Source organism: Serratia myotis (assembly GCF_027474885.1).
Classification (GTDB): domain Bacteria; phylum Pseudomonadota; class Gammaproteobacteria; order Enterobacterales; family Enterobacteriaceae; genus Serratia; species Serratia proteamaculans.
Window position 1 is genome coordinate 1 of sequence record NZ_CP099709.1, and the last position, 49,145, is coordinate 49,145.

At 44.8% G+C, this 49,145-nt stretch carries 59 protein-coding genes and 9 pseudogenes; 48 read left to right on the top strand and 20 right to left on the bottom strand.

All coding sequences use genetic code 11. The features are described from left to right. Positions 1-137 precede the first annotated feature (137 nt). The 27 genes and pseudogenes from NHG65_RS26455 to NHG65_RS26585 form a co-directional block, all read left to right on the top strand. Positions 138-791, top strand: a complete 654-nt coding sequence (locus tag NHG65_RS26455; protein WP_050152482.1) for a lytic transglycosylase domain-containing protein — start codon at positions 138-140, stop codon at positions 789-791. Continuing rightward, positions 775-1,065, top strand: a complete 291-nt coding sequence (locus NHG65_RS26460) for a TrbC/VirB2 family protein (RefSeq protein ID WP_050074611.1) — start codon at positions 775-777, stop codon at positions 1,063-1,065. Before NHG65_RS26455 ends, NHG65_RS26460 begins: the two co-directional genes overlap by 17 nt. 19 nt (positions 1,066-1,084) lie before the next feature. Continuing rightward, complete coding sequence (locus tag NHG65_RS26465) at positions 1,085-3,844, top strand: VirB4 family type IV secretion/conjugal transfer ATPase (protein ID WP_072077758.1); 2,760 nt, start codon at positions 1,085-1,087, stop codon at positions 3,842-3,844. A 10-nt stretch (positions 3,845-3,854) separates the two neighbouring features. Then, complete coding sequence (locus NHG65_RS26470; RefSeq protein WP_050152481.1) at positions 3,855-4,586, top strand: type IV secretion system protein; 732 nt, start codon at positions 3,855-3,857, stop codon at positions 4,584-4,586. Positions 4,587-4,594: 8 nt separating this feature from the next. After that, positions 4,595-4,849, top strand: a complete 255-nt coding sequence (locus NHG65_RS26475) for an EexN family lipoprotein (protein WP_050074614.1) — start codon at positions 4,595-4,597, stop codon at positions 4,847-4,849. 11 nt (positions 4,850-4,860) lie between these two features. Then, complete coding sequence (locus NHG65_RS26480; protein ID WP_050152480.1) at positions 4,861-5,916, top strand: TrbL/VirB6 family protein; 1,056 nt, start codon at positions 4,861-4,863, stop codon at positions 5,914-5,916. A 273-nt stretch (positions 5,917-6,189) separates the two neighbouring features. Further along, positions 6,190-6,918 (top strand): VirB8 family type IV secretion system protein, encoded by a 729-nt coding sequence (locus tag NHG65_RS26485; protein ID WP_050152479.1) that lies wholly within the window; start codon positions 6,190-6,192, stop codon positions 6,916-6,918. A 5-nt stretch (positions 6,919-6,923) separates the two neighbouring features. Then, entirely contained in the window at positions 6,924-7,853 is a 930-nt protein-coding gene (locus NHG65_RS26490; protein ID WP_050074617.1) for a TrbG/VirB9 family P-type conjugative transfer protein, read from the top strand. Beyond that, positions 7,850-9,058 (top strand): VirB10/TraB/TrbI family type IV secretion system protein, encoded by a 1,209-nt coding sequence (virB10, locus tag NHG65_RS26495; protein WP_050152478.1) that lies wholly within the window; start codon positions 7,850-7,852, stop codon positions 9,056-9,058. The genes NHG65_RS26490 and virB10 overlap by 4 nt, the downstream gene beginning before the upstream one ends. A gap of 23 nt (positions 9,059-9,081) precedes the next feature. Beyond that, positions 9,082-10,113 (top strand): P-type DNA transfer ATPase VirB11, encoded by a 1,032-nt coding sequence (virB11, locus tag NHG65_RS26500; RefSeq protein ID WP_499183516.1) that lies wholly within the window; start codon positions 9,082-9,084, stop codon positions 10,111-10,113. Between the two features lie 2 nt (positions 10,114-10,115). After that, entirely contained in the window at positions 10,116-11,951 is a 1,836-nt protein-coding gene (locus NHG65_RS26505) for a type IV secretory system conjugative DNA transfer family protein (RefSeq protein WP_050152477.1), read from the top strand. Next, positions 11,948-12,346 carry a cag pathogenicity island Cag12 family protein gene (locus tag NHG65_RS26510; protein ID WP_050074620.1) on the top strand — a complete coding sequence of 133 codons (399 nt, stop codon included), beginning with the start codon at positions 11,948-11,950 and terminating at the stop codon, positions 12,344-12,346. Before NHG65_RS26505 ends, NHG65_RS26510 begins: the two co-directional genes overlap by 4 nt. A gap of 4 nt (positions 12,347-12,350) precedes the next feature. Then, on the top strand, positions 12,351-12,689 hold the full coding sequence (locus tag NHG65_RS26515; protein ID WP_253276581.1) for a hypothetical protein: 339 nt from the start codon (positions 12,351-12,353) through the stop codon (positions 12,687-12,689). Between the two features lie 68 nt (positions 12,690-12,757). Then, entirely contained in the window at positions 12,758-12,943 is a 186-nt protein-coding gene (locus tag NHG65_RS26520; protein ID WP_050074621.1) for a TraM recognition domain-containing protein, read from the top strand. Then, positions 12,943-13,413, top strand: a complete 471-nt coding sequence (locus NHG65_RS26525) for a thermonuclease family protein (RefSeq protein WP_050152476.1) — start codon at positions 12,943-12,945, stop codon at positions 13,411-13,413. Before NHG65_RS26520 ends, NHG65_RS26525 begins: the two co-directional genes overlap by 1 nt. Continuing rightward, positions 13,410-13,745 carry a hypothetical protein gene (locus tag NHG65_RS26530; protein WP_080994272.1) on the top strand — a complete coding sequence of 112 codons (336 nt, stop codon included), beginning with the start codon at positions 13,410-13,412 and terminating at the stop codon, positions 13,743-13,745. Before NHG65_RS26525 ends, NHG65_RS26530 begins: the two co-directional genes overlap by 4 nt. Before the next feature lie 40 nt (positions 13,746-13,785). Next, positions 13,786-14,442, top strand: coding sequence for a hypothetical protein (locus NHG65_RS26535; RefSeq protein ID WP_050152475.1), 657 nt, complete (start codon positions 13,786-13,788; stop codon positions 14,440-14,442). Positions 14,443-14,476: 34 nt separating this feature from the next. Continuing rightward, the gene (locus NHG65_RS26540) at positions 14,477-14,851 is read left to right on the top strand and encodes a hypothetical protein (protein ID WP_253276580.1); all 375 of its coding nucleotides are present in this window, start codon (positions 14,477-14,479) and stop codon (positions 14,849-14,851) included. 9 nt (positions 14,852-14,860) lie between these two features. Further along, positions 14,861-17,182 (top strand): type IA DNA topoisomerase, encoded by a 2,322-nt coding sequence (locus NHG65_RS26545; protein ID WP_050152474.1) that lies wholly within the window; start codon positions 14,861-14,863, stop codon positions 17,180-17,182. Positions 17,183-17,184: 2 nt separating this feature from the next. Next, positions 17,185-17,394: a hemolysin expression modulator Hha gene (gene hha, locus NHG65_RS26550; protein WP_044715194.1), complete on the top strand. Its 210-nt coding sequence runs from the start codon at positions 17,185-17,187 to the stop codon at positions 17,392-17,394. A gap of 18 nt (positions 17,395-17,412) precedes the next feature. Further along, positions 17,413-17,868 carry an H-NS family histone-like protein gene (locus NHG65_RS26555; protein WP_050152473.1) on the top strand — a complete coding sequence of 152 codons (456 nt, stop codon included), beginning with the start codon at positions 17,413-17,415 and terminating at the stop codon, positions 17,866-17,868. 56 nt (positions 17,869-17,924) lie between these two features. Further along, on the top strand, positions 17,925-18,332 hold the full coding sequence (locus tag NHG65_RS26560; protein ID WP_253276579.1) for a hypothetical protein: 408 nt from the start codon (positions 17,925-17,927) through the stop codon (positions 18,330-18,332). Positions 18,333-18,536: 204 nt separating this feature from the next. Then, positions 18,537-18,770 (top strand): hypothetical protein, encoded by a 234-nt coding sequence (locus NHG65_RS26565; RefSeq protein WP_050074628.1) that lies wholly within the window; start codon positions 18,537-18,539, stop codon positions 18,768-18,770. A gap of 2 nt (positions 18,771-18,772) precedes the next feature. After that, positions 18,773-19,585, top strand: coding sequence for a SprT-like domain-containing protein (locus tag NHG65_RS26570; RefSeq protein WP_050152471.1), 813 nt, complete (start codon positions 18,773-18,775; stop codon positions 19,583-19,585). A gap of 108 nt (positions 19,586-19,693) precedes the next feature. Then, entirely contained in the window at positions 19,694-19,954 is a 261-nt protein-coding gene (locus tag NHG65_RS26575) for a hypothetical protein (protein ID WP_050152470.1), read from the top strand. A 476-nt stretch (positions 19,955-20,430) separates the two neighbouring features. After that, the gene (dqlB, locus tag NHG65_RS26580; protein ID WP_021542841.1) at positions 20,431-20,526 is read left to right on the top strand and encodes a DinQ-like type I toxin DqlB; all 96 of its coding nucleotides are present in this window, start codon (positions 20,431-20,433) and stop codon (positions 20,524-20,526) included. 680 nt (positions 20,527-21,206) lie between these two features. Further along, positions 21,207-21,983 (top strand): annotated as a pseudogene (locus tag NHG65_RS26585) (Tn3 family transposase); the annotation flags it as partial. Between the two features lie 29 nt (positions 21,984-22,012). Here the strand turns inward: NHG65_RS26585 and istA are convergent. The 9 genes and pseudogenes from istA to NHG65_RS26630 form a co-directional block, all read right to left on the bottom strand. Next, positions 22,013-23,086, bottom strand: a pseudogene (istA, locus tag NHG65_RS26590) (IS21 family transposase); the annotation flags it as partial. 446 nt (positions 23,087-23,532) lie between these two features. Next, positions 23,533-24,027 carry a peptide-methionine (S)-S-oxide reductase MsrA gene (gene msrA / locus NHG65_RS26595; protein ID WP_373638905.1) on the bottom strand — a complete coding sequence of 165 codons (495 nt, stop codon included), beginning with the start codon at positions 24,025-24,027 and terminating at the stop codon, positions 23,533-23,535. Beyond that, positions 24,017-24,478 carry a peptide-methionine (R)-S-oxide reductase MsrB gene (msrB, locus tag NHG65_RS26600; protein ID WP_059339617.1) on the bottom strand — a complete coding sequence of 154 codons (462 nt, stop codon included), beginning with the start codon at positions 24,476-24,478 and terminating at the stop codon, positions 24,017-24,019. Before msrB ends, msrA begins: the two co-directional genes overlap by 11 nt. A gap of 93 nt (positions 24,479-24,571) precedes the next feature. Then, positions 24,572-24,802: pseudogene (locus NHG65_RS26605) on the bottom strand (integrase core domain-containing protein); the annotation flags it as partial. Further along, positions 24,788-25,094, bottom strand: a pseudogene (locus NHG65_RS26610) (transposase); the annotation flags it as partial. The pseudogenes NHG65_RS26610 and NHG65_RS26605, both read right to left, overlap by 15 nt. Positions 25,095-25,132: 38 nt before the next feature. Then, on the bottom strand, positions 25,133-25,471 hold the full coding sequence (locus NHG65_RS26615) for a carboxymuconolactone decarboxylase family protein (RefSeq protein ID WP_059339619.1): 339 nt from the start codon (positions 25,469-25,471) through the stop codon (positions 25,133-25,135). A 36-nt stretch (positions 25,472-25,507) separates the two neighbouring features. Then, entirely contained in the window at positions 25,508-25,936 is a 429-nt protein-coding gene (locus NHG65_RS26620; RefSeq protein WP_059339616.1) for a DUF417 family protein, read from the bottom strand. 37 nt (positions 25,937-25,973) lie between these two features. Continuing rightward, the gene (locus NHG65_RS26625) at positions 25,974-26,531 is read right to left on the bottom strand and encodes a TetR/AcrR family transcriptional regulator (RefSeq protein ID WP_499183510.1); all 558 of its coding nucleotides are present in this window, start codon (positions 26,529-26,531) and stop codon (positions 25,974-25,976) included. A gap of 42 nt (positions 26,532-26,573) precedes the next feature. Beyond that, positions 26,574-26,831, bottom strand: coding sequence for a YdgH/BhsA/McbA family protein (locus NHG65_RS26630; protein ID WP_059339614.1), 258 nt, complete (start codon positions 26,829-26,831; stop codon positions 26,574-26,576). A 341-nt stretch (positions 26,832-27,172) separates the two neighbouring features. Here NHG65_RS26630 and NHG65_RS26635 point away from each other — a divergent pair. Next, a pseudogene (locus NHG65_RS26635) lies at positions 27,173-27,853 on the top strand (IS91 family transposase); the annotation flags it as partial. Between the two features lie 149 nt (positions 27,854-28,002). On the opposite strand, the pseudogene NHG65_RS26640 reads toward NHG65_RS26635, so the two are convergent. The 5 genes and pseudogenes from NHG65_RS26640 to NHG65_RS26660 all read right to left on the bottom strand — a co-directional run bounded on the left by NHG65_RS26640 (position 28,003) and on the right by NHG65_RS26660 (position 31,327). Then, positions 28,003-29,227 (bottom strand): annotated as a pseudogene (locus tag NHG65_RS26640) (IS91 family transposase). Between the two features lie 8 nt (positions 29,228-29,235). Beyond that, entirely contained in the window at positions 29,236-29,655 is a 420-nt protein-coding gene (locus NHG65_RS26645) for a hypothetical protein (protein ID WP_059339655.1), read from the bottom strand. A 112-nt stretch (positions 29,656-29,767) separates the two neighbouring features. Beyond that, positions 29,768-29,872, bottom strand: a pseudogene (locus tag NHG65_RS26650) (hypothetical protein); the annotation flags it as partial. Positions 29,873-29,990: 118 nt separating this feature from the next. Beyond that, on the bottom strand, positions 29,991-30,368 hold the full coding sequence (locus NHG65_RS26655; RefSeq protein ID WP_306779726.1) for a DUF7674 family protein: 378 nt from the start codon (positions 30,366-30,368) through the stop codon (positions 29,991-29,993). Beyond that, positions 30,368-31,327, bottom strand: coding sequence for a VENN motif pre-toxin domain-containing protein (locus NHG65_RS26660; protein WP_283396511.1), 960 nt, complete (start codon positions 31,325-31,327; stop codon positions 30,368-30,370). Before NHG65_RS26660 ends, NHG65_RS26655 begins: the two co-directional genes overlap by 1 nt. Before the next feature lie 87 nt (positions 31,328-31,414). On the opposite strand from NHG65_RS26660, the gene NHG65_RS26665 reads away from it, so the two are divergent. The 3 genes from NHG65_RS26665 to NHG65_RS26675 all read left to right on the top strand — a co-directional run bounded on the left by NHG65_RS26665 (position 31,415) and on the right by NHG65_RS26675 (position 34,123). Beyond that, positions 31,415-32,110, top strand: coding sequence for an IS6 family transposase (locus NHG65_RS26665; RefSeq protein WP_087761772.1), 696 nt, complete (start codon positions 31,415-31,417; stop codon positions 32,108-32,110). 100 nt (positions 32,111-32,210) lie between these two features. After that, on the top strand, positions 32,211-33,125 hold the full coding sequence (locus NHG65_RS26670) for a tyrosine-type recombinase/integrase (RefSeq protein ID WP_499183511.1): 915 nt from the start codon (positions 32,211-32,213) through the stop codon (positions 33,123-33,125). Next, complete coding sequence (locus tag NHG65_RS26675; RefSeq protein ID WP_499183512.1) at positions 33,122-34,123, top strand: tyrosine-type recombinase/integrase; 1,002 nt, start codon at positions 33,122-33,124, stop codon at positions 34,121-34,123. The genes NHG65_RS26670 and NHG65_RS26675 overlap by 4 nt, the downstream gene beginning before the upstream one ends. 102 nt (positions 34,124-34,225) lie before the next feature. Here the strand turns inward: NHG65_RS26675 and NHG65_RS26680 are convergent. The 3 genes and pseudogenes from NHG65_RS26680 to NHG65_RS26690 all read right to left on the bottom strand — a co-directional run. Then, positions 34,226-34,477: pseudogene (locus tag NHG65_RS26680) on the bottom strand (Rpn family recombination-promoting nuclease/putative transposase); the annotation flags it as partial. 65 nt (positions 34,478-34,542) lie between these two features. Next, complete coding sequence (locus tag NHG65_RS26685; protein WP_499183513.1) at positions 34,543-35,163, bottom strand: recombinase family protein; 621 nt, start codon at positions 35,161-35,163, stop codon at positions 34,543-34,545. A 246-nt stretch (positions 35,164-35,409) separates the two neighbouring features. After that, positions 35,410-35,611: pseudogene (locus NHG65_RS26690) on the bottom strand (IS6 family transposase); the annotation flags it as partial. A gap of 271 nt (positions 35,612-35,882) precedes the next feature. Between NHG65_RS26690 and NHG65_RS26695 the strand changes: the two are divergent. The 5 genes from NHG65_RS26695 (at position 35,883) to NHG65_RS26715 (ending at position 39,625) form a co-directional block, all read left to right on the top strand. Next, on the top strand, positions 35,883-36,533 hold the full coding sequence (locus NHG65_RS26695; RefSeq protein ID WP_499183514.1) for an AAA family ATPase: 651 nt from the start codon (positions 35,883-35,885) through the stop codon (positions 36,531-36,533). A gap of 39 nt (positions 36,534-36,572) precedes the next feature. Further along, on the top strand, positions 36,573-36,854 hold the full coding sequence (locus NHG65_RS26700) for a ribbon-helix-helix domain-containing protein (protein ID WP_499183515.1): 282 nt from the start codon (positions 36,573-36,575) through the stop codon (positions 36,852-36,854). Positions 36,855-37,605: 751 nt separating this feature from the next. Beyond that, positions 37,606-38,268: a nucleotide-binding protein gene (locus tag NHG65_RS26705; protein ID WP_050152495.1), complete on the top strand. Its 663-nt coding sequence runs from the start codon at positions 37,606-37,608 to the stop codon at positions 38,266-38,268. Between the two features lie 92 nt (positions 38,269-38,360). Next, complete coding sequence (locus NHG65_RS26710; protein ID WP_050074636.1) at positions 38,361-38,642, top strand: hypothetical protein; 282 nt, start codon at positions 38,361-38,363, stop codon at positions 38,640-38,642. Positions 38,643-38,665: 23 nt separating this feature from the next. Beyond that, positions 38,666-39,625 carry a DUF6685 family protein gene (locus NHG65_RS26715; protein WP_050152493.1) on the top strand — a complete coding sequence of 320 codons (960 nt, stop codon included), beginning with the start codon at positions 38,666-38,668 and terminating at the stop codon, positions 39,623-39,625. Between the two features lie 10 nt (positions 39,626-39,635). Here NHG65_RS26715 and ddp1 (NHG65_RS26720) read toward each other — a convergent pair whose 3' ends face one another. From ddp1 (NHG65_RS26720) to NHG65_RS26730, 3 genes are all read right to left on the bottom strand, one after another. Beyond that, the gene (gene ddp1, locus NHG65_RS26720) at positions 39,636-39,992 is read right to left on the bottom strand and encodes a DNA distortion polypeptide 3 (RefSeq protein WP_050152492.1); all 357 of its coding nucleotides are present in this window, start codon (positions 39,990-39,992) and stop codon (positions 39,636-39,638) included. A gap of 176 nt (positions 39,993-40,168) precedes the next feature. Then, positions 40,169-40,603 carry a hypothetical protein gene (locus NHG65_RS26725; protein WP_050152491.1) on the bottom strand — a complete coding sequence of 145 codons (435 nt, stop codon included), beginning with the start codon at positions 40,601-40,603 and terminating at the stop codon, positions 40,169-40,171. Between the two features lie 8 nt (positions 40,604-40,611). Beyond that, on the bottom strand, positions 40,612-41,511 hold the full coding sequence (locus NHG65_RS26730; RefSeq protein WP_050152490.1) for a replication initiation protein: 900 nt from the start codon (positions 41,509-41,511) through the stop codon (positions 40,612-40,614). 1,018 nt (positions 41,512-42,529) lie between these two features. Here NHG65_RS26730 and NHG65_RS26735 point away from each other — a divergent pair. From NHG65_RS26735 to NHG65_RS26790, 12 genes are all read left to right on the top strand, one after another. Then, the gene (locus NHG65_RS26735; protein WP_050152489.1) at positions 42,530-42,766 is read left to right on the top strand and encodes a type II toxin-antitoxin system CcdA family antitoxin; all 237 of its coding nucleotides are present in this window, start codon (positions 42,530-42,532) and stop codon (positions 42,764-42,766) included. A gap of 2 nt (positions 42,767-42,768) precedes the next feature. Then, entirely contained in the window at positions 42,769-43,083 is a 315-nt protein-coding gene (locus NHG65_RS26740; protein WP_050152488.1) for a CcdB family protein, read from the top strand. Between the two features lie 557 nt (positions 43,084-43,640). After that, complete coding sequence (locus NHG65_RS26745) at positions 43,641-44,156, top strand: J domain-containing protein (RefSeq protein WP_050152487.1); 516 nt, start codon at positions 43,641-43,643, stop codon at positions 44,154-44,156. Positions 44,157-44,197: 41 nt separating this feature from the next. Then, the gene (locus NHG65_RS26750) at positions 44,198-44,740 is read left to right on the top strand and encodes a hypothetical protein (RefSeq protein ID WP_050074643.1); all 543 of its coding nucleotides are present in this window, start codon (positions 44,198-44,200) and stop codon (positions 44,738-44,740) included. 9 nt (positions 44,741-44,749) lie between these two features. Beyond that, entirely contained in the window at positions 44,750-45,016 is a 267-nt protein-coding gene (locus tag NHG65_RS26755) for a hypothetical protein (RefSeq protein ID WP_244662241.1), read from the top strand. Then, a complete protein-coding gene (locus NHG65_RS26760) occupies positions 45,009-45,227 on the top strand; it encodes a hypothetical protein (protein WP_050074645.1) in 219 nt (72 codons plus the stop codon). Before NHG65_RS26755 ends, NHG65_RS26760 begins: the two co-directional genes overlap by 8 nt. 95 nt (positions 45,228-45,322) lie before the next feature. Then, positions 45,323-45,667, top strand: a complete 345-nt coding sequence (locus NHG65_RS26765) for a hypothetical protein (RefSeq protein WP_080994273.1) — start codon at positions 45,323-45,325, stop codon at positions 45,665-45,667. A 76-nt stretch (positions 45,668-45,743) separates the two neighbouring features. Then, positions 45,744-45,893 (top strand): hypothetical protein, encoded by a 150-nt coding sequence (locus tag NHG65_RS26770; protein WP_172665488.1) that lies wholly within the window; start codon positions 45,744-45,746, stop codon positions 45,891-45,893. A gap of 14 nt (positions 45,894-45,907) precedes the next feature. Further along, a complete protein-coding gene (locus NHG65_RS26775) occupies positions 45,908-46,165 on the top strand; it encodes a hypothetical protein (protein ID WP_050152485.1) in 258 nt (85 codons plus the stop codon). Between the two features lie 338 nt (positions 46,166-46,503). Beyond that, positions 46,504-47,049, top strand: a complete 546-nt coding sequence (gene ddp1, locus NHG65_RS26780) for a DNA distortion polypeptide 1 (protein ID WP_050152499.1) — start codon at positions 46,504-46,506, stop codon at positions 47,047-47,049. Positions 47,050-47,051: 2 nt separating this feature from the next. Next, positions 47,052-48,209: a MobP1 family relaxase gene (gene mobP1 / locus NHG65_RS26785; protein WP_050152484.1), complete on the top strand. Its 1,158-nt coding sequence runs from the start codon at positions 47,052-47,054 to the stop codon at positions 48,207-48,209. A 357-nt stretch (positions 48,210-48,566) separates the two neighbouring features. Next, positions 48,567-49,058, top strand: a complete 492-nt coding sequence (locus NHG65_RS26790; RefSeq protein ID WP_050152483.1) for a transcription termination/antitermination NusG family protein — start codon at positions 48,567-48,569, stop codon at positions 49,056-49,058. The last annotated feature ends 87 nt before the right edge of the window (positions 49,059-49,145 follow it).

Genomic DNA, 49,145 nt, shown 5'->3' on the forward strand with positions numbered 1-49,145 from the left:
TTCTGGTTTTGTGCAATACCTCATCAAAACCTATTCACACCAGGCAATCGAAAAGCTTATAAACGGAGCTGATGACGATTCCGACGACTAACCTTTCTGCATGACCTGTTCCGCGCTGTTCTGGCCGGGAGAATTTAATGTTATCCACTTCTGCTTTTATTGCGCTTGCTATGCAATGCGCAGCCAGCGTTCATCCTGATACCTCACATGAGATTGCAAGGGTTGAATCTGGTTTTAATCCCTATGCGATTGCCGAGATTATATCGAAAGATAAACGTAAACCCGGTGACAGCGGTGTAGTTTCTTACTTTCCAAAAACAAAGGAGGACGCATTACAGATAATTAATAAAATTGAATTAAGAAATAATCGTTATTCAGTCGGTCTTATGCAAATTACCAGTTCTAATTTTAATAAATACGGTGTTGATGCTGAGAAACTTTTATCTCCTTGTACAAATTTGTCTGTATCGGAAAAGATAATCGTTGACTGTTATCAGCGGGGAGGGAGTCTGCAAAATGCACTTAGTTGTTATTATTCGGGAAACTTTGTAACCGGTAGGAAAACCGAGTCAAGCTTTAACAATACAAGCTATACGCAAAGAATTGGTTATAACCGAAATGACAATAAAGAAACCTGGCTTGTCCCTTCGGTTAAAGATGAAATCAACAAGGAGAGTGCCGAACAAAATCAACATAAAACCCAACCTAAAGAAATTACCGTATATCCACAATACGCCATGCGTGGCGTTGTAACAGATGAAAAGGAAACTAATGATGTTGAAAATGAATAAACGTTATCTGACGCTGGCCGTTTTTATGGGTGCTCTGATGCTATGCGTTGCTGAACCAGCATTTGCCGATGATGTTTCTACCAAAACCACTGGTTTTTTACAGAAAATAATCGACTTTCTGACTGATATCAGAAAACCCGTGATTACTATTATTTGTCTGGGCATTGCTTATATTGCACTGTTCTCTCGCCAGCATATGGGCTGGATTATTCCTTTAGTTATTGGGATGATCATCTTTATTATCGCTCCTTATGTACCTGACTGGTTGGCCTAAATAATACAAGGGGCGTAAAATGAGTACTCTTTTTAAAGGGCTAACACGCCCCGCTTTAATTCGCGGGCTGGGCGTTCCGCTCTACCCCTTCCTTGGAATGTGCCTTATCGCTGTACTGCTTGGGGTCTGGATACACGACGCTATGTACGCCCTTGTGCTACCTGGCTGGTATGCCATCAAGCGAGTTACACAGATAGATGAACGTTTTTTTGACTTGCTTTACCTGCGAGCGTTGATCAAAGGTCATCCGCTGTCAAACAAACGCTTCAGAGCCGTTCATTACGCAGGGAGCCAGTATGATGAAGTCGATATTTCCAGAGTGGACAATTTTATGAAACTGAAAGACCAGGCTTCTCTTGAAGAACTGATACCTTACTCCTCTCACATCACGGATAACCTTATTGTCACTAAAAAGAAAGATTTGCTGGCGACATGGCAAATCGACGGCGCTTATTTTGAATGTGTCGATGATGAGGATTTAACTATTCTGACAGACCAGTTAAATACGCTTATCCGTAGCTTTGAAGGTAAAGCCATCACTTTTTATACGCATCGAATAAGGGTTAAAAAAGAAATTCATACATCTTTTAATAGCAAAATACCTTTTGTTAATAAAGTAATGAATCAATACTACGAGTCACTGACTGAGCCTGAATATTTCGAAAATAGATTGTATTTAACTGTTTGTTATAAAGTTTTTAATGTTGAAGATAAAATTTCCAATTTCATCTCAAAGAAAAAAGGAAATAATAAAGTCTTTGACGAACCCATTAATGAAATGAATGAAATATGTGGTCGGTTAGATACTTACCTTTCACGATTTCATTCCCGGCGTCTTGCTTTGGCTGAAGAAAATGGAAAAGTATTTTCTGACCAGTTATCTCTTTTCCAGTACCTCTTGTCGGGTAAGTGGCAGAAAGTCAGGGTGACTAACAGCCCGTTCTATACCTATCTGGGCGGTAAAGATCTGTTCTTTGGCAATGATGCTGGTCAGATCACGGCTTCTGACCACGGCAGATACTTTCGCTGCATTGAGATAAAGGACTATTTTCAGGAAACTGACGCGGGTATTTTCGATGCCCTTATGTATCTTCCTGTTGAGTATGTCTTTACATCGTCTTTCACAACTATGGACAAACAGGCGTCAATAAAGGCGTTAGACGATCAGATAGATAAGCTGGAAATGACGGATGATGCAGCTAAATCGCTGCTGGCCGATCTCCGTGTTGGCCTCGATATGGTATCCAGTGGGTACAACTCGTTTGGTAAATGTCACCAGACGCTAATTGTATTTGCTGATACCCCGGAACGGCTGGTTAAAGATACCAACATCGTGACCACGACTCTTGAAGATTTGGGATTGATTCTCACCTACTCGACATTAAGTCTTGGTGCTGCTTATTTTGCTCAGTTACCGGGTAACTATACGCTGCGACCACGCCTCAGCATTATCAGCAGCCTGAACTTTGCAGAGATGGAAAGTTTCCATAATTTCTTTAACGGAAAAGAAAGTGGTAACACCTGGGGAAATAAACTGATCACCTTGCGTGGCTCCGGTAATGATGTTTATCACTTCAATTACCATATGACCACCGAGCATCAGAACTTCTTTGGTAAGAACCCGACGCTGGGGCATACGGAAATATTGGGTACTTCTAACGTTGGGAAAACCGTCCTTATAATGACTCAGGCTTATGCAGTACAGCAGTTCGGCGTGCCAGAGTCGTTTCCCACTAACCGAAAGGTCAGGAAACTGACCACTGTCTTTTTTGATAAAGACCGTGCCGGGGAAGTGGGAATACGTGCAATGGGCGGTGAATATTACCGGGTTAAGGGAGGTGTGCCGACTGGCTGGAACCCAGCGGCTCTGAAGCCAACAAAGCGAAATATCGCTTTTATGAAGGATTTGGTAAGACTGATTTGTACCCTCAACAATAATACTCTGGATAACTACCAGAACGGCCTTATCTCAGATGCCGTTGAACGCCTAATGGCAAGGGAAGATCGGTCGTTTCCTGTCAGCAAACTTATCCCGCTTATTCTTGAGCCAGATGATACAGAGACGAAACGACACGGTATCAAAGCACGTCTGAGAGCCTGGGCGCAGGGAGGTGAATATGGCTGGGTAATTGATAACCCAACGGACACTTTTGACGTTGCTAATCTGGATGTTTTCGGCGTTGACGGCACAGAATTCCTGGATGACAAAGTTATTGCCCCGGTTGCTTCGTTTTATCTGATTTATCGCGTCACCATGCTGGCCGATGGCCGACGACTTATCATTTATATGGATGAGTTCTGGCAATGGATTAATAACGATGCATTCAGGGACTTCGTTTATAACAAACTCAAAACCGGACGTAAGCTGGATATGGTGCTGGTTGTTGCCACGCAGTCACCAGATGAGTTGATTAAAACGCCGATAGCTGCGGCTGTTCGTGAACAGTGTGCCACACATATCTATCTGGCAAATCCTAAAGCCAAACGTGGTGAGTATGTTGAAGGGCTTCAGGTCAGGGAACTTTATTTTGACAAAATTAAGGCGATTGACCCGTTGTCTCGTCAGTTCATGGTGGTTAAAAACCCACAGCGGCAGGGCGAACGGGATGACTTTGCGGCCTTTGCAAAATTAGACCTGGGCAGGGCGGCTTATTATCTACCGATTTTAAGTGCTTCTGCTGAACAACTGGAGCTGTTCGATGAGATCTGGAAAGAAGGGATGAAACCCGCTGACTGGATTGATACCTACCTCGAACGTGCTAACCGTGGAATTGATTAAGGTGAAAATGATGAAAAAACAACTTTTGGCCGTAATGCTGTTTAGCTGCTCTGCAAGTGTGTTTGCGATAGGAACTGGGGTGATTGTCCATGATGCGCAATCCTCTATAGACACGGCTGCACAGTGGGTGAAAGAAGCTAAACAATGGCAAAATGAACTTACGGCTTATAAAGACGAGCTGTTAACTAAAACCGGAATTCGTGATGTACAGGGGCTGGTTCAGGATGCGCAGTCAGTCAGTAGCGAACTGACGCAAATCTACGACCAGGGGAATGCTTTTATTGATGACTACATCAAAAACCCGGATGGAGTCCTCTCACAGCAGGCCAAAACGCTGCTCAGCGACTATAAGGTGACGGATACCTGTAAAGGGCTGGGTTATACCGGTGATCTGGTTAAAGGCTGCGAGGCGAGTTTTTTATCGCAGCTTGCAGGGGTTGAGTACGGCAATCAGCTTCAAGATAAGCTGAAAGAAGACAACCAGTCGATGAAAGATCTCATAGACCAGGTCAAGAACGCGAAGGATACGAAGGCCACACAGGATGCGACGAATGCTGTTTCTCTTGAAAATATGAAATTCGAAAAACTCAAGTTTCAGTATGAAATGTATCGCGATAAGCAACGCGATCTAGCACAATACAAGGAGAAGATGTCGGAGGCTGCTTTTCGTGAAAAACAGCTAAATGCAGAGGAACCTTCTTTTAAAGAAAACTTCTCTGTTAATGATTATGAAATGAAATGAGGTAATACATGAAACCAACAATGCTATTTTTAATTGCTGGGTTAGCGCTGATGCTTACTGGTTGTGAAGATGTCAAATCTTCTGATTGGTGGAAAGAACATCATGTTGATGCAGAAAAGAAAGTCGCAGAATGTAAAACTTCTGGCAGTGATAGTGATAACTGTAAAAATGCAAAGGACGGTTTATTTAGATACCAACAATTAAATGCTCCTGAGCCATCATTCAAAGATGCATTTAAAAAAATGGGTGTTGATAAGAAATAAAAGGGGCTTTTATGGCATCTTCTGATTTTTTCCAAACAGCCCGAGACACTATTGTTAAAATACTTGACCAGTCATTGAATGGTCAGTTAAATGGGTTTTCTTCAATAGCGTATACGTTGGGTAAGTATGGCATTTCAATTTACGTATTATGGTATGCCTATACGGTTGTTGTTGGTAAACAAAAGTCACATGTTCAGGATTTCATTTGGAATTTATTCCGGTTCTGGCTAATTCTAATTTTCGTGAGAAACATTGGTGGTTGGTTAGATAGTGCAAATGGCGCTATTGATGGGTTGAAAACAACTTTTGCAGGAGGAGATCCCTGGAAGTGGATAGATCAGTTATGGGCTAAGGTGTTAGAGGTTGCTAAATACCTCATGGACAAGGACACTTCAACATACGTTAAAACTGACGGTGCTATTGCAGCTTTATTTGTTTATGCCGGTGGGATATTTGCACTGTTACTAACCTCAATTGTGTATCTTTCGGCGGAGGTAACGTTAAAGGTACTCACCGTCACAGCGCCTTTATTCATCTTATGTTTGTCATTTGGATTCCTGCGGCAGATGTTTAACAGCTGGCTTCAATTAATCTTTAGTTCTTGCTTAATATTTTTATTCGGTGGTCTAGCGATTAAAGCGGGTATGACATTCATGAATGGTGTTCTCTCTATCTCTATAGCCAACGCTGATTCTTTAAACCTCATCTCCACTGGTGCGCAAGCAGGTGTTGCCGGGGCATTTATGGCATGGATTATCTGGCAGTCTAAAACGTATGCTTCGCAGATCGCGGGCGTTGGCGTTGAAGGGGCGTTGCAAGGCGCTGCTGCTATGGGAATTGGAGCGGCAACGTTTGGTGCATCACGTATGGCTGGCGGTGCGCTGGGGATGGGTAAGAATGCAGGTCTAGGTGCATGGAAAGGAGTCCGCCGTCAGGAAGGTGGACTAGGCCAGTCTACCGGGTTATCAGGTAAGCTGGGTAATCTGACCGGACAAGGGATAAACATCGGTGCTAAAAAATTGCGCAGTGCAGCCATAGAAATGGCTAAGAAAAAATATGGTGGCTAAATGAAAGAAATATACTTTTTTTATCTTATGGTGATAATTCTTGCGCTTGTAATGAGTGTTATCTACGCATTCTATTAACCCTCCCTCTATTACTAAATAGTCACGCTTGAAAAGCGTAGCTATTGGCCTTTAAATCAAAGCTACTCAGGTGAAACATGAAAATAATTATCGCGGCTATCGTGACGATTTGTCTCGTCGGGTGTCAGTCGTCGCACATACAACCTCCGGTTTCAGGAAAAACTGAACCTGTTAATTCAGCAGAGGTAATGCGTAATGGCGTTTAAAATTCCAGAATTAAAACTTCCCGGTTTTAATAAGAAAAAAGAAGTAACTGACTCTTCAAGCACGTTTGAAGAGAAAAACGTAGCCTTGCAAGAGAAAATGAATCGTATTTATAAACTCGGTGGGATTTCTGGTATCGTAATAGGGGTGTTTTCTCTTATTGCTCTTAACAGTGCGCTTCCTTTAAAAACAACGGTTGTGGATGTTGCTCTGATTGACAAAGTAACCGGCGTTACAGAATGGCTGACCACTGTTAAAAAAGAAAACCTTTCTGAGAATCAGGCTATCGCTCAATATTTTATTGGTCAATATGTTAAGCGTAGGGAAGGTTATAATTACTTCAGCCTGCAACATGATTATGATTTTGTTATGGCATACAGCGCTGAAAATGTTGCCGCAGATTATAATGCTTTAATCAATAGTGACCAGTCTCCTAAAGTTATTTACAACAAGGCTGAGAAAACCGCCAGCGTCCAGGATAATCCCTCAATTATTATAAGCCCGTCATCCCGTAAGGATGATAAAGATATCGGTGCTTATGTGCGTTTTAGAAAAACCGTCCGGGACGTTGCTACAGGTATGAGCAAGGATGAATACTGGAATATTCGTCTGACTTACAGGATTGAACCGGGAGTGGATATGAAGTCAGGTGACAGAAACAGAAATCCACTTAAGTTTGTTGTTACCAGCTACGTTCGCGACAAAGAAGTAAGAGGGTAAATCAGATGAAAATGAAAAAAGGAGCGTTAATTATTGCGTTCCTGATGGCCGCTCACGTCTGTAATGCCGCGGTGGTGCCATCGGGAAGCGGTTTCGACCCGAGAAATCAAAACGTCAGTTATAACCCACAAAATACGACCGTCATTAACAGCGCGGTGGGGTATACCACTACTCTGGTATTTGATGATGATGAAACGGTAATCAGTGCCAGAACGGGTTTTCCGCAGGGATGGTCTGTAAATAAAGAAGATAACCTTGTTTATGTGGAAGTGAAGCCTGTTAAACAGACCGTGCAAAACAACAAAACGGACGAGAACGGTAAACAATCGTCTGAAGTTGTTAACGTGGCACTCGACCCTGAGAACGATCTGGAACGCTGGCGAACAAACCTGTTTGTTCGCACAACAAAACGCAATTACAGCATGGAGCTGAACGCGAAGACGTTCAGCCAGCCTAATAAAATTGCTTTTGTGGTGAATTACCAGTACCCGCAGGAACAGCGTAAAGCCCAGGCGGAAATTGAGAAAAAGAGGATTGAAGCGTTAAACAAGCGTCAGGAGGAACAGGCCATTAACCGGGCGCTTGAAAATAGCAAATCGCCACGTAACTGGAAGTATACGCAACGGGTTGCAGAAGGTAGCCGGAGTATCAGCCCGGATTATGCCTATGACGATGGTCGTTATACGTGGTTAGGATTCAGCCCTATGAAAAAAATTCCCAGTGTTTTTGTTATGAGTGGGCAGAAGGAAACCATAACCAACCCAGTGATTAAGCACAGCAACAGTTACACCGTAGTAGGTGTCCCAGTTGACCAGAAGTTTGTACTTCGCCTTGGGGATCAGGTTGTTGGTCTGGAAAATGAAGGGTTTGGCAAAGTCCGTTTACCTGCCGGAGATACCGTCTCTCCGAAAGTAGATAAGGAGGTGATCCAGTGAGCGAACAGGAAAACAAAACGCCTACAGCGGTAGAAATTGAGCGTCAGTTACGCGAACTACGCCAGAAAGAGCTGGAGCAGGGAGATCAATCTGATAAAGCAGATAATACCGCTGAGCCAGCTAATAAGCTGGGGATCGAGAAGCTAAAAAAATCACGTAAAGGGATGATCATAATAATCGCCGCTTTTGTCCTGCTGGCCGCTGGATTATCTGTGTATTACGTTCCGTCAATTATTCGTAGTATGTCCAGTACGGATGAAAAGCCCGCTGGTGACACTGTGGCTACGGGATCGGTTAAACGTCAGACGGGACTCAGTGATGACACTGACCCCTTTAATGCCGGGCAAAAAACACCGGAGGCGAACGGAGAGAGTAAATCCAGTAGCAGCAACGGTAAAGCAGAAGCCCCGCCGGAAAGCGTACAGCACGGCTACAGCCGCGCACTTGATGTGTCCTATGGAGGAAGCAGCGCTGCATCAGAAAACAGCAGCAGTGCCTCAACGAAGACGGCCAGCGAGACAAACGACGGTGAGGGGAGTAATACAAAACCTGAAGTGCAGCCGGTGAATGCAGGCGCGTCTGTCTCGCTATCAAAGATTACGCGGGTTCCTTATGACCCTAATCTGTTTATCCCTGAAAACACGGCAATCCCCTGTTCACTGGATCGGCGCTTTGTATCTGACCTGGCCGGAAAGCTGGTATGTACCGTTAATACTGATATCTACAGCGCAAACGGCAATGTGAAGCTTATCGAAAAAGGCACGGCTGCTTACCTGATGTACAAATCCGGTTCGTTCCGGCACGGGCAGGGTGCCGTATTTATCATGGCAACCAAGCTACGGACACGAACCACACCGTTCATTGATATACCGCTGATTGATACGCAGGCATCGGGAGCGCTGGGGGAAGCCGGGGCGTCAGGATGGATTGATACTCATTTTAGCGACCGTTTTTTGGGGGCGATGATGGTTGGCATGATCCCCGATTTTGCTCAGGCGTTAAGCGGGGCAGCAAAAAACAATAAAGATAACCAGACGGATTATACGGCAAACAGTAGACAGGCTTTTGCTGATATTGCTCGTGAGTCATTTTCAAACAGCGTGAATATCCCTCCAACGCTATATAAAAATCAAGGTGAAATTATTACTTTGATTGTCGGTCAGGATTTGGATTTCTCAGGCATCTATAAACTGAAAATGAAATAAGAGGTCATGTAATGCAGGGTGAGATTAATACTGAAAACCGCCATATTGTTTATGACATCGTGAATGATTATTTTCATCAGTGGTTAAATAATGTGGAAGGTTTAACCGAAATAGCCGTAAACCGTCCCGGTGAATTGTTTGTTAAAGTCAGAGGGAAATGGCAGCAAAACGAAACCAATATGAGTTTTCGCGACTGTATGTCATTTGCAGGGGCAATATCTGATTATCATAATGGTGGTTCTGTTACGCCAGAATATCCGTTGCGCTCTGCCACGCTCCCCCTTGGGGAGCGCGTACAGATTGTAATTCCTCCGGCCACTGAAAGAGAAACGGTATCAATCACAATTCGTAAGCCATCCAGCGTGTTCATTGACCATCCAACTTTTGTAAAACAGGGTTTTTACTCAAGGCTAAATCAGGGAGTTGATTTCAGAAATAAAGAAGACGAATTATCTTTAATGTTTAAAGAGAATCGTTTTGAACGATTTATTCCTGAATGTCTGAGACAGGGTAAAACGATGGTGTTCTGTGCCGGGACAGGAGCCGGGAAAACCACGTTTGCAAATGCCTGTCTTGAGTATATACCGCATTATCTCAGAATTATTACTATCGAAGATACGGATGAGGCGAAACTGCGGTTTCATAAAAATCATGTGAAACTATATTACCCGTCAGAAGGGGAAAGTACCGTTGTGAGTTCAGCCTCTCTTCTGCGTTCTGGTTTTCGCATGAATGGTGACAGAATACTGATGACAGAGGTTCGCGGTGCTGAAGCCTGGGATTTTCTTAAAGGTTCAAGTTCCGGCCACGCAGGAAACTTAACCACTGTACATGAAGGTACGCCTGAAGATGCTGTGTTTGGACTTGTACAGCGGTGCTATATGAACCCGGAATGCCAGAACTTGCCTTATAACATTATATTGCGGCGGGTATTGAGCAACGTCGATGTGATCATGAGTATTAAATACATTGATGAAGAGGATTCACGCTTTGCATCGGGTATTTACTATCGTGATATTCACTTTCAGGAATACTTTAAAAAACTGAAGGAGTGATTATGTCTGTCAAACTTCCCGATAAAGGCCAGTGGGTTTTTATCGGTTTAGTTATGTGCCTGGTAACGTACTATGCTGGTTCAGTTGCTGTGTACTTTTTTAATCATAAAACCCCCTTGTTTATATGGAAGAATTTTGATTCCATGCTGCTCTGGCGGCTCATGACAGAAAGCAACATAAGAACTAGCATCAGGTTTACAGCTATACCCTCTATTCTTTCCGGTATGGCTGCATCACTTATCGTGCCTGTTTTTATTATCTGGCAGATAAATAAAACAGATTTCTCCCTTTACGGTGATGCAAAGTTTGCGAGTGATGATGATTTGAGTAAATCAAAGTTGCTCAAGTGGGAGAAGGAAAATGACAGTGATATTCTGGTCGGTGTTTATAAAGGGAAATATCTCTGGTATACCGCACCTGATTTCGTTTCGCTGGGTGCAGGTACACGCGCAGGTAAAGGTGCTGCTATTGGTATTCCTAACCTTCTGGTGAGAAAACATTCTCTTATTGCTTTAGATCCAAAACAAGAACTGTGGAAAATCACCAGTAAAGTTCGTGAGGTGCTTCTCCAGAATAAGGTTTTTCTGTTAGACCCTTTTAACAGTAAAACGCATAAGTTTAACCCACTATTCTATATTGATTTAAAAGCTGAGAGTGGTGCAAAAGACTTACTGAAGCTGATAGAAATTTTGTTCCCGTCTTATGGTATGACGGGTGCTGAAGCTCACTTTAATAACCTTGCCGGGCAATACTGGATTGGTCTTGCAAAGCTGCTTCACTTCTTTATCAACTATGCCCCCGACTGGCTTAATGAATTCAATCTTAAACCCATTTTTTCCATAGGCTCTGTCGTTGATCTCTACAGCAATATTGACCGGGAAAATGTGCTGAGTAATCGTGAAGATTTTGAGGGGGTGGCGGGGTTAGACGAAACGGCATTATTCCATCTGCGGGATGCGCTGACTAAAATTCGCGAGTATCACGAAACGGAAGATGAGCAACGTTCAAGTATCGACGGTTCATTCCGTAAAAAAATGAGCCTGTTTTATCTTCCTACTGTTAGAAAATGTACTGATGGAAATGATTTCGATCTGCGTCAGTTACGGCGTGAAGATATTTCAATCTATGTGGGTGTTAATGCTGAGGATATGTCTCTGGCGTATGATTTTCTCAACCTGTTCTTTAACTTTGTTGTTGAAGTCACGTTGAGGGAAAACCCGGACTTTGACCCAACGCTTAAGCATGACTGCCTGATGTTTCTGGATGAGTTCCCTTCTATTGGTTACATGCCAATCATCAAGAAAGGTTCAGGGTATATTGCCGGGTTTAAACTCAAGCTACTGACGATTTATCAGAATATCAGTCAGCTAAATGAAATATACGGAATTGAAGGAGCTAAGACACTAATGAGTGCGCATCCCTGCCGGATTATCTATGCCGTCAGTGAAGAAGATGATGCCAAAAAGATTTCCGAAAAACTGGGTTACACTACGGCTAAATCTACCGGCACCAGTAAAACCAGAGGCCGTTCTACATCGCAAAGTAATTCCGAAAGTGATGCACAGCGTGCTCTGGTGCTTCCACAGGAGCTGGGAACGCTGGACTTTTCAGAGGAATTTATCATCCTCAAGGGTGAGAACCCTGTTAAAGCGCAAAAAGCCCTTTACTACCTTGACCCGTATTTTATGGACAGGCTGATGCTGGTTAGTCCAAAACTGGCTGCATTAACATCCAGTATTAACAAGTCAAAAAATATATTCGGTGTTAAAGGACTCAAATACCCTTCAAAAGAAAAAATGCTTTCCGTTGGTGAGCTTGAATCCGAGGTTCTATTATGAAAAAAGTAGTGTTAACTGCCCTTTTATTTCTTTCTGCCTGTTCGTCACCTCCTGAACCTCCACAAGTTGACTGGAAACAAGACCCGGCAACGATGAACTCACAGTTAATGGACTGGCAACCGACTTTTACAGTAATTAAATCAGACCAGGTTAATTCGTCGTGGGTGAAGCTTATTAGGAATTTTTCTCCTGAAAATAGGCTGTATAGTGATGATGTTTTTTTTGCTGTCGCGCATTCTGATTTTATTATTGTTGAAAGTAGTCGTGGTGATGATTTTTTCACAGCAAAGAACTGGCTGCGGTCTAACGGTTCATATGGGTTAATACAGTACAGATACAAGGCTGATAATTTCGGTATTAAATCCATAAATATCTATCTTCAGAAAAAAGGATGAGAGTATGAATATCAGAAAGATGATCATGGTTCCGGTCATTCTAGCCGTATTAAGTTCTCCGGCTTTAGCAAAAAAACATAACCACACTGACGGACTAAACCAGACTGGTGATCCCTGCGAACTGTTAACCTGTATGGTTGGGAAATTACAGGGTGATACACAGCCAGCCTGCCAGCCAGTTAATCAGCGTTTTTTTAATGTGCGGGTATTTACGCCTTATTACAACCCGGAAGCTACGGCAAGGCTCAGGCAGAGCATAGTGAATACCTGTGAGGGTGCCGTAATCAATAAAGACACGCTGGAAATGATTATTCAACGCTACGGGCGGTCATTTCAGGAATAACCATAACCCCGGAAATTTCAGATTTTAATCTGAGGTTTGCGGGGTTGAACAACCGAAGGGCGTTAGCGATGAAAGAATCTATTTCAAAAATCAAACGTTATAATCTTCAAGTAATAACTGTTACTCAAGATTTGAGCGATTTGAAAAACATTAGTGATGATACAGCGAAAGCTATTGTTGAAAATTGCAATGTACACATCACTCTTGCTCAGGATAAGGACGTAGCGGCACTGATGCTGGAGAAAAAGAAATAATGAAACGTGTTTTTATCTCGCTCTTACTGTTTGCGGCTTTTTTCCATTCCTCATTATTTGCAGCTGAAATTAAAGGAAAGGTTATTCGTGTTCTTGATGGCGACACCATTGAAGTATTGCAGGAAAAGAAAATCGTCAGGGTTCGCCTGTTGAATATTGATGCCCCGGAAAAGAAACAAGCATACGGGAGCTGGTCAACGAACCAGCTTAAAGCCCTGGTTGCAGGGCAGCCCGTTACGGTGACGTACACACAAAAAGACCGTTACGGGCGTGTCCTGGGGCGAGTCGTGACAACGAACGGTATTGAGGCCAATCGCTTTATGGTGCAGTCAGGCGCTGCATGGGTGTATGAGCGATACAACACGGACAACGCACTTCCGGCTTTGCAACGGGAAGCCCAGGAACAAAAACGCGGCCTGTGGGCTGAAAGTCATCCTGTGCCGCCGTGGGAATGGCGGCATAACAAATGAGAGATTTAATTATGAATTATGTTATCGAAAATCCTTTTTTTTGGGCTTTCATCATTTCGCTGGTTGTTATTGTAATTCTGGTTATTCGCTTTGTTGATGTAGTTAAAGCCAACATGCGCAAAGCCGATAAAATTGACTCCATTTATAAAACCATAAAATGTACACAAGGCGGTATTAACAAGCGTATTGATGAAAACAGAGAGCTACTTCAACTAATTAAAAATCAATGTCCACAGTTGCTTTCTAGACATCCTTGGGTGAATGGCTGGATTGATTCTCAGGAACAATATTTGTTAGCTATTGCGGAAGTCACGCATATAAGTATTCGTTAACGTTCCCTGCGTATCCTTATGGCTGGTAAAGGAGTCGTTTATGAAAGAGAGTTCAGTAAAAACAGTTTATGACTTTATGCGTTATTGCCGGATGCCTCTTTGGTTTCAGCGTTCAATCAGAGATATGAAAGTCGGTGATACATTTATTCTTGGTAAATACACGCAACCTGTTTCTCATAACAGTGATTCGTTTTGTGTACCTCCACGCTATTCAGCTTGTCTGGATGGTAGCGAGGCTTGCTTCGTTGCGGAGGCGTGGATAGAAAAAGAGCGCGGGGTATACTCTTTTTACGCTACATGGACATTCCCGACAAAACCAGAACGTGCGCATGTTATGGCCTTTGGGGAATTCAGAATCCACAAAGGCGGCATTATAGAGTTCGATAATAAAAACGTTAAACCTGATGATAAGAACCTTACGGTAAGAAGTTTCGCGCTTGTATCTCGTTATCTCGCTCATATGCTCAACTGCATGTCTGATGAAGATAAAAAAGTCTATTTTAAGAATAACAGTTTTCCTTTATTCAATGGCGTATGGCTGGATAGTGATTGTAATGAAAGGAGACAGCGTGCGGTAGAAGTGGATGGGAAAATTAAACGAGTATGGATTAATTATAAAGATTACATGCCAACGCATCAACTTTCCGCAATTGTTGAGGCTGCATTCGCTATGGGCGCACTACAACTGGAGGATTAAGCATGAAAAACATTAAAGAGAGGGTTAAATGCCTATGAGTGCACAAGATGAATTTAAATCTGAAAACAAAAAACCTTTTTACCATAATATGACAACAATCATTATTGGCACAACGGTTGTAGATTGGAGAACGATGGAGGTTGATACTCCGCCATTTCCTGAACATGACAGTGGTCACCACCTCGCTATTTCAGGTGAGGGGATGGTTTTTTCTGGCGAAAAATATGATGAGGGTCGCCGTTGTCAGTCTGGAGTTATTGAATCACATTATGGTACAGAAGATTGGCAGAATGTCCTTTCAAGCTATAAAAATTGGCTATCAAAGAAAGGAAAACGCTATTCCTACATTTTTGTATTGTTGGGTGGCGTGCTTGTTCATCATGAAATTAATGCGTCAGAATTGATTTAAGGATTATTTATGAGACTTTTTATTGCAGAAAAACCGTCTTTAGCGAAAGCTATTTTTGAGGGGCTGGGGGGTAATCCGAATACAGAAAAGAAAAATGGCTATTTTCAACACGGCACAGATGCTGTTACCTGGTGTTTTGGTCATATGCTTGAACTTTGCGATCCAGAGGACTATGACGAGAAATATTCGAAGTGGCGCTTTGGTGATTTACCAATTAAAACCCCCTGGCCGCCAACTTATAAAATCAGACCGGATGCTGAACCACAAACCCGTATTATCTTTTCTCTGATTGAGCAGGCCGACAGTATTGTTCATGCTGGCGACCCGGACGATGAAGGATGCTTGCTGGTTGATGAGCTTCTTGGTTACGCCAAAAACACTAAACCCGTCGAACGGCTGTTGATTGCAGATCTCAACCTTGCACCAGTAAAAAAATCACTGGCAAATATGCAGCCAAACTCAAAATTCCGGGGTATGACAGATAGCGCCCTGGCACGTTCTCTGTGTGATCAGGGTTTTGGTTACAACCTGACGCGTGGTTGTACCCTTAAAGGCCGTGAGAAGGGCTATGACGGTGTTTTAAACGTTGGCCGTGTACAGAGCGCTGTTCTTGGTCTTGTAAACCTCAGAACGTTGGCTAACCAGAATCACAGTGAAAGTTTTTACTATGATATTTTCGCTAACATAACGGTGAACGGGCATCAGGTTAAGTCTAAATATCAGACAACGGACGGCGATCAGATCGACGATAAAAAGCGGCTTATTTCCGAAGCCCAGGCAAAGCACATCGCTGAGCGGGTGACGAAGAAAGAGGCAATCGTAACCGTCGCCACCACTAAGCCAGAAAACACTAAGCCCCCACTGCCGCTCAACTTGTCCATGCTTCAGCAAATTTGTGCAAAGCGATATGGCTATAAGGCCGCTGAAACACTCAGTATCATGCAAGGGCTGTATGAGACGCATAAACTTCTGACATATCCACGAACGGACAACCGCTATCTTTCTGATGAGCATTTTTACCAGGCTGCTGATATTGCCAGCGCGATCAGCGCGACAATGCCGGAACTGGCATCTGCAACGGCCGATATGAATAAGGAGCAAAAACATAAAGCCTTTGATGGCAGCAAAATCGAAGCTCACCATGCGATTATCCCGACAACAAAAAGCGGAGCCGGTGTTCAGCTCAGTGATAAAGAGCGTAACGTTTATAACCTGGTGGCCGTTCATTTCATTGGCCTGTTCTATCCTGATGCGGTCAGAGACAAGACGAAAATTCACTTTGATATTAAAGGCGATACTTTCACGGCCACACAAAGCGTTCTGGTACAAAAAGGCTGGGAAGCGCTGGGTAAAGACAATGATGAAGAGGACGAAGCCGAAGATGGCGGAACGGGCGGTTTTGATTTATCGACCCTGAAATTTAATGACAGTGGCCTGTGTGAGTCGGCTGATGTGGACAAGAAAAAGACGACTCCACTCCGCTATTTTACGGAGTCAACGTTACTGGCCGCGATGACCAGTGCGGCAAAATTTATCGATGATCCGGCGCTGAGAAAAGCGCTTGAAGCCAAAGACGAGGGGAGCAGCGACCGGGGCAGTATCGGCACAGAAGCTACCCGCGCAGGTATCCTTGAAAAACTGGCGGCCAATACCGGGCTTATCTCGATAGAGAAAGAAAAGGGCTATTCAGAACTGGTCTGGAAAACCACAACGCAGGGACAGGAGTTTTGCGCTGCACTTCCTTCTGAAGTGATTAAACCCGATATCTCGGCAATGTGGGCTGAAAAACAGGCTCAGATTAAAGCCGGGGAATTAACCGTAGAAGCTTTTATCAGCGAAAACGACAATTATATCCGGGAGTTGATCCACAATCTGGATAAGAACGGCATTAATATTTCTTCCAATGCAACACCTTGCCCTGTCTGTAGTAAAGGGTTCCTGATAAAACGTAAAGGTCAGAATGGCTTTTTCTGGGGGTGCTCATATTACCCTGAATGCAAAACATCATTCCCGGATAGCAATGGAAAACCCGTTACGGAAAAACAGGCTTCTGAGGGTGCGAGTTCACGTCTTGGTGTCCCCTGCCCTTCCTGTGATAAAGAGATTTTAATCCGGCCAAAAGGTTTCTTCTGTACAGGTTGTGAGTTTAAAATCTGGTTAGAACTGTCCAGTAAGAAGCTGACACAGAGTCAGGTGGAAATGTTAATCAAAAAAGGTAAAACTGGTGAGATTAAAGGATTTACCAGCAAAGCCGGGAAAAAATTTGACGCTGTTGTTATCTTACATGATAAATCTACCGGTAGACTTGGTTTTGAGTTCAGGAAAAAATAGTAATGGTGAAAACCAGACAAGATTGGCTCTTCCAGTTAAGAAAGTGTCAACACCGGGAAACGTTAGAGAAAGTCATAGAAAAAAATGAACGCAGCCTTACCGCAGGAGAGCTGGTGACATTTTATTCTGCTGCTGATCACCGATTAGCAGAGATAATCATGAATAAACTGTTTGATAAAATCCCTGCATCAGTCTGGCAACACGTTAGATAACCCATCAAGAGAGAAAATATGAGCGATAATGATACGTTTGATGCAGCTCGAAGACTTCTGACGAATATTCGTTCTGCACGTGTTTTTGCACGTGAAACAGATTTTGAGCAGCTTCTTGAAATGCAAGCAAAGCTTAATGCAGTTATTGAAGAATGCCGTGAAGATGCTGAACGTGAAGCTGCCGAACGTGAAGAGCGTGAGAAGAAACGCCAGGAATTGCTTCAGTTGATCGCCGGAGAAGGTTTTTCACCTGAACAGCTGCTTGGGCTGACCGACGATGCACCAAAGGCTCGTAAGAACAAATTGCCTAAAGCGCCCCCAAAATACCAGTATGAAGAAAACGGTGAAGTTAAGTTCTGGTCTGGCCGGGGTCGATCGCCAAAGCCAATCGCTGAAGCATTAGAGGCGGGTCGTAAGCTGGACGATTTTCTCATCAAAAAAGAGATGTCCGGCACCGCTGGAGAGCAACAGTAATGTAATAAGCCTCTGGGTCTGCCCGGAGGTTTTTTTTGATAAAACGGGAGGAAGTTTTGAGTCTGACGTTACCATTAATGTATTTCCAGACAGGTGCAGATCTCAGCAAAATCACGCACCATGAAGTGAATTATCAAGAAGGGTTTGTTCAACAGGCCTGGCTACGTCCTGAAATGCAGCTATTTGTTGTGTGCGTCGCCAGGAAGAAAGGCTCTTTACGCGAAATTAAAGGCGGAATGGCCGTGCTCACCAGTATCTTAGCCAGCAATGGTACTGAACTGGCGAATGCGTTAGATGACGTCATGCGTCAGTCTGACGCGTTACGTTCGCTGGCAGGGAAAGACAAGAATGTTTTCATTCCGGCCAAAATAGGGATTTCTGGCGATGCGCCCCCAACAGAAGAAGAACTGTTAAGCGTTTTTTACCAGCAATGCCTGAAACACGGCTCATGGGGTAACGCCTGATTGTTGTTATCAGAAGCAGGGACTCCCCTGCTTCCCTTTCCTGCCAGCAAAGATACGTTCTGCAGCAGCTGCGACCGCACAATAATGCCAGCATAATCCCCCTCTCGATGCCACCGGCGACCTAAAAATGCCAGCAAAAATGATTGTATTTAGTTTCTGGCTGTTCTATTTTATATGTATCGTACAATACAGATAAGGTGTCATATGAAACACGTTGATATTGCTAAAGCATGGCGTCAACAGAATCAGGAGCACGCTGATTCTGGCGTTGTTCTCATATGGGAAGGTGGGGTGTATGGCTGGAAAAACCTTCTCCGTGATCCCCATCAGGAACGCCCTGGAGCCATTGCCGTTGATACTGGAGGTAATGTATTTATCGCTGAAGGCGGGAGTGATTATGACGGTGCTAAATGCTGGGTTGTTTTTCAGGAGTCCTGAATATGACCAGAGCCACAGAACGCGCCTACAGCGAGCTACAACAGGCTTTTGATTTCTACAATCAGAAGCTATTTAACGGCGAACTCCCCGACTGCCTGATCACGTTCCAACGCGGTAAAAACACGATGGGTTACTTCAGCTTCAGGCGGTTTGTCGCTGCTGACGGCAGCGGCACAATGATTGATGAAATTGCCCTGAACCCGGAATACTTCCCGTCTTATCCGTTGATTGAAGTCATGCAGACATTGGTACATGAGCAGTGTCATATGTGGCAGTTTCACTTTGGTAATCCTTCGCGCAAAACGTATCACAATGCGCAATGGGCGGCCAAAATGGAAAGCATCGGGCTTATGCCCTCCTCTACCGGACATCCTGGCGGTGCAAAAGTCGGCCAGAAGATTAACGACTATCCGATCCCCGGTGGCCGCTTCCAGCTCGTCACGCTTGAACTGTTCCAGGGACAGTTTGCCCTCAGCTGGTTTGACCGTTACCCGGTCAAAGTCGAACAGCCCAAAGACCTTTCTTCCGTTATCGAGCAATGGCGAGAAACGCTGACACAGGCGCAACTAAGTTCCGGCTCTGGCATCGATATTGAAGCAGTACTCTCGATGGCGCTGCTGCCCTCTGTGGAGCCGCAGAACGTGGATACAGACGTGATGGCCGGGGAGGATGCAGCGCCTGTTGCGGCGTTTTTGGACAGGCCGAAAAATAACAAATGCAAGTATCAGTGTTCCGGCTGTGGTGTCGCCGTGTGGGGGAAAGCGGGGTTGAACATTCGTTGCGCCGATTGTGATCGCGACTTCGGTGAAATCTAACTGCCAGCAAAACATAGTACCTGCCCTGGTTGGCCATTCTCATTTTGCCAGCAAATCAGGTGCCCGGACAAACGCCGGCGCGGTAAAAATGACAGCAAAAGAGGTTTTATGGGAAATTACACAATCAGAACTAATGATGATGAGGATAACGCTATCCGGGAGGCGCAAGAGCACATCGGGGCAGCGTCAGTCAGCAAAGCTTTTATGACGGCCATACTGGAGCATCAGCATAATAAAGATGAGATCACCCGGCTGCGGCAGGCGTTAGCCCAGGAGCAGGCCAGAAATATGGAACTGGCCGCATCAGTAAAGAAGTTTCGTACCAGTATGAATTCAATGTTTGCGCTGGCTGATAACAATCCTCTTTAAAAATTGGGCAGTTACTCCACCGAAAATTTCCAGATTTCACGTAGCGCACGCTGGTTTTGATTTAGTTCAGACGCAAAAAAGCCCGACTGGTGAGATCGGGCTTTTTGCTTTCCGGTACTGAGTTGGTGCTCTGTCCGGGGAAGTCACTCTACATCTAACACCCATAATATTATGGCACTTGACACAAGCTGTCCAGTGGCAGTTGACTGCCTGTGTCAAGTGACTGAATTACAGCATGAGTTTCGTCAGCAAATCGGTATAATTGCGGGGTTAGCTCTGTAAGTGGCCTCCCTGCCCCTCCCCGTTCAGGCGGGTATGAATAGTTTCAAAAGTCCTGGCTGAACAAACAGGTGGTGCTGTGTTTGGTGCTCTGGCAGGAGGAAGTCACTCTACATCTAACAATGCGAGAGAACCGTTGTGACAGGCAGTGTATGAGTAAGCAACGGTGATTTCCTCCAGCTTATCTGGAGAACCGGATGGTTAATCTGTTAATCATCGTTCTGAGAGCGGTAGCGGCGCTAGCAAATGCGTTGATTGCTATTCTGGAACTGATCCGCCAGTTCATCGATTGATGACTACGGAAACGTAATTAAGGCCGGGGGCAAACCACCTCCGGCCTTTAATAAAAACAACATTTAGTTACAACATTCAACCACTGCTTCAACCCATCCGGGGTCAGTTTGGATATAGAGAATTATTGTACGGTAAGCCTGTTTTTTGAACAGGCTTACCTGTAGCAATAGGGTGTACTCCCGCGCTATACAGCGTTTTCAGGGGATTTTGTCTTAATCGGATAACCTAAATGCGATACAGCAAGAGCGACAACCTAAAAGCGATAGCCACTGACGATAAATCAATCACTTACGTATCCGAATTGGTTAAATAATGTGCTTAACGTACAAAAATTTCCGATCTCCAAACTGACCCCCATCCAAACTTAAGCATCATCGCTCCTACCCTTTTTCTAGGGGTCCGCTTGGAAAAGGGAAAATAACCTACGCTAAGACTACTTTTTAACCAATCGGCTATTGGATATCACTCGGTTCGCGGGGCTACAGCGTTTCTGTGTCCGAAACCGAACGATTACGTACACCATGCCGTTGATCTGTCCGAAAGTAGGCAAAACCAGAAACGGACAGCCTGACAGTTCCGTACATCCCTTGCGGTCAGGGGTTTCCGATCAATGGAACGAAATCACCCGTTAAGCTTGAAAAGCTTAACGTAGGATAATTTCCGAATTCCAAGCGGACCCCTGGAAGGGCTTCTGGAGCAGCAGACCGGGCTGAATCCGGTAGAAATTATGACGGACACGGCAGGATCCAGCGATATCATTTTTGGCCTGTTCTGGCTACTGGGCTACCAGTTTTCCCCTCGTCTGGCCGATGCAGGTGGGGCGATATTCTGGCGGGCAGATAAAATGGCCCATTATGGTGCCCTGAATGAGCTGGCTCGGGGATGTGTTGAACTTTCAAAAATAGAATCCCAATGGGATGAAATGATGCGAATGGCGGGTTCACTGAAGCTTGGGACCATCCATGCATCAGAGCTTATTCGTTCACTGTTGAGAAGTAGCCGACCATCTGGTCTGGCTCAGGCGATTATGGAAGTGGGCCGGGTCAACAAGACTTTGTATCTTCTCAACTATATCGATGATGAGGATTACCGGCGTCGGATACTCACTCAGCTCAACCGGGGAGAAGGACGCCATGCAGTGGCTCGAGCCATTTGCTACGGACAACGTGGTGAGATTAGAAAACGCTACCGTGAAGGTCAGGAAGATCAACTGGGTGCTCTGGGCCTGGTGACCAATGCGGTTGTGCTGTGGAATACACTTTACATGCAGGAGGCGTTGTCACATCTTCGCAAATCGGGGGAAACTCCTGAGGAGGAGCACCTGGCAAGATTGTCGCCGCTGATACATGGCCATATAAATATGCTGGGGCATTATACGTTTTCGTTACCAGAAGATATTCTGAATGGCGAGTTAAGACCATTAAATTTCAATACAAACAATGAATTAAACCCTTAGCGTGGTTTTTTACATCATTGGACCCCGAACCCCACGTACTGATGCGGCACAGAGTAATGGTGCTGTTCATATTCAACGTGATAATCGATATTCACTTTCGCTTTTTTGATGTACCGGTAGCGCCACGGCTGTACCGGTAACGGTCTGAGCGCAGGTTTGTCCAGCCTGTCAAAGGCTTCCCGCCGGTTGCCGGGTAGTTTTTTAAAGGGACGTTCGTTGAGATCCGTAACCAGCGTACGGATACAGTGGTTCAGTTCTGCCAGAGAGAAGAAGACCTGATGCCGTAGTCGGGCCAGGATCCAGCGCTCAACGATCTGAACGCCAACTTCCACTTTCGGCTTGTCTCTGGGTTTCCGGGGGCGGGCCGGTATCACCGCGACCTGATAGTGCTCCGCCAGTTGCTGGTAGGAAGGATTCAGTTCGGGATCGTAGCGACAGGCTTTGTTAACTCCGCTTTTGAGGTTGTCAGGGACCAGGATTTCTGGGACGCCGCCGAAGAACTCCAGCATCCTGACGTGGCTAAGAAGCCAGTCCGGTAGCGCCTGTGTATACGTGGCCTCCGCGAAGGTATAGTTTGATGCCCCCAACACCGCCACGAAGATCTGAGCCTGCCGGCACTCGCCGGTTTCTGGTGAGATAACCGCCACCGTGGGCCCACAGTAGTCGATAAAGCATTTTTCACCCGCGAGATGCTGTTGCCGCATGGAGCGCTTCTGCGACTGGCACCAGGTCTGGTAGCGGCAGCAGAACTGTGAGTAGCTGTACGCCCGGATCGGCATCCGCTGACAGTACTCTTCCCACAGAAGGTGGCGGGTGACGCCTTTCTTACGCAACTCGATATGGATTTCAGCCCAGTCAGGATCTTCCAGCGCGCCGGGACGACTGTCAGAGTCCGGATACAGCATGCTGGCAAGCCGGGGCTCTGACATCCCCTCTGGTAACGGCCAGGAGATCCCGGAGGCCTCAAGGCGTTTGAGCATTTTCTGGATGGCACCAGTGCTGACATCGGCGCACTGGCTTATCTGACGGAATGACAGGCCGACCTCAAAACGCAGCCTTAAAATTTCATGGATTTTACGCATTGCGATTCTCTTGTTTGGCATATATCACCCCCAGGAATGAAAGGGATAGATATAGCAGCAAAAATCAATGCGTTAAGAATGATTCTGGAAACGTGAACAGCAATTCCGGTCAGGTGAACACCGATTCTGGCAAAATGAACAGTGATTCTGATCATGGTGCAAAATCGTGGTATTTTCCGTCGGAATACGCGTTCACGCGAAACCAGAAACTGCGTTCACGTTCCGCCAGAATGAGTGTTCACGATCGGCCAGAATATGCATTGATTGCTTAAATAATCGACAACACAACTTATACCAACTTCATCTCACTAGTGCGACAGTGCCCCAATAAGTGTAACGTTTTGCATGATGGCCTCTCCTAAAAGAAAAATACCCTATTTGCTTAACACTTACAGGATGGGGGGACCATCTCAGTAGTCCCGCACAGTAGGCAGGGCTGAAGGCAATGTATTTGCGGCGATATCCACTTACCTAGATAACGCCCAGTTAGGCCGCTCAAAGTGGCAGGTATAACCATTTGTGTTACGCTGTAGATAATCCTGATGCTCAGGTTCGGCGGGCCAGAAATGGGGAGCTTTATCGATCTCTGTCATTATTTTCCCGGGCCATTTCCCGGATGCATCAATGTCGGAAATCAATTGTTCCGCCACTGTTCTTTGCTCAGCGGAGGTCACAAAAATCGCAGAGCGATAGCTGGGGCCAATGTCATTGCCTTGACGATACGGAGTTGTCGGATTATGGATCTGAAAGAAATATTCCAACAACTTCCGGTAGCTCAACGTGTCGGGGGAAAATTCCACCTTGACGGCTTCCGCATGGCCGGGATGGTTGCGGTAGTTCGGATAGTCGTTCCGACCACCGATATAGCCCACTTCAGTGTTGATCACGCCATCGAGTTTACGGAGCAGCTCATGAACTCCCCAGAAACAGCCACCGGCCAGAATTGCCACGTCAGTTTGCATGTTTATCTCCTTTCTCAAAAAGGGCGAGATAATCGCCATAACCTTCCGCTGCTAACTCGGTTTTCGGAATAAATCGCAGTGAGGCGGAATTAATGCAGTAACGTAATCCACCGACATCCTGCGGACCGTCCGAGAAGACGTGCCCCAGATGGCTGTCGCCGTGGCGGGAGCGGACTTCGGTGCGCACCATGCCATGACTAAGATCGCTCAGGTTACGGACGTTGTTTTCCACCGGCTTGCTGAACGCCGGCCAGCCGCAACCCGAATCAAATTTGTCCTCTGACGAAAACAGTGGTTCACCGGAGACGATATCCACGTACAGTCCCTGCTCAAAGTTGTCGTCATATTCCCCGGTAAACGGACGTTCGGTGGCGTTTTTCTGTGTGACGTTAAACTGCAGCTCTGTCAGCGCCTGAACGGCCTGCAGGTGTTTTTGATATTGTTTGCTCATCGCGTTCTCCTTGCGAACATTATTCGCCGGGACGGGGCCGGTTCATGAATGTGAACCACACCGGGTTTCTTGGATAGTTTTTAGCCCGGAGACTTAGTCTGCATAATATTTATTCATCTGCCAGGCATAATACGTTTGCTCTGCTTCAACTGGAGATACATAGCCGATACGTTTTAGTAATCGTCGGTTGTTGAACTCGTCTATCCACGTCTGCGTCGCCAACTCCACATGTTGCCTATTTTTCCAGTGTTGACGCTGGGTCACTTCAGCTTTGTATAACCCGTCAATGCTTTCAGCCAACGCGTTGTCATACGAGTCACCTACAATCGTATTCTGTTCCTCCAGGCGGCGAACCTGCTTTTCCAGCTCGCGAATACGTTGCTGCTTTGCAGTAATGGGATTTGCAGAGGGCGTAAAACCCTGACGCTTTCGCCTGAGCTGGCGTACCCAGCTATCAAGCGTGGTAGAACCGACATTCATCGCTTCACCGGCTTGTCGATATGAGTAGCCCTTATCAACAATCAGCCGTGCACATTCCCCCTGAATTCAGGGGGAAAGCACGCTTATTTTTCTTGTTCATTAAGTCACCTGTTTTATTTTGAGGTGAGAATATCACCTTTAATCGGGTGGACAAATTTACTGTGCCACTACACATCATGTAATCTTACTCTGACTGATGGCTTCCATTACATGTGATGAATATACCACTGCAGCACCGGCGTTCAGGGAAACAGCTACGGCCAGAGCCGCCGCGATTTCTTCTCTGGATGCACCTGCTTTCAAGGCAGCATATGAGTGGATACTTATACATCCGTCACACCGGGTCGTAACTGCAACAGCCAGGGAAATCAGCTCCTGTGTCTTTTCATCCAATACCCCGTGGCGGTTTGCCGACGTCGCAATAGTCTGATATCCCTTAAGGGTCTCAGGAATTTCGTCTCCGAGTAAGCCGACATTTTTAAGCAGGTTTTTTCTATATTCATCCCAATTCATATTCATGATTGTTTCCTTATGTTGCTGAGAGGGCTTTCAAGCCCTGATAGTTAAATATCTTTTCAAATCATATTTCAGCAGGACAGCACCGGCACCGATTAACAGGACATCTTTTATGATGAAGCTGTCAATTTTCCCCAGTTGTGGCAATAAGCTCAGCGTGGTGATACCCGTGACGATAACGATCATATCCCCCAATATCCCGGCTGCAGGTCTGAAGAAACCGATAATCAGTGCCAGAAAAGTGATGGTTTCTACTACGCCGAGGAAATAGCTCCCTCCGTGAACACCAAACAGGATGTACAGGATATTCAGCCATGTGGTTGATATCAGGGGTTCGAGGGCCATCACTTCAAAATCAAACCATTTATAGGTCCCGAACAGCATAAATATCGTGATAACCGACAGACGAAGAATAACCATGTCGTAGTCTGAGCGGATAAAACCATTAATAAAATTTTTCATTCCATTCTCCAGGCAAAAAACTATGCCTTATAAAAAATCAACGGGCATCGAGCATCATCATTAAAGCGTCTACGGCCCCAGAATAAGCATCGTGAGGGGGCATCCGGTTCAGCATCAGCGCGCCCTTCAGCGCGGAGCAGACAATGATGGCAAGCTCATCAGGAGGGACTACGGACTTTAGCTCGCCGGTTTTCTGCCCGGAAGCGAGGACGTCTTTCAGTATCAGCATCTCCGTCTGCGCCAGCCGGCTGACAGCTTTCTGCAGTTCAGGGGAAAACTGGTGACTGTCCGACAGCATGGCGTAAACGCCGCACATCTCCTCTCTCTCGGCACAACCGGCAAACGCATCGAGATACGCCCTGAGGCGTTGTACGCCGGGAGGAATATCATGGAGGACGGCATCAAGCTGACCAAATACCCCGGTTTTGTATTGGCAGTAGGCTAAACCCAGATCGGTTTTCCCCGGGAAATGATGGTGGATACTGGCTTTTCTGATACCAATCGCTTTTTCCAGATCGGCATAACTGAAACCCAGAAATCCGCGTTGCTTGATCAATGTATCCGTCAGGCGAAGTATTTTGTCGTAAGTAGACACGGCATTTTCCTGATATGTATGAAGGGCGCTGTTATACGTACCTTAGCGGTAGATAACGGCGGTTCCGTAAAATTTATTTTTGCCGTCAAGCGAAGTGATACGAAAGTGAGAGGCACCGACCTGTTCTGCTCTGACTTTAAGCGCATTAGTCACTTCGTCTGGCGTTGACAGATTACCGACAGAAATATGGCCTGATGGCATCAGATCTGCAGCGTCCTGACGGTTAATTTCATCTGCGGCGGCGTAGCCGGCCAGGGTAAGCGCAAGCGCGGCAATGGTAGTACGGATAATGCGATTCATGGGTGATCCCTCCTGGTGATTAAGCATGAGTCAATCTACCTTCTCGTAGGAAGGTTAGCAAGGAGTATTTATCAAAAAAAGAGAAATTACATATATCAATCTGTTTTTGTTAGCTTTCTCAAAGCTTAAAGAAGCATGGCAGGCTCAACTTACCAGTAACATCCTGAATTTCTCGCGATGTCAGTCAGTGTTACAGGCTCGTGGATGGAAGAGAGCTTTCACTGGCAGTGACGGAAATTTCGGCGGTTCCTGCGCAGAACAATAGCCCACCTACGGCGGGAGCTAAGGCTCTGTTACAACGGTGCTTTTTTCAGATGCCTTAGCCCGTTATAATCCCGTGCATGTATATCCCCAGACCCGCTAAACTCCTCTTCCAGATTGATGATGGCTGGAGCAAGCTACCCGCTAAACACGGTGAATTCATACCCGAATGGACACAACTGGTCGTCGAGCGCATGCTCGCCTGTGGTACCCCTGCCATGGGATTACGCCGATACTGCTGCGCATCTCCCCATTGCACACACACCAAATACATTTGCTACAGCTGTAAAGGGAAAGGCTGCAGTGCCTGTGGCATGAAAGCCACCGAGCAATGGATTGCCGAACAGCAACACATCCTCCCCGACTGCGAATGGCAACACATCACCTTCACTATGCCCGACAAACTCTGGCCTCTCTTCGCCAACAACTGGCCCCTGCTCAATCCGTTATTTTCTTGCGCGGCCCATATCCTACTGAAATGGGCCAAAAAACTCGGCGTAGAAATTGGTCTGTTCGTGGCATTACACACCTATGGTCGACAACTTAACCGGCACCCGCATATTCATTTATCCGTGACCCGCGGCGGGTTATGCCTTAAACACGGCGTCTGGCGGCCGATTTACTTCAAAAAGAAAGTCGTCGAAGCTTACTGGCGTCAGGCCGTCATTAAACTGCTGCGGGAAAGCTACACCGAGTTAGATTTGTCCGACGCCAACTATGCACATATTCGTGACTATCGTGAGTTGTGCCAGTTCCTTGATGGTTAGGAAACTGAATCATCGTTTTAAAAATTTCCTGACCATGAACAGCAGTGTCTGTCATGCAGTAATGATGTGCCATCGGGAACGTTATGGTCATAAAATGGCATTTCCGGCGCGTTTTTAACCTGAAAGCTGTTTTTCAGACGCACTTATCCCGCAGTCTGTGCCAGAAGCCATCGTTTCCGGTCGATGTTATGCAGCCTTTCTGCCACTAATTCCGTGGCGTGTCTGCCGGCCTGCGCACTGCTGAAGCGCAGCCGGTTGCCGCACAGGATGCATTTGTACGGATCCGTACGCAGAAATTCCTTCATCAGCGCCACGAAGCCCGGCAGCTCCGGTTTTTTCCTCTCTTCCATTTGCAGGGCCTCATACACCTTCGGCAGCAGCGTGCCCCGTTTACGGTTTGACAGGAAGCCGTAGTAGCGCACCATTTTAAAATGCTTCGCCGGGATATGGCTGATATAGCGTCCGATCATCTCTTCCTGCGTCAGCGTCTGCTGCCGGTACTGCTGTGTACGATGGTCGTAATAGTGATGCACCACGGCCCCGCCGCTGTAGTGCCTGAGCTTTGCCGCCGACACAGGGGGCCGTTTCAGGTACCGGCCCAGATATTTGACGCTTCGCCAGGCTCCCCGGGTCTTCTTCGCAAAGTGGACTTTCCAGCTGTTACCAGCGGCGTCCGTACTGCGCCTGCAGATAGCGCTGCCACTGTTTTTTATCGCGGATATGCCCCAGTCCCGGCAACCTGCCGGGATTAATCAGGTCATAGCTGTGGCGCAGCAGCCGGATGACAGCTCCGCGCCAGATTTCCTCCACGGCATGCTTTTTAAAGAAGAGCTCGCGCCAGACGCCGTGTTTAATATCAAGCCCGCCGCGGGTGACGGAGAGATGAATGTGGGGATGCTGGTTGAGCTGGCGACCGTAGGTGTGCAGGGCGCAGAAGATACCGACTTCCACACCCTGTTTTCTGGCCCAGCGGAGCATGGCGCGGGTGGCGGCACGGAACAGGGCATTGAGCAGAGGCCAGTTATTGTTGAAAAAGGGCCACAGCAGATGGGGCATGGTGAAGGTGATATGCTGCCAGTCGCAGTCTGGAAGGATGTGGCTCTGCTGCGCCACCCACTGCTCCGTGGCCTTATGTCCGCAGGAGCTGCAGCCTTTTGATTTACAGGTCTGGCAGAAGAAGCGGGAGTGGGTGCAGTCCGGTGAGGCGCAGCAGTATCGCTTCACCCCCATGGCAGCAGTGCCGCAGGCGAGCATGCGCTCGACACAGAGAACGGTCCAGGGGCTGAGAGTGTCCCCGTGTTTATCCATATACCGGTTCCAGGCGTCATCAATGGTGAACAGCAGTTTTGCCGGGCGCGGGATATACATGCGGCGGATTATCGCTCTGCAGTGGCAGCGGCATTATAGTGCCAGTCGTCACAGTCATCGGCCCAGTTGTCGGTGTGTTTATCCCAGGGGGCGAAGGTCACCGGCAGCATGCCGGATTCTGTGGCGATAATAAACACATCGGCTGGCATGGACTCAAGGACGACGTCACCGTCGGGTGAGTCAGGGGGCTCAAAGCCGCGGATGATGCAGACGAGAGGCGGGTCGAAGTGTGTATCGAGGAAAAACTGTGGCCCCAGGTGGACACAGTGACGAATGGCATCCTGCGGAGTGTCGTAAAAAAACTCGTCGGGGTTGTCATAATCGCTCCGGGGCGGAATGGACACCAGAAAACGCTTAGGATACCCGGGGATAGCGCGTCGGGACGAGGGCGTGGGTTTACGCTTTCTGGGGGCTTTGCTGCGAGCCATGTGGATGAATTCCTGAGACATTAACATAGCGCAGAGTATAAAACGGGGCTCAGCGCCTGCAAACCCTCGGAACGGCAAAGCCGTGACGCTCGCCCCATAGGGGCGCTACGTTCTGAGTGTGTCCCGCGCCCACGCTAGTGCGAACCTGATCAATCGGCGCAGTACGTGCACAACCAGTCAGTGCACCGACAACTGCAATGACCGCAAACCACTTAATATACCCTTTCATTAAAATCTCCTATAGCCGATAGAATTAAAAGCGATGGAAGTTTATTCATTATTTTATAAAATAGAAAAACAATTATTCCCTATAAATTCAATACGTTAGCCTGAAATTATTGGCCAAAGTTTTTCCATGCTAGAGCATGCTTTTTTGACTCAACATGCAGATAAGCTTCGATTTCTTTCCAGACCGACTCATTTTCATCAGATGCTGTAACTAACGATTCAACAAGTCCAGTTGCAACCGCTGTTGCTAATTCATCATTATCAGACCTCATACCTGTTTCAATGTGCTGGAATAGAGCTGATTTCTCCGAGTGATTTAATGAAGCCAACTGGTTTACCAATGCTTTACCAACTAGTGAAAACAATAAAATCGTCGGTGGAGGATCTGGCAACCAATACTCAACACATCTATTTACTTCATTCTTTATGTACTCTGAGGCTTGAGTAAAAAAGCTCAAGTAATCATCAATATAATTATCCATCATTATTTACCCTTAAGAGCATTTTGCATGTCTTTCAGAACGTTTTCCGCCGCAGCTCTATCACTCGAAGAAGCTTGAGGGTTCTTATTTAACCAATCCTGAAGCGCTTTAGAATATGTTTGGGCTTTTTCAACGTGCCCCCGGCCACCGACTTTTTCACCAGTAGCTAATTCGTAACGAACTGCATCAGCCGTGCTTCCACTGCCAACTTTGGCATTTGGTCGATATAAGTCATCAATTATGTTTTTAAGATTTCCATCTTTAACATTTGGTTTTTCCATTGATGCACGTAATGAGTCCACATATTCTTCATACTGCCCCCTACTTTTAGGGTCTGATGAAGGGTTACTATTTCGTCCCGCTTCCTCATCCTCTGGCCCATGCCCACCAGGTGTTCCAGACCCCGAACCACCCAGATCTTTCTTCTGCTCATCAGTCAGATCCTTGCCAATATTCGGATTTGAGGATGTGCCAGGTGCATATTTATCCTGAAGCGAACTGAGATATTTTCCGGTGATCTCATCGTTGCCCATCATTTTCAGGGTAACAAGGTGCTCCAGTTCATCGGGCGTCATCTTGCCCGCAATATCTTTGATCGTGGCACCTGCCAACCCTGCGATACCTGCTTTTGCTCCTATCTCCAGCAGTTGCTCTGCAACCTTGTTACGACATGGGGCCGCGATGGCACAACCTTCCGCAACAACCTTCAGGAAGTTATTCTCAACCGCATTCTTACCGGCCTGAGCCCCTGCAAGCGCATTCGCGCTGCTGTCACCGGCAACACCGCCGGCCAATCCCGATGCGACGGTAGAGAGGGTGCTGATATTTTGCTTTTTCTCTTCGCTCAGTGCAGCGATTTTTTCTGGTGTGTCAGCACCATACAGTGTTTTAGCCAGATAACGGGCTGCCAGCTCGCCACTGGCCGCACCCGTTGCACCTGCAGCAGCTGAGTTACCGCTCATCTCAGCGGCCATCGCCCCCCATACGGCTCTGTCGCATTAAGAAGTCGTCAGATAACATGCTGTTTTTTTTTGCGATGTTACCTGACTATGCAGTTGATCCGAAAAGCCTTCAAACGTCTGCACTATCCTGTTGATATTATTGCTCAGTGTGTTCGCTGGTATCTGGCTTACTCACTCAGCCTGCGAAATCTGGAGGAGATAATGGCTGAACGCGGTATCACCGTCGACCATTCCACACTTCACCGCTGGATTATACGGCTGGTACCTCTGCTGGATAAGGCATTTCGCCGGCATAAACGTGCCGTGGGACGCCGGTGGCGAATGGATGAAACTTACATCAGAGTCAGGGGGCAGTGGAAATATCTGTACCGGGCGGTCGATACCGAAGGTCAGACCATCGACTTTTTGCTGACGGCTAAACGAGATACCGCAGCGGCCCTGCGCTTCTTCCGCAAAGCCATTCGCCAGCATGGCGAACCTGAGGTGGTGACCATCGATAAAAGTGGCGCCAATACAGCGGCACTGGCCACAATCAATGCCAACAAATCAGAAGAAGAAATCATCACCATCAGGCAAAACAAGCATCTGAATAACCTGATTGAGCAGGATCACCGAAATATCAAACGACGAATACGTCTGATGCTAGGATTCAAATCATTTCGACGGGCACAGACGCTCTTGGCGGGTATAGAGCTGATAAACATGATACGTAAAGGGCAGTATCAACACCCACAAAGTGATGGATTGTCACCCGCAGAACAATTTTATCTGTTAGCTGCCTAAAAAATCAGCAGCATACAGTTTACTGGCATGCATACGCTAATGCGACAGAGCCTGTTGCAAACAGTGATCCAACCCTGGCCTGAAACAAAGGAGAATTACCATGTTAAATCAGCATGCTAATGATTATATCCAGCTACGGCAATTGGGTGGTTTTAAGTTCAAACAGCAAGAAATATATGTACGATCATTTGTTCGGTTTGCATATAAGCGTGGAGATTCATACATCCGTACAGACACAGCCATAGAATGGGCTGCGCTGGGCGCCTCCGCTAATAATAGAGAAGAGAGGTTGAGGTCAATTGTTGCATTCGCCAGACACTGCCGAACTGAGGATTGCTTTCATGAACTGCCACCAACGCATGTATTTTCCTCCGGTCGCCATAAACGCCCTGTTGCGTATACTTTTTCTCCAGATGAAATAAGACAAATTTTAGCGGCAGCTATTAAACTGGAGCCCTGCGCATCTCTGCGACCTATCACTTATTACACATTATTTGGATTACTGGCATCAACAGGACTGAGAATTGGGGAGGCCGTCCGATTACGACAGGATGACATTACCACCGATGGCTTATTGATTAGGGAAACCAAGTTTAAAAAGAATCGAATAGTCCCCATTCACCCAACCACTGTAAATGCATTGAATCAGTATCTGAGCTTACAAAAACAAATTGGAGTTTCCAGCAAGCAAATTTTTGTTGGAATGAAGGGGCAACCACTTCAGCAGACCTGGGCACGACACGCATTTCACAAAGTGATGATAGATATTGGCCTTGATAAGGCCCGCTATGGGCATAGCCCCCGACTGCACGATTTGAGACATACCTGGGCTGTTCGGGCTCTCGAGTCTGCACCAACTGACACTAAGCAGGTGGATCAACATGTACGCGCTGTCATGACTTACCTTGGCCACTCAAGTGTGGCTGCCAGCTATTACTACATGCACAGTACGCCAATTGTCATGAACCGCATTGCAAATGCTTGCGAAGCACTTGAACGGGGGGATATCTTATGACGCCGTTGGCTCCGCATCTGACCAGTTTTCTACTCGAACGTTTGAAACTACACCAACAGGCCAGTCCGAATACGTGCGATACCTACGCTTATGCATTCCAGTTATTGCTGAATTTTGCCAGTAAACAGATTAAGACGATGCCATCCTCTCTGGCTATTGAGCAACTGGATGCGCGGTTGATTCTGGATTTTCTGACATATCTTCAACTTGAACGCCACAATACACCACGCACACGAAATTCCCGGTTAGCAGCCATAAAGTCATTTATGCGTTTTCTTCAATATCGGGTACCAACAGCGCTGGAGCAAATTAACCGCATTCTTGCAATTCCAATACAAAGAACGGATCGCAATTTAGTACGCCATCTAAAAAGGGATGAGGAGCAGGCGTTGTTGGATGCCCCGGATCCAACGACACGTATAGGACTTCGAGATCGGGCTATGTTGCATCTTGCTTTGGCCGGAGGTCTTCGGGTGTCAGAATTAGTGGGGATCAGGATGGACGACCTACATTTTGATAATTCTAATGTTGATTTACTTGTCCATGGAAAGGGGCGAAAACAGCGTGAGCTTCGGCTATGGAAGAGCGTCGCGCAGTCTATTCGAGCCTGGTTGTCTGTTCGAGGTAGCGCACCTGTTCCTGAGTTGTTTTTAAACGCTCAGGGGAAGCAAATGACGAGAGCAGGATTTGAATATGTGTTGGAGCGATGTCGAGTGAAAGCGGTAAAGCAGTGCCCTTCCTTAGTTGAAAAAAAACTGTCACCTCATGTTCTGCGTCACACATGCGCGCTAACAGTCCTGAAAGCAACCGGAGATCTACGCCAAGTGGCCTTGTGGCTGGGACATGAGAGTACTGCGACCACGGAGTGTTATCTTCAACTGGATCCACTGGAAAAGCTACAAAGTATCGCTAGTTTTGTGCCAACTTCACTGAAACCTGGTAAGTTCCGACCGTCAGACCGTCTTATTGCAATGCTTCGAGGCGATCATATTATGTAGAGTAATTACTTATCAGACTGAACTCTGGAGTCAGGGTTCAGTCTATACACTCCACATAATCATTCGCTTTTCATAAGAGCATTTATGCGGTGCACCGCATAAATGCTCGATTAACACATGGACATAACCCTCGCCCTCCACGGTATCCAGGCTGTAAAGCACATCGCTGAAGTATTGACGTAAATCATCTTCAACAAAGGAGCCTGACTCCAGCTTCAACGTGCTGAGGTCGCAGATAGCGCGTAGTTCAGCGGGTAGATGCAACTCCATAAAGTCACGTGCAATCTCGGGCTGGGTGAGAAACTGCCTGAATGTGGCATCATGCGGCGTAGGGGTACTGTTTTTCTTCTTCATTAGTCCAGACTCTGAAAAATGATGAGTGAATGCTATCACAATCAAAGCAATACAAGATGTTAAGTTTACTCCTCAGCTTGTTGGCAGACGCGGATCACTGTCATTTTTGATACTCCCGCGAGGCGGGCTGTTTCACGCAGGGACTTTCCATGAGTTAGCCGGAGTGTACGTATGAGCTCATGTTTTTGTGCATCAGCCATCCTGCCCCGATACTTACCTTCCGCTTTCGCTTTGGTTATTCCTTCCGCCTGACGACGACGTCGATCCTCATAGTCTTTTCTGGATATAGCTGCGAGCATATCCAGCATCATGCCATTAACGGCTTTAAGCATGCTGCGAGTGAATTCATCGCTAACGGCGTTATTGAGTGCCAAATGACTGGTTGGTAAATCAAGACTCACGATAGACAGCTGCTTATCCGTTATCTGCTTTCTTAGCGCTTCCCATCCCGCGTCGTCCAATCGAGAAAGCCTATCCACTTGCTCAATGAGAATAACGTCACCAGGCTCAGCCTCTTCGAGCAGTTGCACCAGTTTTGGGCGCGTCATCGTTGCACCGGAAATATTGTCGACATACCAGCCAGCAATTCGGCGGTCATGTTGGCGAGCAAAATTCTTCAGTGCATTTTTTGCGCGAGTGGCATCTTGTTCAGAGGTTGATGCTCGCAGATAACCAAAAATGAGCATTTTTCAGCCTTAAGGTAACGTTTAAGTGGTCATTTAATTAATGGTATCACTTATATGGTCACATTGATATGGAATGGGATGTTTTAATGTGGTATCTCAGAAGTATACCCAAGAGTGACAAGCTGACGCGCCCAGTGGGCTTGTCCAACCCCTCGTCAGTCCAAAAGCAAGTTTTGAACTGATGAGGGGTTTTTGGGATAGGTCAACAGCTATCTTTGTGATTCTATCTAGTCTTCCAATGCCAGTATCTAGAAGCGGCACCGGTGAATAACACAGCGGTGAAGCGTCGAGTGGTCAAAAATAATGCCGCGCTCAGCCATCATTTCTTTGAGATTGTGCAGGCAGAGGGCATAAACCAGATACCAGCGAACGTATTGAGCAATAACATCGAGGGATAGTGTAGGCGTTTAAACGTTTTTCGTAACAGGGCATAAGCAGGCAACAACATAAAATAAACGGTATGTTTCTTAATGCGACAGAACGCCAATGGGAGGTGTAGTTTCAGCTATCCGGATGCAAAGGCCCAACTAGAATGATTAACCAGAGAAAGATATGGGGCTTTACCCTCAAATTGATATCATTAAGCATTCATAATGGTGTGTTTTTAATATTAAATTAAAATTAAAAATTATTTTGGAACACTATTGACATCACTTGTTGAGAGTTTAATATAATCACGTCATTTCATCGTTTTTAATATTAAAATGGATTAAATTAAGATGATACTTACAATTGCAAATACAAAAGGCGGTGTGGGGAAGTCTACCCTAGCAGTAAACATCGCAGTGGAACGTGCTCGCTTAGGTAAACGTGTATGGCTGGTTGATGGAGATCGCCAGGGGTCTTCACAAACAGCAATTTTAATCCGTAGCGAAGCGGGTATAGAACCAGGCTTGGCATGTTCACATTTCCCTGATGGTCCAATTCTTAGGACACAGGTCTTACAACAGAAATCTAATTTCGATGAAGTGATCATTGAATGTGGCGGTAGGGACTCAACAGCAATGCGTGCTGCATTAACGCTGACTGATATTCTCCTCGTGCCTTTCGTGCCTGGTAGTTTTGAGGTGTGGGCTATGGAAGATGTTGTCAATCTGGTGCGTGATGCCAGAAGTGTGCGGGATGGTTTAACTGCATTCTCTTTACTCAACCGTGCTGATCCCAATCCTCGGAGCAATGATAATGCCGATATGCTGGATGCGATGAGTGACTATAACGAAGACATACAATTACTGGATCATACAATTAGGCAAAGGAAAGTTTTTGCGGCAGCAGCAGGAAGTGGAAGGTCTGTTTCCGAGCTTAAATTGCGTGCTCATGAGAAGGCTGCAAAAATAGAGTTAGATACCCTTGTTTCAATACTATTTTAGAATTAATTTAATATTAAATTAAACTCATTTGGATTTTATATGGCTATTACAAGAAAGCCTTTGGTTAAGGCAGAACCAGTAGATACCATTAGTGACTTCATAAATCAGGCTCCGGATGGCATTAAGAGTGAAACACTTCCCGAAAAAAAAGGAGTCGTCAAAGGTCAGCGACAGCAGATTACAGTGACATTTGACCCTGATGTCATTGAGCTTTTGGATATCATGTCAACAGAAGAGGGGGTATCAAGAGCGGCACTGATCAGGATGGCAGTAAAACAACTTATTACCCGTGGAACTACTGTTGGAGGAACCAATCAGTAAAATGTTTTAATATTAAAAAGATATTAATATGGATTATAATGATTCTATTGTAATATTGTTTTAACTGCATACTATGTGAAATTGCAACAGACCTAAACTGCGATTTAGGTCTATCGAAAATATTGGTGGCTATGTTTTCCACCTTCCATCATATTCATCCCAACCGCGGGTCTGATCATTGGTAAGCAGACTGTCAATGACCATACAGTTACGCGCATCGGCTATCAGATTAATCTCACTGAATAAGTAATCTACCTGCTCTTTCAATTTTTCATCGCTTTCAGAGGTCCGAGGTATCCGATATACATTCTCACCTGCTCATTAGTGAATGCGCGCAGGTAGGAACGAACAAATATATCCATAATACTGTTAGATTCCTTTAGTGATACCGGTCTGATGAGGGTTGGTACTATCACTATAAACAGTACCGGATTTTGCCAGTTCGGTATTGGTATACTCAAACAGAACCAAAGAGGAGCCACCTTCTGTGACATTGTCACCATTAAACAAGCATAAAGACAATGTAAAGATAGAATAAAGACACCACGGAATTTACTCTATAAAGCACATGTAAAGACGCATAGTAATTTACATTGTAAAGCCCACGTAAAGACATAAACATCTTTACTAACGCTTTACGTTATAAAGAATATGGGTTATAAAGACAACATAAAGACATTTAAGTCTTTACATGAGAAAGACAAAGTAAAGACATCCTATCATTTACAACGTAAAGACAAAGGACATTGATATGGGCAAAATTTTACTGGTGGTTTCGGATAAGGGTGGGGTAGGGAAGAGCACCTACGTTGCAAATACAGCATCGATGCTGGTTAACAGAGCCAAATCGGTGATCATCCTGAAAACAGATAAGAACAACGACCTGTTGAGCTGGAATGAGAAACGCCAGGGGCATGGTCTTCCCATCGTTACGGTGTACGAGGCATACGGTAACGTAAGTAAGGAAATAAAACGCCTGAGCAAGCTGTGTGACGTTCTGATTGTTGACTGCCCAGGACACGACAGCCTGGAGTTCCGTAGCGCACTGACAGTATCAGATATCATGATAACGCTCGTTAAGGCTTCTTCAGATTTCGAAAGTGAAACGCTGACCAGCGTAACCGAAAAAGTCCGTATGGCTCAGAAATCAAACTCAGCACTGCAACCCTGGGTACTGCTGACCAGAATAAACCCGAGCAAACCACGACACATAAAAGCCGCGATTGAACTGGATAAATTATTACGTTCAGACAGTGTCTGGATACAGCCACTGAAAACGCGCATGTCAGAGCTGGATGTGTTTGAAAGCGCCTGTAATGAAGGGGCAGGGGTGCACGATGTAAGCCGTGCATCCAGCCTAACAAAAGCGAAAGCACAGATAGAATTATTGGCTCAGGAAATCGGGATTATTTAGTTATTTCAAGGCAATAAAATACAATTTACATTGTAAAGACAACATAAAGACGATATTGTATTTACACGTATTAAGTACATGAGGATTGTTATATGGCTTTAAAACTCAAAACACCTGTTGTTCCGGCAACAGAAGAACAGGCAACAAATGCAGAAACCGCCCGCTTTATCTCAGGCGCTAACAGGAAGCCAACGACAGGTAAAGCAAAGCTGGTGAACTTCCGGCTTTCAGAAACCTTTGACGATATCCTCGAGGCTGAAGCAACCAGAACGGGGCAGAGCAGAACGACTGTTCTTAAAGCAGCGCTGGCCGCATTCGATAATCTGGACGAAAACCAGAAAAATCACTGGTTACTGGAATCTGCAAAAATTTAACCATAAATACGGATGATAGATTCATGCGATATCTGACTGAACTGATATTTCAGCTCTATAAGTTTACAGATCACTATAAACTGACCACAGCAACTTATAAAAATCTGGAAAATATAAAGTTAGTTAAGCCAACAGCAGATTCGAATACAATATTACAACTAGAGTCAATGTTCAGCGATTACTCTTTGAGATACGTTGATAAGGGGCTGGCTGAAATTCTGAGTAATTTAATCAGTGCAGAAAAAAAACATATTCAGGATTTCGATTTTAAAAAAATACAGTCGCTTACTGCTTCCAAAAGCTTTGGAGCAGGATGGTACAAGGTAATCAATGGCAGCTGGTTCAAAGACGTTTATTCGTGGGGTAGGGGAATGTATCCCGCGAATAACCTGAAAGCTGAAGATATGTCTGACTGGCACGATAATCTATGGCATATAGAGCATGAGGGTTTCTACCCACGCGATCCAATTAATATTAAATACTATTCATGGTTGGACAGATATTTAGCTTCGAACAGCGGTGGTTCTCACCATGCTGCTATGGTTGTTTATCAATCTATCAGAGATAATCTGGAGTATAAACGGGAAGCCGTCATTGAGAAGTTAGCCATAAACAAGGACAGTATTGGAAGGCTAGAGAACGAATATTATTCATTTATTTTCCACGCCAAAAACCCACAAAAAGCAGGTGGATTTTCATTTAAACATGAATTCACAGATATATTGAAGGATGTTGTAAGTAACCAGATTCAGCAACTTAGTCCCGTTCATTATCATTCTGATATCAATTTTATTTTCATCCAGAAAGATGAACTTAAAATGAATAATAAAACATTTCTGGACTGGCTTTCAGCAGGCATCACTAGCGGAAAGATAATATCATTCCCTGAGTACCTTAAAAACCCCTCGAACTTCCATAACGCCTGCTACTCTCACGAACTCGACTCAATCATTCTTGGTGATCCTTGCAGAGAATACAAATAAACTCTAAACTCTAAACTTCATATAAAACAGCTAGATTATTCTTTGTCAGAAGGTCTGACAAATTATTGCAAACAATAACGGCAATACCCACTTCTTCAAGTACAGCAGTATCAGATACTTGTTCGAAGCTGATTACCACAATTGGTTTCTGCTCCTTCAGGTCGAAAATAATTATTGGCAGTGTGATACTATTAATCGCTTCAAACTCTTTAAAAAAAGCTTCAGAGCCATATTCACTCGCTGGAAAAAGAACTTCACTTAATCTCACAGCATAAAAAACATGGTAGTTTTCTTTAAGATTATCCTTTAAAATATTTACAGCCTTTGCATATTTATCGTTAATAAATTCTTTTACTCTAAATTCCATAATTCCTCCAACAAGAACCGACTGTAGGTCAACGGGCAAACGTAGCGGAATGGCGTCGCAGACGTCATTTTGCGGCGTTTGCCCTATCCTGCATCGCTGTGAAAAATACCGTACCATCATACATAAATTTGAGTGTGGTAAACCGGCTAGAAAAGGTAAGGAACGGGTTATAAAGGTTATTCATGCTCATTGTCCGTGTGCGCCTCTGTAGCATCAGGAACAAGAAGACGATACCAGGGAGTGCTTTTGTTCATCAGCTCTACTAGCGGTGCGGATAACAAACTCAGAACCCACATGCCGCCAATGACAGGGATAGTAAAATTTTGCGCTGTCCAGAACTGGTGCTCAAGATGGAACCAGGTTACGACACAAATCAATCCACCTACCCAGAATATCACAGTGCTGAATGCGCCCAGGATCGCCAGCGTAACGACTGAAATCAGGTGCAGTGTTCCCGCTGTTAGAAGACGAAGATAAAACCAAATCCACTTAATGTACTTCAGAAGCGGGTTCCCGGTTTTCTCCTTTAAGCGTTTTTTCCGCTCACTGGCTATTTCTCGTTTTAATCGGTTACGATCTGCGCCTTGAGGAAATTCGTAGATTTTAGCCATAGTTCACCTCAATTCTTTTTTGGTGGTACTTTCTTGTCAAACTCTTCTAAAAATGCAGCATCCGCATCATTCAACTCACTTTCAATATCGTTCCCTGAAAACTCATCTTCATCTACAACAAAATCAAATTTTAACTTACTAATTTTTCTACCCGTTTTTTCTGATACAGAAATACCGATAAACGATACTTCTGTTTTTTTCTTTATTTCTAAAACAGCTTTATTGAGAACATCTCTTTTGAAAATAGGGAATTCAGGATATTTGTATTCTATATCACCTTCCCCATTGAAAGTATAAGCTATTAACTCCTCCTTAAGCGCATCAACGGAAATAACAAAAGAATTTTTCTTTTTAAAATTTGAGTAATTTTTCCTAATTAATTGATAAAGGGCGGAAGAATACTGACCACTAAGCCTCAAGCTTGAAGTTAATAACTGTGTAGTAAACTTATTCTTTTTACCCAACAGACTAGATATATAGGGTTCTATAGCTCTAGTAAAACGAAGTTCAAGATAACCTTCATTTTTAAAGTACACACAGTAATCTGTAATGTATAAATCCATTTCATTAGGTTTATGTTTTTGATTATAGGGAAGCTCTAAATCTTTGGCTAAGGCAACAACATCATCCCCCGTAAGTGATAAACTACTTCCCCCCAGAATTTTTGCGCCATCCTTTAATTGCTGATAAGCGACTGATGGTGTGATATTTGCAATAGCAGCAAGATCATCAGCTCGAACCCTGAAAGTTTGCCCTCTATCTAACGGCTGCTTGCTGTCGATAGGAGCTAGAGCCATATACATTACGCGCTTTGCAGACAAAGGTAGTTGAGCAAGAGTCTGATTCAACTCATTCCTGTGCCTGATCTTTGTTTTCTTCGTTATATTCATAGCTGCTTTGATTTTCATATTGAACTCAATAGTAAATAGTCTAACCCGCCATCCATGAGAGTCAAGAAAATAATCTCATGCTTAACGTGATTTCCTCTCATGTTTAGCCTCTTTCAGTACCTGCAAACAACATAGGCGGGCGGTTCGAAAAACCGTAAAACCACTCCTACAAGAGATCTTTCTATACAAAGAAGCAAAGATCTGAAGATCTAGCATCCAATCTGTAGATTACACGTGGTAAGCACTCATGTTTAACGTGGTAAGCACTCATGTTTGACGTACTAAGCTCTCATGTTTAACGTACTAAGCTCTCATGTTTAACGTGGTAAGCACTCATGTTTGACGTACTAAGCTCTCATGTTTTGCGTTTTTTCTTATAGAATATCAATCAGTTATAGCACCTCTAAGTCTTTAAGGTTTTAAAGAAAAGAAAAGAAAAGAAAAGTCTTTTAATGCACAGTGGCTGTGGATAACCTCACCTAAACCCGGAGGATAGATCACGCTAGCCTTCAGCCTCAGCAGAAAAAACACAAGTGCTCACTTTCTAGCCACTGAGTGTACGTGCCACCGTCAGCAACTGACTAAATTCCGCTTCCTCGCTCACTAACTCGCTACGCTCGGTCGTTCGGCTGCGGCGAGCGGTACCTGTTTTATCTATTTCTAAATTTTTAGTAAGAAAGGTGAGAAGATTTTTAACTTCATTTCGTGACCAGTAATTTATCAACTAAAACAATTGGTTAATATCATGGGCATCCTACACTTTAGGCCTTAAAGGTGAGTTGATTTTTAACTTATGTCCACAATCAGGATCTGAGCATGTGAATCTTGATCCTTTTAAGATCCATCACGGAGAGGCAACAGAAGCCACTCAGTGTCGTTATCATCGCCTTACCCTGGTATGGCAACCACAACGCGCAGAAAAACGCTTAGAACGCGATACAGGACGTTTTACGTAATCCAGAAACACGACTTCAGCAATATGCCCCGTGTGAATAGCCGTGTATACTACACGAAACATTATGATCGGAGGTCAGTCATGGCAACGAAACAACGGAACACACAAAGCGTCACCATGACGCTTGAGCGCGGCTTGCTGAACCAGGCACGTGAAGCGGGTATCAACCTTAGCGCAACTCTGGTTGCAGCCCTTGATGCTGAATTACGCCGTTATGCTGCTCAGAAGTGGCAAACAGAGAACATGGAGGCCCTGGACGCCTTAAATCGCTTTCACGATGAGAATGGTTGTTTCAGCGATGAATACAGGACGTTTTGACAATGCAATTCACCGTTTACCAGAATACCGGAAAGACAACGATTTACCCGTACCTGCTTGACGTGACGAGCGATATTATCGGACAGCTCAATCGTCGGATCGTCATCCCCTTACTCCCGCTCGAAAAGTACCCCACCGGAAAACGGCCTGAACGGATGATCCCTATCATCATGCTGACAGACGGGAATGAATACGCCGTAATGACGCATGAACTGGCAAGCATACCCGTCCGGGCGCTAGGCGCTGAGTTCTGTACTGCCGTGCAATATCGTTCTCAGGTTAAAGCCTCGATAGATTTTCTTCTGGACGGGATTTAATAACATCCTGGATGCCAGCAAAGTTTAGCGACCGGCGCAGCTGGCCAACGCTTTTTTGCTGGCATTTTTTTGTCTTCAGTAACGCCTGGATTAAATTTATGCTGGCATCATGTCGCGTAAGGGTTCATCGGGTTCCAGTAGCTTGCCTCGTAATTCGCTACAAAGCAGCTCATAACGCGCAGTTACAGCGCCCCGTGCCGTAGCTATGCTACAACTCGGCGTACCGTTCGCAAGCTCACGCGCTAACTGCGACAGGCTAAATTGGCTGAAGGTCTGTAATTTGGCTTAGCAGGGAAGGGGGGGTTACTGCCCTGGCTCATCTAGGTTAGTTCGCCAGAACTGGCGAACGCCTCCGGCGCGATTAAATCACCATGCAGAATGTAACCACAGCTCGCGCCTCTTTTAAAATCCCTCTGCATGTAAATACCATATCGTCTTTACGTTGTCTTTATATAGTAAATAATAGTTGTTATACCATCATTTGATGGTATAATGATTTTGTTGGTCAGGAATAGTTCCTTACCTCAATCCAGCAGCCCAAACGGGCGGGAGTAAATATGAATATTCAGGAAGCATTAAACGTTTTTGGGTTATCAGGTGAACTGACAGAGAAAGAAATCAAAACAGCTTACAAAAAACTGGCTCTGAAATATCATCCAGATCGCAATCCATTAGGTGCTGAACTGATGAAAGCGGTTAATACTGCGTTCGACTTTCTGATTGCTAACATTGATAAAGTCAACCAGTTCCAGAGTCCTGATGAAAACGCCAGATACAACTACGGTGAAGAACTTGAAAACGTATTGAACGTTCTTTCTGGCTTGTCTGGTGTGATTTATGAAGTTATTGGTAATTGGGTGTGGATTAGTGGAGAAACCCGCGAACATAAAGAAGCGCTTAAAGCGCTGGGATGCAAGTGGGCATCAAAGAAAAAACAGTGGTTCTATCGTCCTGATGAATATAAGGCCAGTCGGAACCGGAAAGAACATAGTATAGATGAAATCCGCGAGATGTACGGTACAGCAGGACAATACAAGGCGACGGGCTGGAAAAAAGTAGAAAACAGAACTTAACTGAAATGGGGGCGAAAGCCCCCTAACAAGAGCAAATGAATATGAAATCTTTCTTTGAAATCTATCAGCCTGTTTTTGATATCGTCTGCCGTATCTTAGGTAACAACTGGCGTGTGAATCTACTTGATGATTGCCAGTACCGTTTAAAACTCACGTCTTCGCAATTTAAAAATTATTCTGTACATATTCGAATGCAAAAGGGAAGACTTGCGATAGTGGGAAGCGTAGATAGCCGTAACTGGCGTAGCCCATGTTATTCTTGCACTGTATCCCCACAGCGTAATCCGGTCGAGATAGCTGCTGACATAGAGCGTAAAATACTGGTCAATGCGCGGAAGGATGTACAGAAGGCTGGGCAATATGAACGAGAATTACAAGCTGAAAGGGAACAGAAGCAGATTTTAAAAGGGATGTTATCACAGCTGGTACAGCTTGAGAGCAGGCACGGAACGCTGACAGGCTTTAGAACGGAAAACGGATTAGATGGACAAGTAACCGAGCATTATGATGGGTATGGTTTTCTTGTGCGGGGGTTAACCATTGATCAGCTAGTTAGATTAACCGGACTGATAAAACAGCTATAAAGGGGATAGATGATGAAGGAAATTTTTGTAGACAGAAAAAACAAGGGTAACGTTACTTACAGAGTAACGCTGTCCGATGATGCTGGAAGGGTTTATTTATTTGTTCAAAAGTTAATGAAAAAAGGCTCTAAAGAGCCAGGAAAAAAAGTGACAAAAGAGATTGTAAAAGAGTTCAGCTTTTATACCGATGAAGTTAACTTATTCAAAGATAAAATGAATGATGAAATTATGTATCTGTTCTGTATTGAAGCGATAGGAAAAAATAAAAATGATTGACAAGCCAACACCGGAACAGGTTAAAAATGCTCGTGTTAAAGCTGGCTTTACTCAACAACAGGCGGCTGATCGCTTTGGTTTCACATTATCAGCCTGGCAAGCTAAAGAAACTACGGGAAAAACTTCACGCGGATTAGCTGCCGGAACATATGAAATGCTCTTACTTTTGGCTGATGAACATCCAGAATATAAATTAACAAAACGGAATTGAATTCTTGTAGTACCATCATTTGATGGTATAATGATTTTGTTGGTTCGGAATAGTTCCTTACCTCAATCCAGCAGCCCAAACGGGCGGGAGTTAAAATGAAAACTTACATCATCGACTTTAACGCTTTAAACGTAAATAAACACGTTATCACCTGCACTGCATTTGTTCGATCAGAAACACTCCTTCTTGCTATTCATTCCTTTGAAATAAAAAATCGTGGTCGCGGTTATGTGGTTCTCTCTGCAAGAGAGCTGGATAACAATGAAATCAGCGCAATTAATTCACTTAAGAAAAATGTCGCCTTTTGGTTTGATGAATGCGGATTATCAAAAGAGAGGGTTTTACGTGAAGTTAATGCGTGGTTCAATTTTGCATTTACTACAGAGGAACAGAATAAAGCTAAAAAGGAGATTATAGAAATACTGAAAAGGTACAACTAACCATTTAAAAGAGGTGGTATCAGGTTGTTGAAGCAACCTGATACCGTGACACTAAATCCCTTGGGAGGATATTTTAATGTCAGAACGTATGCTATCAGCAATACAGGCAGTTGAAAAGGGCGCTCATCCGGTATTCCCGATCATGCCATTTTCTTCTTTTCCAGAGTTCATGGAATTGCTCAGGAAAGCATTGGTGAAAAGAAATTCTGAACACACTGATAAATAGGACAAGGAGGGTTTATGACTAAGAAGGAGTTTATACAGTTTATCAGTGAACAACAGAGTAAAGGTTCACTGCGGTTTTCTCTTGGCTTCAATGCTAAAGGGGAAATCATACTGTACTGGACTAAAGAAACTGGGTTGAGAGACTGGCGTGTATTAACAGGAAACCGGGGCAGAAGACCCACCCAGGCAAACCGAAAGCGCATGAGCAACTTCCGACGCTGGATTGTAGATGCCCGTAAGGGCATGGGAGGCGGTGAACCGGATACTGAATAGAGCACAGTTATTGATACGCCGAAGCCCTCCCGTTTTGCGGGAGGTGCTATTTTCAATACTCCCCGAAACAGCGCTCGCGCCCCCTGCAAGACCCTTCGCGAAGCGAATCAATATCCACCAATCATACCCCAACACTGATGTTTGCGGTCGAAGACAATCTGTTTCTACAGCCACTATTACCCACCGTTTTTTGCTTTTCATTCGCTACTGAAGCACAATTCAAGAGCAAAGCAAAAATAATGCGATGCAGGATAGGGCAAACGTAGCGGAATGACGTCTTCGACGCCATTCCGCTACGTTTGCCCGTTGACCTACAGTCGGTTCTTGTTGGAGGGATTATGAAAAAAGTACAGTTCAGACTTGAAGATTATCAACACGATGAATTACTTAAATGCATGAAAGTAATTTATCCTGATGAGCCAGGGTTAACAGTTGCTAAAGGCATGAAATTACTTGCCAGTGCTTTGCTGAAAAGTACAGCTAAAGATGATGAAGTTAACACTGTATTAGATAGTGATAATTTTACCAAAACCACAATGTATTTAACACTAAAACAAAGAAGTGAAATTGAGAAAAAAGCTAAACGACATGGTTGGACTTTATCAAGAGAATGCCGATATCGTATTCAAATAACACTTGATAATGAACTGGATTTTTTTGATCAGGAATTACTTGTTATGAACAGGTGTCGTAATACTATTGATAAAATTGGCCGAAACTTTCACTACATTATAGTAAACGATGGTGCAAGAGTACTTGACAAAAATGGTTTTTTTCAGGATGCAGAAAAGCTTAAATCGGAAATGTTGAGTCTCAAGAATGAGTTTGAAAACTACATTATGCTGTGTAAAGGGCGTACTGTATCTAACAAGGTTGAGGTTTAGTTATGGGTGTTTCGGTTGATAAGGATTTTCGTGTAAAACGTAAATCATCTGAAGCTGGCAGTAAATCCGCTTTTGCCCATAAGGTTAAGAATGGTGGGAAGAATTATCAACGAAATGTGCAGGAACGCGTTAACCGTAAAGGTGCCAGTAAAGAAGTCGTCGTGAAAATATCTGGTGGTGCTATCACAAGACAAGGCATAAGAAATAGCATCGATTACATGAGTCGTGAATCTGAGCTACCAGTAATGAATGAAAGTGGTCAGGTCTGGAACGGTGATGAAATCAAAGAAGCTAAAGAGCATATGATAGACCGTGCTAATGATCCTCAGCATGTGATGAATGATAAAGGTAAAGAAAACAAAAAAGTTTCACAAAACATCATTTTTTCTCCTCCGGTTTCTGCAAAGGTTAAACCAGAGGACTTGCTCGATTCTGTCAGAAAAACCATGCACCAAAAATACCCAAATAATCGATTTGTATTGAGTTATCACAACGATAAAAAAGACCACCCACATGTCCATGTTGTTTTCCGTATTCGTGATGAAGACGGGAAACGCACGGATATCAAGAAGAAAGATTTGAGGGAGATCCGCAGCGGTTTTTGCCAGGAGCTGTGTCTCAAGGGATATGATGTTAAAGCTACTCACAGGCAACAGGTGGGACTCAACCAGTCAGTTAAAGATGCGCACAGTACAGCACCTAAACGACAGAAAGGAGTGTATGAGGTTGTTGATGTAGGTTATGACCATTACCAGCATGATAAAAGCAAACCTAAACAGCATTTTTTAAAACTAAAAACAATCAATAAAGGTATCGAAAAGACATACTGGGGCGCGGATTTTGGCGATCTAACCCAACGGGAAAGCGTCAAAAAAGGTGACCTGGTTAAACTCAAAAAGCTTGGTCAGAAGGAAGTTAAGATACCTGCGCTTGATAAGAACGGCGTACAACATGGCTGGAAGACAGCCCATCGTAATGAGTGGAACCTGGAAAACCTTGGTGTTAAAGGTGTGAACAGAACCCCGTCCGCAAGTAAAGAAGTATTGCTTGGTAGTGCTACTCAAATTCAGAAGCAACAGAATCAGATGAACCAATTTACTCAATTGAAACAAGCCATGCTACAAAACCAGCAAAAGACGAAAATAGGCATCAAGTTCTGATTAATGCTTAGTTGAATGTAAGTTGTTGATTGTGATCACTTTATTAACTCAATGTTAACTCGTCTCTATAAAAACAACTAATCTTCATAATTTTAGTTAAGTTAACTGGAAAACGATCCTGACATGATCGATTGATCTAGTTAAATTTTATTCTACAATATTAAATGCTGCATTATCACTAGTTTTGCAGCATAAACAAATTGCGTATGAAGTTATCTTGATCTAAATATCTGCATAAAGATTTGAAAGCAGCATAACTAGCTGATAAAGTTTCTCACAGGTTGAAATGTGTTCTTTTCTTTTTCTTATATGCTCCGGGGTTATCCGAGTCGAGAGAGCGCCTGAAAGGAAAAAATAATGAAATGGTATGTACTGCAATTTACTGCTACAAGATTCACTGCGGTTTTTTCCCATCTTGAACGCCTGAACTTTTCCTACTACTGCCCTATGGTAACTGAAAGATACCGCCGCCCGGATAAAGAAATTTCTTACCGAGAAAGACTTATCCCACTTTTTCATGGTTATCTTTTTATCAATGCTGATTTTGATAAAATTCACTCTTCAGCAATCACTGCTATCCCTTACGTTCAACGATTTATCGCCTTTGGCGGTGAGCCTTTGCCTGTGCCGGAAGAGGAAATTTATAACGTACAAAAAGGAGAAAGGAATCAACTTATCCTTAGTGACTCCCCCCGTTTGGTGGAAATAATGCTGATGGATGATCCACGGAAGAGAAGTATTGCCATGCTTAATTACATCACAGAGAAAAGCTTAACCCACAAAATGAAACGGAAAAAAAATGACTGTTACCAGAAAAAAGCCTGTAAGCAAGCGCAAGCCTCAACGTAATACACTCTATCTTCCTTCTGTTGTACGTGATGAAGTTGAGCGAATCTCTGTTGAGATTAGTTATCGCAGAGGGAGGCGTATTTCTGA

What these genes read in the sequence shown, in the direction of transcription:
- NHG65_RS26675 (WP_499183512.1), top strand. Translation starts at nt 33,122, where the DNA reads ATGACGCCGTTGGCTCCGCATCTGACCAGTTTTCTACTCGAACGTTTG.
- NHG65_RS26525 (WP_050152476.1), top strand. Translation starts at nt 12,943, where the DNA reads ATGAAACGTGTTTTTATCTCGCTCTTACTGTTTGCGGCTTTTTTCCAT.
- NHG65_RS26570 (WP_050152471.1), top strand. Translation starts at nt 18,773, where the DNA reads ATGACCAGAGCCACAGAACGCGCCTACAGCGAGCTACAACAGGCTTTT.
- NHG65_RS26665 (WP_087761772.1), top strand. Translation starts at nt 31,415, where the DNA reads ATGCAGTTGATCCGAAAAGCCTTCAAACGTCTGCACTATCCTGTTGAT.
- NHG65_RS26715 (WP_050152493.1), top strand. Translation starts at nt 38,666, where the DNA reads ATGCGATATCTGACTGAACTGATATTTCAGCTCTATAAGTTTACAGAT.
- NHG65_RS26465 (WP_072077758.1), top strand. Translation starts at nt 1,085, where the DNA reads ATGAGTACTCTTTTTAAAGGGCTAACACGCCCCGCTTTAATTCGCGGG.
- NHG65_RS26710 (WP_050074636.1), top strand. Translation starts at nt 38,361, where the DNA reads ATGGCTTTAAAACTCAAAACACCTGTTGTTCCGGCAACAGAAGAACAG.
- NHG65_RS26615 (WP_059339619.1), bottom strand. Translation starts at nt 25,471, where the DNA reads ATGAATTGGGATGAATATAGAAAAAACCTGCTTAAAAATGTCGGCTTA.
- NHG65_RS26790 (WP_050152483.1), top strand. Translation starts at nt 48,567, where the DNA reads ATGAAATGGTATGTACTGCAATTTACTGCTACAAGATTCACTGCGGTT.
- hha (WP_044715194.1), top strand. Translation starts at nt 17,185, where the DNA reads ATGGTGAAAACCAGACAAGATTGGCTCTTCCAGTTAAGAAAGTGTCAA.
- NHG65_RS26775 (WP_050152485.1), top strand. Translation starts at nt 45,908, where the DNA reads ATGACTAAGAAGGAGTTTATACAGTTTATCAGTGAACAACAGAGTAAA.
- NHG65_RS26730 (WP_050152490.1), bottom strand. Translation starts at nt 41,511, where the DNA reads ATGAAAATCAAAGCAGCTATGAATATAACGAAGAAAACAAAGATCAGG.
- NHG65_RS26660 (WP_283396511.1), bottom strand. Translation starts at nt 31,327, where the DNA reads ATGAGCGGTAACTCAGCTGCTGCAGGTGCAACGGGTGCGGCCAGTGGC.
- NHG65_RS26735 (WP_050152489.1), top strand. Translation starts at nt 42,530, where the DNA reads ATGGCAACGAAACAACGGAACACACAAAGCGTCACCATGACGCTTGAG.
- NHG65_RS26505 (WP_050152477.1), top strand. Translation starts at nt 10,116, where the DNA reads ATGTCTGTCAAACTTCCCGATAAAGGCCAGTGGGTTTTTATCGGTTTA.
- ddp1 (WP_050152499.1), top strand. Translation starts at nt 46,504, where the DNA reads ATGAAAAAAGTACAGTTCAGACTTGAAGATTATCAACACGATGAATTA.
- dqlB (WP_021542841.1), top strand. Translation starts at nt 20,431, where the DNA reads ATGGTTAATCTGTTAATCATCGTTCTGAGAGCGGTAGCGGCGCTAGCA.
- NHG65_RS26760 (WP_050074645.1), top strand. Translation starts at nt 45,009, where the DNA reads ATGATTGACAAGCCAACACCGGAACAGGTTAAAAATGCTCGTGTTAAA.
- NHG65_RS26520 (WP_050074621.1), top strand. Translation starts at nt 12,758, where the DNA reads ATGAAAGAATCTATTTCAAAAATCAAACGTTATAATCTTCAAGTAATA.
- NHG65_RS26575 (WP_050152470.1), top strand. Translation starts at nt 19,694, where the DNA reads ATGGGAAATTACACAATCAGAACTAATGATGATGAGGATAACGCTATC.
- NHG65_RS26460 (WP_050074611.1), top strand. Translation starts at nt 775, where the DNA reads ATGTTGAAAATGAATAAACGTTATCTGACGCTGGCCGTTTTTATGGGT.
- NHG65_RS26770 (WP_172665488.1), top strand. Translation starts at nt 45,744, where the DNA reads ATGTCAGAACGTATGCTATCAGCAATACAGGCAGTTGAAAAGGGCGCT.
- NHG65_RS26545 (WP_050152474.1), top strand. Translation starts at nt 14,861, where the DNA reads ATGAGACTTTTTATTGCAGAAAAACCGTCTTTAGCGAAAGCTATTTTT.
- NHG65_RS26655 (WP_306779726.1), bottom strand. Translation starts at nt 30,368, where the DNA reads ATGATGGATAATTATATTGATGATTACTTGAGCTTTTTTACTCAAGCC.
- NHG65_RS26750 (WP_050074643.1), top strand. Translation starts at nt 44,198, where the DNA reads ATGAAATCTTTCTTTGAAATCTATCAGCCTGTTTTTGATATCGTCTGC.
- NHG65_RS26705 (WP_050152495.1), top strand. Translation starts at nt 37,606, where the DNA reads ATGGGCAAAATTTTACTGGTGGTTTCGGATAAGGGTGGGGTAGGGAAG.
- msrA (WP_373638905.1), bottom strand. Translation starts at nt 24,027, where the DNA reads ATGCAAACTGACGTGGCAATTCTGGCCGGTGGCTGTTTCTGGGGAGTT.
- ddp1 (WP_050152492.1), bottom strand. Translation starts at nt 39,992, where the DNA reads ATGGAATTTAGAGTAAAAGAATTTATTAACGATAAATATGCAAAGGCT.
- NHG65_RS26475 (WP_050074614.1), top strand. Translation starts at nt 4,595, where the DNA reads ATGAAACCAACAATGCTATTTTTAATTGCTGGGTTAGCGCTGATGCTT.
- NHG65_RS26765 (WP_080994273.1), top strand. Translation starts at nt 45,323, where the DNA reads ATGAAAACTTACATCATCGACTTTAACGCTTTAAACGTAAATAAACAC.
- NHG65_RS26470 (WP_050152481.1), top strand. Translation starts at nt 3,855, where the DNA reads ATGAAAAAACAACTTTTGGCCGTAATGCTGTTTAGCTGCTCTGCAAGT.
- NHG65_RS26535 (WP_050152475.1), top strand. Translation starts at nt 13,786, where the DNA reads ATGAAAGAGAGTTCAGTAAAAACAGTTTATGACTTTATGCGTTATTGC.
- NHG65_RS26515 (WP_253276581.1), top strand. Translation starts at nt 12,351, where the DNA reads ATGAATATCAGAAAGATGATCATGGTTCCGGTCATTCTAGCCGTATTA.
- NHG65_RS26630 (WP_059339614.1), bottom strand. Translation starts at nt 26,831, where the DNA reads ATGAATCGCATTATCCGTACTACCATTGCCGCGCTTGCGCTTACCCTG.
- NHG65_RS26725 (WP_050152491.1), bottom strand. Translation starts at nt 40,603, where the DNA reads ATGGCTAAAATCTACGAATTTCCTCAAGGCGCAGATCGTAACCGATTA.
- mobP1 (WP_050152484.1), top strand. Translation starts at nt 47,052, where the DNA reads ATGGGTGTTTCGGTTGATAAGGATTTTCGTGTAAAACGTAAATCATCT.
- NHG65_RS26700 (WP_499183515.1), top strand. Translation starts at nt 36,573, where the DNA reads ATGGCTATTACAAGAAAGCCTTTGGTTAAGGCAGAACCAGTAGATACC.
- NHG65_RS26670 (WP_499183511.1), top strand. Translation starts at nt 32,211, where the DNA reads ATGTTAAATCAGCATGCTAATGATTATATCCAGCTACGGCAATTGGGT.
- NHG65_RS26685 (WP_499183513.1), bottom strand. Translation starts at nt 35,163, where the DNA reads ATGCTCATTTTTGGTTATCTGCGAGCATCAACCTCTGAACAAGATGCC.
- NHG65_RS26540 (WP_253276580.1), top strand. Translation starts at nt 14,477, where the DNA reads ATGAGTGCACAAGATGAATTTAAATCTGAAAACAAAAAACCTTTTTAC.
- NHG65_RS26645 (WP_059339655.1), bottom strand. Translation starts at nt 29,655, where the DNA reads ATGGCTCGCAGCAAAGCCCCCAGAAAGCGTAAACCCACGCCCTCGTCC.
- NHG65_RS26745 (WP_050152487.1), top strand. Translation starts at nt 43,641, where the DNA reads ATGAATATTCAGGAAGCATTAAACGTTTTTGGGTTATCAGGTGAACTG.
- NHG65_RS26565 (WP_050074628.1), top strand. Translation starts at nt 18,537, where the DNA reads ATGAAACACGTTGATATTGCTAAAGCATGGCGTCAACAGAATCAGGAG.
- NHG65_RS26490 (WP_050074617.1), top strand. Translation starts at nt 6,924, where the DNA reads ATGAAAATGAAAAAAGGAGCGTTAATTATTGCGTTCCTGATGGCCGCT.
- NHG65_RS26755 (WP_244662241.1), top strand. Translation starts at nt 44,750, where the DNA reads ATGATGAAGGAAATTTTTGTAGACAGAAAAAACAAGGGTAACGTTACT.
- NHG65_RS26485 (WP_050152479.1), top strand. Translation starts at nt 6,190, where the DNA reads ATGGCGTTTAAAATTCCAGAATTAAAACTTCCCGGTTTTAATAAGAAA.
- msrB (WP_059339617.1), bottom strand. Translation starts at nt 24,478, where the DNA reads ATGAGCAAACAATATCAAAAACACCTGCAGGCCGTTCAGGCGCTGACA.
- NHG65_RS26555 (WP_050152473.1), top strand. Translation starts at nt 17,413, where the DNA reads ATGAGCGATAATGATACGTTTGATGCAGCTCGAAGACTTCTGACGAAT.
- NHG65_RS26695 (WP_499183514.1), top strand. Translation starts at nt 35,883, where the DNA reads ATGATACTTACAATTGCAAATACAAAAGGCGGTGTGGGGAAGTCTACC.
- NHG65_RS26740 (WP_050152488.1), top strand. Translation starts at nt 42,769, where the DNA reads ATGCAATTCACCGTTTACCAGAATACCGGAAAGACAACGATTTACCCG.
- NHG65_RS26510 (WP_050074620.1), top strand. Translation starts at nt 11,948, where the DNA reads ATGAAAAAAGTAGTGTTAACTGCCCTTTTATTTCTTTCTGCCTGTTCG.
- NHG65_RS26480 (WP_050152480.1), top strand. Translation starts at nt 4,861, where the DNA reads ATGGCATCTTCTGATTTTTTCCAAACAGCCCGAGACACTATTGTTAAA.
- NHG65_RS26455 (WP_050152482.1), top strand. Translation starts at nt 138, where the DNA reads ATGTTATCCACTTCTGCTTTTATTGCGCTTGCTATGCAATGCGCAGCC.
- NHG65_RS26620 (WP_059339616.1), bottom strand. Translation starts at nt 25,936, where the DNA reads ATGAAAAATTTTATTAATGGTTTTATCCGCTCAGACTACGACATGGTT.
- NHG65_RS26530 (WP_080994272.1), top strand. Translation starts at nt 13,410, where the DNA reads ATGAGAGATTTAATTATGAATTATGTTATCGAAAATCCTTTTTTTTGG.